The sequence below is a fragment of the Pelagihabitans pacificus genome (genome assembly GCF_009371985.2).
Taxonomy (GTDB): domain Bacteria; phylum Bacteroidota; class Bacteroidia; order Flavobacteriales; family Flavobacteriaceae; genus Pelagihabitans; species Pelagihabitans pacificus.
The window spans coordinates 1267622-1325292 of record NZ_VIKU02000001.1 but is presented as its reverse complement, the minus strand read 5'-3'; the positions used below and the strand labels follow the sequence as shown (position 1 = coordinate 1325292).

Sequence of the window (57671 nt, the reverse complement as noted above, 5' to 3'; positions counted from 1 at the left end):
CACCCCGTTTTGAATGGCGATGGCATTTTCTACTTCACCGGAATATTTCAATAGATATAATACAGGGGCAAAAGTCTCATGTTGTACAATTTCAAAATGATTCTCCGCTTCGGCAATCGCAGGTTTAACATAACATCCGCTTTCATAGCCTTCCCCGCCGAGCACACCGCCTGCGACAATCAACTTTCCGCCCTCTGCGACCACTTTCTCCAATGCGGCCTTGTACATGGCTACGGCATCGGTATCGATCAACGGGCCCACATGGTTGTTTTCATCCAATGGATTTCCAATACGCAATTGTTCGTAGGCGGCAACGATGGCATCCTTAACTTGATCATAGATCGATTCGTGTATGATCAATCTTCTGGTTGAGGTACAACGTTGTCCGGCCGTGCCTACCGCTCCGAATACGGCTCCGATGACGGTCATTTTGATATCGGCATTAGGTGTGACGATGATGGCATTGTTTCCGCCCAGTTCCAAAAGCGATTTCCCCAATCGCGCAGCCACTGCTTGTGCGACGATTTTCCCCATTCGTATCGAACCGGTGGCCGAAACAAGGGGGATACGACCATCTTGGGTCATAAACTCCCCTACTTTGTAATCGCCATTGATCAGGCAGGAAATACCTTCAGGCAAGCCATTCGCCTTAAACACCTCTGCGGCAATATTTTGACAGGCGACCCCGCATAACGGGGTTTTTTCAGAAGGTTTCCAGACACAAACGTCACCGCAGATCCACGCCAAGGCCGTGTTCCAAGACCACACCGCTACTGGAAAGTTAAATGCCGAAATAATACCTACCACCCCCAATGAATGATATTGTTCGTACATACGGTGTCCGGGCCTTTCGGAATGCATCGTGAGTCCGTGCAACTGTCTTGAAAGCCCGACCGCGAAATCACAGATATCGATCATCTCTTGCACCTCGCCCAGTCCCTCCTGATAACTTTTCCCCATTTCATAGGAGACCAATTTCCCCAAGGGAGCTTTCAACTCTCGAAGACGGTTCCCGAACTGACGAACGATTTCACCCCGTTGGGGAGCTGGTTTGGCACGCCAGATTTTAAAGGCCTCGGTCGCGGTGACCATTACCTTTTCATAATCCCCTTTTGAGGTAGTCTTGACCTTGCCGATCAGGGCTCCATCAACTGGGGAATAGGATTCAATGATTTCCCCTGAGGAGAAGTTTTCGGTACCTGTTGAGGTGCCATTATTGATATTTTGAATACCCAAGGCTTCAAGGGCTTGATCGATTCCAAACTCGATTGCAATTTTTGACATTTTATAACTTTTTGAACGTGGAGTGTTATATTTTTTGCAAAGCTACGAATAAAGAGTAGTTTATCCTTCTTTTCGTATCACGGTTACCTTGGTAATTTTTTCGTTTTCCACTTCATAAATCAGCACCAGTTCCAAAACGCCATCGTTTCCATTTCTACCAGTGATGCTTTCATGGTCAATGACTTTGTTACCAAGGATAGTTCGGGACAAAATAGTGGAATGCAGTTTCGGAGACGCCTCGAAAAGTGCCGTATAGAACGATTTGCAGGCGGCGGCTCCTTCCATTGTCTTTGTCCTATCGGAAAAGTTATAAAATACCACGTTGGAATCGATGACCGACATAAACCCATCAATATCCCGATTGTTATATGTTTCCAGCTGTTTCTGTACTACTTGTTCAGGAGTCATTTTTTGCGAACTTAGGATTTGGGTCATAAACAGGACGATGAATAAGGCTATCGACGAAGAGCGGTACCTTTTTCCGTTAGTTGTGTTGGAACCGTTTTTGAATAGCATGAATTTAGACTAGTTGATTAGGATGAGCCCCATAGCGATCAATGCAGGAAGGGCCTGAACAAAGAATATTTTCTTTTCTACCGAAAGGGAGCCATAGATGCCTGCGACGGCTACACATCCCAAAAAGAAAAGGGCGACGTTGGTTTTCCAAATCGTATCTTCTATGAAGAAGGTCCATATCAGTCCTGCAGCCAAAAAGCCATTGTAAAGACCTTGGTTGGCAGCCATGGGTTTGGTAGGCTCGAACAGTTCTTTCGGGAATGATCTGAAAACTTTTCGCCCCTTCGTGGTCCATGCAAACATTTCGAACCATAGAAAATACAAGTGTAAGAATGCGACGAGGCCTACCAGAATGTTGATTGCGATATCCATACGTTATTCCTCGGAGGTGAATCGTGGGTCTACCGGCATCACCGCGCCACAGTTGTCGCAAGTGCGAAGTGCTTTTGACCCATAGAAATGCTTAAAATGTGCTAGAAAGTCCTTCTCGATGTCGTTGAGGGTGAAGTAGGCCTCGTAGAGTTTGTGATTGCAACTGTCACAGAACCATAAGAGTCCGTCATCGACATTCATATCGGCCCGTTTTCGTTCGATCACCAAACCGATGCTGCCCTCGTGACGCACCGGGGAATGCGGAATTTTTGCAGGATGTAGGTACATATCACCAGGGCCTAATTTCATCGTTGTCTTTTGTCCGTCTTCCTGAATATGTACTTCGATATGTCCTTCCAACTGATAGAACAATTCCTCGGTCTCGTTATAATGATAATCTTTCCGTGCATTGGGCCCGGCTACGACCATAACGATATAATCACCGGATTCTTTATATAGATTCCTATTACCCACAGGTGGCTTTAGGGTGTCTCGGTTATCCTCTATCCATTTGTTGAGATTAAAAGGGGGTGCTACCGGCATGTTTCGGGATTTGTGATTATTAGTTTGGAGTTTTTTAAAGATAAATGCTCAACGCCAAACTAGCAACGGTTTATCCAAATTTAAGAAAACAAAACGGCTTTGCGGGGGATTATCGAAAGAAGAGTTGTGTAAAATAGTAATTGCCCGAAGCATCTTTTTTGACACTCACCGCCGTATGGGTAAACTCTCCTTCCATTGTCTTTTTATGGTTGGAGCTCTGAAGCCAGCCTTCGAACGCTTCCGTGGCGTTGGTATAGTCCTTTGCCACGTTTTCGGCGACGAATTCCGCATTCAACTCGGAGGAAAGGCTAGAAGCTCTAGAGCTGAAATTATCATGGCTCAAACTGCCTTTCGAAATCATGTAGTCATTATGTTGGTCGGCATATTTCTGGGCTTCAGAACTATAATCCAAAGCGTTATAACCCAACGCCAGACGATGATCGTTTATGACACTCAATAGTTCTTGTTCAACGATACGATCGTTCTCGGCTTCCGGGACAATCCCGGTTTCCCCCACATATGTTTCTTTGGTGCAAGATGTCGCCAACACTACGAAACATACCATAATGGTATATCGCAATCTCATTTTCATACAACGTTCTAAATTGTAAGTAGGCGTTCTATAAGTAGGTAGCGAAGATTGGGGGTTCTCGTGTTCTTTTATTGAAGCGGGGAGCTTTCAATGATGTAATGATAGAAAAAATTAGGCAACCGATTAAATAAAAGGTAATTTATTCGATGAACTGCACAGTTGTCGAAAGTCTTTGTAGGTCAAAAGAGACGTATTTGATAGTACGATGGTTTTCAACCACCAGACAATACGAAAGCTACAGGTTGCGTTGTAATATAGAACGGGGTATACGGGGCAACATTTTCACGGTATAAGGGGATGGGTTTTGTTTGAAACTCCATTACTTTTGAACAAAACGGTTATTTATGAAGATCAAACCCTTTTTTCGTTTTTCATTACTCCTGCTTTTTACGTTCGGATGTACCCCAAAAAAAGAAACAATCGGGGAACAGCTCGACAACATCAATAAATATCAAGAATACATAAGTCAAGTATCACATGGCATTATTTCCGCCCAAAGTGATGTTCGGGTTGTGCTTACCAATCCTATCGATTCTTGGAGCAAGGGGGATGAGCTCGAAAGGCACCTTCTTACAGCGACCCCCAGTGTTAAAGGAAAAGTCGCGGCACTGGATAACAGGACCATTGCTTTCGTACCCGAGAAAGGCTTTAAACAAGATAGCGAGTACGAATTCACGCTCGCCCTCGACGAGTTGGTAGCCGAAACACCTCGTGAACTTCGTACCTTTCACTTTAAGGTGAAAACACTGAAGCAGGAGTTCAATGTCTATACCGATGCCTTGCAGTCGTACTCCAAGAACCATCAATACATAAACGGGCAGATTAAGACGGCCGATATAATGTCTTTGGAGACTATTAAAAAACTCATCGCCGTCAAACGCGAAGGTAAAACCATCGACCCCAAGTTCGAAAATGCCGTAGAAATGGGCAACCAGTTCGCTTTTAGGATCGATAGTATCCAACGGTTCGAAGAGGATTCCGAACTGCAAGTTTCTTGGGACGGCGCCCAGTTCGATATTGAAAGCAAGGGATCAAACACCATCAGGATTCCCGGTAAGAATAACTTTACCGTTTTGAGTACGACCGTAGAGACAGGTGGGAATGCGGTGGTACTCGTCAATTTTTCCGACCCTGTGAAAAAGGGGCAAAATTTCAAGGGGTTGGTGGTTCTGGAAAGTGATGATAACCCTAAATACGCCATTGAGGGGAATACGCTTAAAGTCTATCCTTCCAAAGAAATTTTAGGTACCGTACAACTGGAGGTTTTTGAGGGTATCGAAAGTACCGACGGTTATAAACTGAGGTCCAAGTACACCGAAGGTGTTGCCTTCGAGCAATTAAAACCACAGGTACGTTTGCTTTCGAACGGGACCATTCTCCCCTCTTCGAGCAACTTGAAAATCAACTTTGAAACGGTCAACCTAAAAACGGTCGAAGTGTCGGTCTATAAGATTTATGGGAACAACATACTACAGTTTTTACAGACCAACAATATCAATGGCAGCAGCGATTTAAGAGCGGTCGCTAGACCTATTGTCAAAAAAAGAATACCACTGCAAAACATTCTTTCAAATACCGTTAGCAAGTGGTCGGCCAACGCCCTAGACCTAAGAACCTTGATTTCGCCCGAAGTAGGGGCCATTTACCGCGTGGAATTTACTTTTGGTCCGCACGACAGTGCCTATACGTGTGATACTGCCAATTTTGACCCGCAAGAGGAAGCTGAGGAAGATTTTGACGAGGAAGATGAAAACAGTTCGTGGGATGGGGTCGAGGAGTATTACTACGAAGACTACTATTACGATTATAATTGGAATGAACGTGAGAACCCTTGTGACAAGTCTTATTATTATGATAAGAAGGTAGGTATGAACGTACTGGCCTCCGATATTGGGGTTACGGTGAAGAGAGGAATCAATAAAAGCTATTTTGTCGCGGTTACCGATATTCTGAATACCAACCCGATCGCGGGTGCGAAGGTGACCTTTTACAACTACCAGCAGCAGGATATGGCCACGGCGATTACCGATGTCGATGGCACCATCATCTATGACGCCGATAAGCCCGTCTATTTTGCGGTCGTAGAAAACAATGGACAAAAAACCTACTTGAAACTGAATGATGGCAATGCCCTTTCGGTGAGCAAGTTCAGGGTGGCCGGAGTGGAATTGAAAAAGGGACTCAAAGGGTTCATTTTTGGTGAACGGGGCGTTTGGCGACCGGGAGATTCAATTTTCCTTTCTTTTATGTTGAATGACACCGCCAACGAGTTGCCCGAAAACCATCCTGTAAAACTCGAATTGCTCGACCCCTATAACAAAGTGGTGTATCGGGAGGTAAAGACGAACGGGGTCGACAACTTCTATCAATTTAATCTGAAGACCGACGAAAATGCACCCACCGGAAATTGGACGGCAAAGGTTTCGGTCGGGGGAGCTTCCTTCACCAAGACCGTTAAGATCGAGACGATCAAACCCAATAGATTGAAGATCAAGACCGATTTTGAGGATGCAATTTTGAACGGGAAAAAACCCATCACCGGATCAATGGAGGTAAAATGGCTGCATGGAGCTGTTGCCAAAAACTTGAAAGCCGATATCACGGCCAAGTTCAATCCGATCACGACCACATTTGAATCCTTCCCGGGTTACACTTTTGATGATCCTACCCGCCGGTTCTCGGTGGAAGACCAAGTGGTGTTCGACGGAAAGGTGGATCAACAGGGCAAGACCCGCTTCAGCCTCGATCCACAATTGAACAGTCAGGCTCCGGGCATGTTGCAAGCCGCTTTTATTGCGAAGGTCTATGAAAATGGGGGAGATTTCAGTACCGATGTCTTTACGAAACCCTATTCGCCCTACGATACTTATATCGGTTTGAACGTCCCAAAAGGCGATCAAACAAGGGGCATGCTCTTGACCGATACCCCGCATACGTTTGAAGTGGTCACGGTTGATGAAAAAGGGACAGCAAAAGCAGTCAAGAATTTAAAGGTATCGGTGCACAAGGTAGAATGGCGCTGGTGGTGGGATACTTCGAACAACAACCTGTCGAACTACAGCAGCAGTCGCTACCACCGAGAGGTATTCAATCGAACCATCAGTACAGGTGCCAACGGAAAAGCAAGTTTCCAATTTGAATTAAAATACCCCGAATGGGGAAGGTATTTGGTCCGCGTAGAAGACCCCTCCGGAGGGCATGCCACCGGGAAGGCCGTTTATATCGACTGGCCGGGCTGGGCCGGAAAATCTAGGAAGGCCGACCCTGAAGCGGCCACCATGTTGGTTTTTTCAACGGATAAGGAAACCTACAATGTAGGGGAAACCGCTACGGTCACTTTTCCAAGTTCGCAGGGGTCCCGGGCCTTGGTGACCGTGGAGAACGGAACCGAAGTACTGAAATCACGGTGGGTAGAGACGAAAAAGGATGAGACCAAGTTTCAATTGCCAATCGATGCCCTTTACACACCCAACATCTTTATCCATATTTCGTTATTACAACCGCACGCAACTTCCTTGAACGATAATCCCATCAGGTTATACGGTGTGATGCCGGTATCGGTGGAAAATCCAGCGACCAGGATACGACCGGTCATCAACATGCCCGAAGTATTGCGGCCCGAGGAGACCATCACCGTAAAGGTTCGCGAAGAGCAGAAAAAGCCAATGACCTATACCATTGCGATTGTAGACGAGGGCCTGTTAGACCTTACCCGATTTAAGACACCGAACCCTTGGGATACATTCTACGCACACGAGGCACTGGGAGTAAAGACATGGGATGTATACGATGACGTCATCGGTGCCTTTGGTGGCCGTATCGATCAGGTTTTTGCCATCGGTGGTGACGGTGCCCTAGCAGGGGCAAAGAACAAAAAAGCAAACCGTTTTGAACCGATGGTAGTGCATCTGGGCCCTTTCAGATTAAACGAAGGAGAAACAAAATCACATGAAATAAAGATTCCGAAATACGTGGGTTCCGTTCGCACCATGGTTGTCGCCGGAGATGTGGGGAAGGAGGCCTATGGAATGGCGGAAAAAACAACACCGGTCCGAAAACCTTTGATGGTCTTGGCATCCTTACCTAGAAAAATCACTCCTGGGGAAAAGGTGACCCTGCCCGTTACTGTTTTTGCGATGGAAAAGAAGGTAAAGAACGTAACCCTAAAATTGAAGCAAGATCCATCGTTCAAGATCGTAGGCGGTGACACCCGATCGCTCACCTTTGCCCAACCCGATGAACAAATGGCCTATTTTGAGTTGGAGGTGGCCGATTTTAAAGGAATTGGAAACGTAGTCGTCGAAGCTTCCGGTAATGGGGAAAAAGCCTCATTCGAAATACCCATCGATGTGGTGAACCCCAATCCGATGACGACCGAAATGCAGCAGGTGATACTCGAACCAAATGCCACAAGGTCCATTGATTTGGAAACCTTTGGAATTGTCGGGAGCAATTCGGCCCAGGTCGAGTTCTCAACGCTTCCGCCCATGAATTTCAACGGGCGCATGCAATACCTTATCCGGTATCCCCATGGATGTGTGGAGCAGACTACTTCGGGCGCTTTTCCCCAGCTATATTTAGCCGACATCTTTGATCTGGACGGAAATCGGAAACAGAAAATTCAGCAAAATATAGACCGGGCCATCAAACGTTTGGGAGGCTTTCAAAATCCTACCGGCGGGTTCGCCTACTGGCCGGGCCAGAATACTTCCAATGATTGGGGTACCAGTTATGCCGGACATTTTCTGTTGGAAGCCGAAAGGAAAGGCTATGTATTGCCCATAGGTTTTAAATCCAGTTGGGTCAAGTACCAACAGAATACGGCCAAGCAATGGCGGGTGGGCAACAATTATTCCGATCTGGCACAGGCCTATCGATTATACACCCTGGCCCTATCGGGTAATGCCGATGTCGCCAGCATGAACCGTATGCGCGAAACCAGCGGACTTACCAATGAAGCGAAATTCCGTTTGGCAGCAACCTATGGACTTATTGGACAGTTGAATGTAGCGAAGGAAATTCTAAGCACTGCCCGTATCAATTTCGATAACAATCGCAATGACTACTACACCTACGGTTCGCCAGACCGGAATAGCGCGATGGCCTTGGAAACCTATATCTTGCTCAAGGATACTTCGAAAGCCCAGGAGTTGGCCAAGACCATTGCCAAGCGCCTCTCCGAGCGTTCCTATATGAGCACCCAAAGTACGGCCTATAGTCTGTTGGCCATGGCGAAGTTTGCCGAAATGGTCGGAGGGAAAGGCATTAAGGCATCCGCAACCATCAATGGAAAATCGGAGCATGTGACAACGTCCAAAACCTTAGCGAGTCGGGCACTTGCTATCCAAAAAGGCACTAATAGCGTACAACTCAAAAATTTGGAAGGCAACTCACTTTTTGTCAATATCATCAACAATGGCATTTTGCCGGTAGGCGAGGAGAAGACCATGCAAAACAACCTTTCGGCCCAAATCGTATTTAAAGGCCGCAACGGTTCGGCATTGGATGTTTCACAGGTATCACAGGGGACTGATTTCGTTGCCGAAGTTACCTTGACCAATACCACGGACAAAATGATTCGGGATATGGCACTGACGGAGATTTTCCCAAGCGGATGGGAAATTGTAAACACGCGTTTCACGGATTTTGGGGATTTTGCGGACAATCAAGTGACCTATACCGATATTCGGGACGACCGTTCTAATTTCTATTTCGATATGAAAAAGAACGAGACCAAGACATTTAGGGTAATGTTGAACGCTTCCTATTTAGGGCGTTACTATCTACCCGGTATTCAAGCCGAAGCCATGTACGATAATGAGTATGTGCTAAGGACCAAGGGACGATGGGTAGAGGTTGTGAAATAGTAAAGTTCAAGCAGAAGAAGGTGTCAAGTTTAATAGGATTAGAGTATAAGGTGCAAGCTTGAGGAAACTTTTGTAGGATGGCTTATTGAATTTCTTGTTCTTCCTCCCCCTTCAACACCTTGGAAAACACGAGGGCCCCGATTTCTTTCACAGGCTCGTACAAAACCGATTGTGCTTTGGTTTCTTCACTGATAAAGCCGATGCTACTGTTCATCCGGTCAAAAAATACCAATAAGGCGCCTAGAATTACGGCGACTTTTAACATGCCGAAGATTCCACCTGCGATTTTGTTCAGGAGTCCCAGCATAGCGAAATCCGCTATTTTGGTCAGTAGTTTTCCGGCTAGGTGAACGACCACGACAATGATAATAAAGGTGATGATAAAAGCGACCAGGTTGATATAATTCTCCTCCCATTGCATATTGTTGGCGAGGTAATTCCCCGCGATATAGGAGAAATGAATAGCTCCAAAAATACCCGCGATCAAGGCGATTATCGAGGCGATTTCTACAAAGAGTCCGTTTTTAAGGCCTCTCCAAAGACCCCAAATCAACAGGATTCCTAAAACGATATCTAAAAATGCCATAACGTATAAGTTTTCATCCCGACCGAAGCGTCGGGATTGTTCAATGGGTTGTTTTGACCATACAACAACAGACAGTTTGTCAAAACTGGTTTCACCAACAAATGTAGTATTTTGATTTGTACCTTTGAATTTCGATCAGTCACTTAAAAGTAAATGTCACGAGATAATCAATTAAAGGAACGATGGGACCTACTGGTCGAGAAACTGTCGAACCAATTTTCCGATGGGGATCCCTTGGAACTGGATAGCATCATTTATTTGGTCGGGGTTCAGGAATTGGGCCAATACCACAGAAAATATAAGAAAGATCAAAAACTCGATCTGATGCATATTGCCATCTGTCGCCTGTTGGAACCTTATGGCTACTACGAATTCGATTTTTTCGATGAGGAGGGCTGGCCGCACTATACCATCAAGGAAGAGTTGCCTCCATTAAAGGCAGGGGAACAGTCGGTGTTGATGAAAGAGGCGATTGTGGGGTATTTTTTGGAGAAAGAGTATATCATCTAGCCAATACGCCGTTATTTCGAGTACAAGGAATACCACGCTGCATATTCGATAGGTTCCTCCCATTGGTCGGAATGACCGAATAGGATAAAACATGAAAAAAAACAAACCGTACTACGCCGTCATCTTCACCTCTACCCGAACGAATGTAGACAATGGCTACGCCGAAATGGCCGAGGCAATGGAAACCTTGGCAAAGCAACAACCTGGATTCTTGGGTGTTGAAAGTGCTCGATCAGCCGTGGGTATTACCGTCAGCTATTGGGAAAGCTTGGAAGCCATTTCCCGTTGGAAGGCCCATACCGACCACGTATTCGCACAACAACAAGGCATAAAAGATTGGTATAGTTGGTACAAGGTGCGAATTTGTTTGGTCGAGCGGGAGTATGATTTTAAAAAAGTCCCCTCTTAATGAGAAAAAGGCTCATTTCACCTTGAACCCTATCGAACAGTTATCCAACATGCGAAAACCCTCCACCTCCTCGGGAGGGGCTAGGGGACGACCTCCCAAGTGGGATGCGTTTCGTTTCTTAAAATCGCATCCCAAAAAGTTCATCGCTTTCACACTACTACTTATTGCCTACTACTTCTGCCTTCCTAACAACCTTTTCAAAACCCCGACCGCGACGGTGGTTGAAAGCCGGAAGGGGACCTTGCTGGGCGCACGGATCGCGGATGACGGGCAATGGCGGTTCCCAGGGGTAGACAGCGTTCCGAAAAAATTCAAGACGTGTCTGTTGGAATTTGAGGATGCTTATTTTTATCGACATCCCGGTTTTAACCCGGTATCGATGGCCAAGGCCCTAAGCGCCAATATCTCGGCAGGAAAAACGGTGCGCGGGGGAAGCACCATCACCCAACAGGTCATCCGTCTATCGCGAAAAGGCAAGACCCGTTCCTATTTTGAAAAGGCCATTGAACTCGTGTTGGCCACGCGATTGGAGCTTCGTTATTCCAAAGAAGATATTCTGGGACTCTACGCCAGTCATGCCCCCTTTGGCGGTAATGTCGTGGGCCTCGACGTGGCGGCTTGGCGTTATTTCGGACTCCGTCCGCATCAATTATCCTGGGCCGAATCGGCTACCTTGGCAGTACTTCCCAATGCTCCCAGCCTTATTTATCCCGGTAAAAATCAGCAAAGGCTTCTGGCGAAGCGGAATCGGTTGCTAAGGAAATTGTTCGATAAGGAAATCATTGATAAAACTACCTACGACCTAGCCCTTTTGGAGCGCCTTCCCCAAAAGCCCTATCCGCTACCCAAAATAGCTCCCCATTTGGTACAGTACATGACCAAGACCTATAAAGGAAGAAGGGTTGCGACCACCTTGGATGAAAATCTACAACGAAGCGTCAATGCAATCGTGCACAAACACCATCGTCGTCTTCGACAAAACCAGGTACATAATGCAGCCGTTTTGGTGATGGATGTCGCCACACGACAAGTACTTTCGTACGTGGGCAATACCCCGACCACCAAAGAACATCAAAAAGATGTGGATATGGTGCAGGCGAACCGTAGTACAGGCAGTGTAATGAAACCCCTGCTCTATGCCGCCATGATGGATGCAGGGGAACTGCTTCCTGATATGCTGGTTCCCGATGTGCCGACACAAATTGCCGGTTACACGCCCGAAAATTTCAATCAGGACTATAGCGGAGCGGTCGAAGCCAAAAAGGCCCTGGCCCGTTCGTTGAATATTCCTGCGGTACGATTGTTACAGGGTTACGGACTCGAAAAGTTCCGAGATCAGCTCGATTTTTTTGAGCTGGGTGGAATTGACAAACCGGCCGACCACTATGGGCTGACACTCATCCTGGGCGGTGCGGAAAGCAATTTGTGGGACCTGTGCAAAACCTATGCGAATATGGCATCGACCGTAAACCATTTCAATGCATCTTCCAGTGAATATTTCGAAAAGGAATATTCCAATCCGGTCTTGATGAAAGACCAAGTAGTCGCTTTTGGTGGATTGTCTACCGAAAAGACCATTTTCGATGCCGGAAGTACATACCTTACTTTCGAGGCAATGAAAGAGGTGAATCGCCCAGAGGGTGATGAATCCTGGCAGTTTTATGATAGTAGCAAGGAAATTGCATGGAAAACCGGCACCAGCTTTGGTAATAAAGATGCTTGGGCTATTGGCATTACTAAAGACTATGTGGTCGGTGTTTGGGTGGGGAATGCCGATGGGGAAGGGCGCCCGAATATGACCGGTGTATCGAGCGCCGCACCCATTTTGTTCGACGTGTATGATGTGCTTCCGACCAGTTCTTGGTTCGAAAAACCGTTGGATGGGTTTGTCGAAATCGACGTATGCGCGAGAAGTGGTTATTTGGCCAGCGAATCGTGTCCCATTAAGACGATTTCCATTCCTAACAAAAAGAACTACGTCGGGGTCTGTAGGTATCATCAGATGGTACACTTGGACCCCAAACGACAATTTCGGGTGAATTCGTCTTGCGCCGATCTTTCCCAAACCGTTTCCGAATCGTGGTTCTCCTTGCCGCCGTTGATGGGGTTTTACTACAAGAGAACGCATCCCGAATACAGAACACTGCCTCCTTTTCGCGAAGATTGCCGGCGAACCGATGTTCCTACGATGGAATTCATCTATCCCAAAAATGGAAGTCGCATCAGCCTCACCAAAAATTTTGAGGGGAACACCAACGAACTCGTCTTAAAGCTTGCCCATATCAAGCCTGAAACTCCCGTATTTTGGTATTTGGATGACACCTTTATTTCTGAGACCAGGAATTATCACGAAATCGGATTGGTTCCTTCGATTGGAACGCATCGCATTACGGTGATAGATACTCTTGGAAATGAAGTTTTTGTTACGATAACGATAGAGTAGCATCCCTTTTTTGTGAACGCTGTTTAATGTCCTATATTTACGTGATTCACTGCATCTTACTTGTCCCAAACAGTCGAATCTAACTAAAATCGAGTGTATGAATTATGTTATTTCCCTTGATCAGGGCACCACGAGTTCCCGTGCCTTGCTGGTCGACGAAGAAGGCCAAATACAAGGCATGGTACAAAAGGAATTCAAACAGATTTTCCCCAAGTCGGGCTGGGTAGAGCACGATGCCAAAGAGATTCTGGCATCACAGCTGGCAGTGCTTAACGAGTTGATTGAAAAAGAAGGAGTAGCTGTTTCCGATATCAAGGCTATCGGCATCACCAACCAGCGGGAAACCACGGTGGTTTGGGATAGGAATACGGGAGAGCCCATATATAATGCCATCGTATGGCAAGACAAACGAACCGCCGATATCTGTGAGCATTTGACCAATAGTGGCCTTACCGAACACGTGCGAAAAACGACCGGGCTGGTCATCGACTCTTATTTTTCTGGAACCAAGGTAAAATGGATGCTGGACAACGTAGCGGGTGCCAGGGCAAAGGCGGAAAATAGAGAGCTGCTTATGGGAACCATCGATAGTTGGCTCGTTTGGAACATGACCGGAGGTAAGAACCATGTGACCGATTATACCAATGCCTCCCGTACGATGATTTACGATATCGTAAATCTTCGGTGGGATGATAAGATGTTGGAGGCCCTTGGAATCCCAAAAAGCATGCTGCCCGAGGTAAAGCCCTCGGCCTCTCATTTTGGGGATTATGAGTTGGAGGGTACTTCGATACCCATTGCCGGAATTGCCGGAGATCAGCAGGCCGCACTATTCGGACAGGCCTGTTTTCAAGAGGGAACCGCAAAAAACACCTATGGCACCGGATGCTTTATGTTGATGAATACGGGGGAAACGCCCCGATTCTCTAAAAACGGCTTGTTGACTACCATTGCCTATGGCTTGGACGGGAAGGTGAACTACGCCTTTGAGGGAAGTATATTCATCGCTGGAGCCGCGATTCAATGGCTAAGAGACGGATTGGAACTCATCAAAGACGCCAAGGAGACCGAGGCGTTGGCCGATTCCGTTGAAGGGGAAAACCCGGTCTATGTGGTGCCGGCCTTTGCCGGTTTGGGTGCTCCCTATTGGGATATGTATGCGCGCGGAGCCATCTTCGGGCTTACCCGCGATACAGGAAAGGCCCATTTGGCGAAAGCCACCCTGGAATCGTTGGCCTACCAGACCAAGGATATCTTAAAAGCGATGGAGGAAGATTCCGGGATACAGTTGGAAAACCTTCGTGTGGACGGGGGTGCATGTGCCAACAATCATTTGATGCAATTCCAAGCCGATATCTTGGACACCGAGGTGCATCGACCCGAAGTCATCGAATCTACGGCGATGGGAGCCGCTTTTTTGGCTGGAATCCAGGTAGGCTTATGGACGCAACAAGACATCGACCAGAACCGCCCGATGAACCGAATTTTTAAACCTACGTTTGACCGGGTAAAACGCAAACGCCTGTACGACAAATGGCAAAAAGCCGTGGAGCGTACCAAGGGGTGGGAAGAACAATAAGAAACAAAAAATTGCATGAAAGGAAACATCAAATTCTCAAACTTGGATAGAACGGAAACAGTCGAAAAACTCTCGAAAGAAGAATTCGATTTAGTCGTCATCGGCGGTGGAATCACAGGCGGTGGAATCGCTTTGGATGCGGCCTCCCGTGGACTTAAAGTGGCCTTGGTCGAAAAAGGCGATTTCGCCTCGGGCACTAGTAGTAAATCCACCAAATTGATTCATGGTGGCTTGCGGTATTTAAAGCAATTCGATTTTTGGTTGGTAAAGGAAGTAGGCTCCGAGCGGGCAATCGTGCATAAATTGGCTCCCCATTTGGTATTGCCCGAAAAGATGTTATTGCCCCTGATCGAAAACGGATCTTATGGCAAATGGTTGACCTCGATCGGTCTCAAAGTCTATGACATTTTAGCACAGGTGACAGGGGACGATAAGCGTAAAATGCTCGAGAAAAAGGAAGCGTTAAAACTGGAGCCCCTGTTGCCCAAAAAAATTCTGAAAGGTGCTGGATATTATGCGGAATACCGTACCGATGATGCACGCTTGACAATCGAAAACATCAAGACCAGTCTGCAGTACGGGGCTTTAGCGCTCAACTATGCCGAGGTAACCGATTTTCTGTATAACAACGATACCATTGCCGGAGTAACAATCAAGGATGCCATCACGGGAGATTCGTTCCAAATCAAGTCAAAATATGTCATCAGTGCTGCGGGACCATGGGTTGACGAGCTGCGTAGCGTAAATAATTCCAAAAAGGGAAAACGCTTGCATTTGACCAAAGGCGTTCATTTGGTATTTCCCAAAGAAAGATTACCCGTGAAACAGTCGGTCTATTTCGACGTTCCCGATGGGCGCATGATGTTCGCCATACCCAGGGGAAAAGTTACCTATATAGGAACTACCGACACGAATTACCGAGATGACAAAGACCGCGTCCGTACAGACATGGCCGATGCCATCTATTTGATTTCGGCAGTAAACAACATGTTCCCCAGCATTGAATTGGAGATGGAAGATATCGTTTCTTCGTGGGCCGGACTCCGACCCTTGATTCATGAAGAAGGTAAATCGGCTTCCGAATTGTCGCGTAAGGATGAGATCTTTACTTCCGATAGTGGTTTGATCAGTATTGCTGGCGGAAAGTTGACCGGGTACCGTAAAATGGCCGAGCGGGTAGTGGACCGTATTGCCAAAAAAATGGAAGAAGACTACGGCCAAAAAATCAAGGAATGTACCACCGATGCGATTCCATTGGCCGGGAACGTGGACTTTAAGAAATTTAAGCATGTCACCAAATACATCGATGAGGTCTATGAGCGAATCAAATTGGACGGTTTCGAAAAATATACAGCTTGGTTCCTCGTAACTAATTACGGGAAGCAGACGGAAGCGATTTTGGATACCTATGCGAGTCTGAATGATACGGACAATGCCATCCGCTTGGCAAAGGCCGAGCTACGGTTTGGCATCAATCATGAAATGGTACAGAATCCGATGGATTTCTTTATCCGCAGAACCGGACGGTTGTATTTTGATATTGACAGTGTTCGTTCGCTTATGGAACCGCTTTTGGAAGAATTTAAGGTAATTTATAAAGTAGACGACGCACAATTGCTTCAATGGAAGGAAACACTACAGCACGAGTTGGAAGAACATTCCAATTTTTCACTGGAGCGGGTTTAAGTCTTTAGCTGCGTCATACAAATTGTTTGACTTTATAAGAAATCCTGTGAACGAATATGCTATAAAAGTCTTCGACAGGCTTAGTAGGACAGTAAGTGTTCCTAGTTTCCGCATAAGGCCAAATAATGACTAAAATGTCAGTCCGAGCTTGTCATGGACCATGTATTGGAGTAGCTTTAACTTTCTTCAGTACGAGCGTTTTGCTGTTTCCCACTTGCTGGGTGCAGGCAGGTTCGACGCGGTATCTTGCCTTCAATAGGCTACCGGCCCATTCGATTGAAAGCAAATGTCAATCCAACTTCTCCGTCAACGCCTTAAAAACCTTTTTTGCATCCTTCCCCTCATAGAGTACTGCATGGACGGCGTCGATAATCGGTGTCTTGACCTTTTTTTTGAAGGTCGCTTTTAGTTTATAGGCACTTTCGGCGGCGTAATAGCCTTCGGCTACCATCCGCATTTCCATTTGGGCACTCTTTACGGTATAGCCCTTACCGATCATATTTCCGAACATACGATTACGGCTAAAGGTTGAATAGCCCGTTACCAAAAGGTCGCCCAAATAGGCGGAGTCATTAATGTTCCGGTCAATTTTGTGAATACGCTTTGTAAAACGTTTCATTTCCCGAATGGCGTTACTCATCAACACACTTTGGAAATTGTCACCATACCCGAGTCCGTGCGCGATACCAGCGGCAATGGCATAAATATTCTTGAGCATGGCGGCATATTCGGTACCGATAATATCCTTGGTAATTTTGGTTTTTATATAGCTACTGGCAAGATTATCGGCCACGTATTGGGCCTTCTCTTGGTCGGCACAAGCAATTGTAAGGTAGGATAACCGCTCTAGGGCCACCTCCTCGGCATGGCAGGGACCAGTAATGACCCCTATGTTCTTAAAGGGAATGTCATATTTTTCGTGAAAATGTTCCCCAACTATCAATCCGCTCTCGGGAACTATTCCCTTGATGGCGGAGAATACGATTTTATCTTTCAACGAAACGGTCAGTTTTTGTAACTCTGTTTCCAAAAAAGCGGAGGGAATCGCAAAAATCAAGATATCGGCTTTTTCGATGGCCGTATTGATATCATCTGTCAATTCCAACTTATCCGTATCGAAGGTGACGGAAGTCAAGTAGTTCGGATTGTGTTTTTGGATTTTGAGAAATCCGATGGCATCCGAATTGCGCATATACCAACCTACTTTTTCCTGATTGACCAAGAGCATTTTTACAATGGCGGTGGCCCAGCTACCGCCGCCCAGCACGGCAAATTTCATAGTCTGTATTATAGTTAATTTTCATTTCCATGAAGATGGAAATCTTAAGGTCGGATGAACGCATCCGACCGTTTGTTCTGTTTACTCGATAATCGAGATTTAAAATGCTCCGACGCTTGCCCGCCTGAACGTTGGTCGGGCAGGCGTCGAAATCAAAATTAAATTTCATTTCAATGCCTACAGGGCTTGCCCCGAGGTGGTTTACTAAAAATTTCAGCACCAAAAGTAATCAAATAAAAAATTCAAATTTTAAACACTGATTATCAGTCGGTTAAAAAATATGGCATGGAGCTTGTTTTAAATAAAAGGAATCATAAAACGAAAGCGTATGAAAGCGATAAGACTACTTCTAGGATTTGTAATGGTCGGAACCTTACTGACCTCTTGTTATACCGAAGTCATCATCGAGGATGAATTTATCGAGGAATCGGCTTTTAATACCGATCAGGTGTTGCGTTCGTATGATTTGTGGTATGTTGATATCAATGCGACCCGAGGTAACGGCGAGGTTCCTTTCCTGCAGAGGGCATTTACCATTTCCTTCGTGAACGGAACGGTGTATGCCAATAACAATATTGTCGGTATCGGGAAAACCGGAAACGGATTAGGGATTGATGTTGGGTATTACAGTACGCTTCGGGGAACGGTTGAAATCGATCATGATGTCGACGGACTTTGGCTGTTGGATGTATTTGCGGTAAATGGGAATACCATCGAATTGCGAGATCCACGTTCCAATACCTCCTATTTTCTAAATGGTTATCAAGCCAATAATTTTGACTATGACTTTGTCTTCTACGACAACATCAATTACTTACTACAGGAGTATGATGCCTGGGAGAAAGTATACACGAGCGAGGAAGGAGCGATTAACGACTTTGATGACGAGAACTATTTGCAGTTTTTACCATCCTTTTTCAAATCATCGGTAGATGCCCCTGGTACACCGGTTTCCAACCTGCAGTGGGATTTTGAGGGCAATTATCAGGTGTATGACGTAGAAAACGATGAAATGCTCAAAACTTTAACACTTGCTTACGACTTCATGGGCAATGATTACTTTGAACTCTACGTTATTAATGACAGTACTATCGAGTTGTATCATCCAGATAGCGGAACGGTCTATGAGTTTCGAGGAAGGGGGTACAATGAGTATCTGAAATCGGATAAAAATTCGATTGATAAAAAGAGACAAAAAACTTCGAATCCTATAATGAAGGTAAAGCGAAGTAGAAAAAAATAATAATTTTTTTGGTTGGTTATTTAGTTAGGAATCGCCCTGGACATTATGTTCGGGGCGGTTCTTTTTAATGAGGCCCTGTATTATGAAGGGCATCGCCCGCACATAAGACAGTAGACCGAATTAACCCCGACCGATAGCGTCGGGGTCTCCGGGGTTTCCCAAGTTTCGTCCCCGACAGGGCATCGCCCGCACATAAGACAGTAGACCGAACCCTGACGCTCACGGTCATGGCAGGTTAATCCCGACCGATAGCGTCGGGGTCTCTTGGTTCTCCCAAGTTCCATCCCCGACAGGGCATCGCCCGCACATAAGACAGTAGACCGCACCCTGACGCTCATGGTCATGGCAGGTTAACCCCGACCGATAGCGTCGGGGTCTGTCCATTGCCGGGATCTCTAGGTGAGAAGGTTGATGGCAACTGTACATTGAAGTAGGCCGATCACGTCTAAATCAATGCATTCTCTACATTTGAATCCAAGGTAAACAAACAGGCGGTACGAAGCTTATTGGGAATTTCTTGTAGTCGGCGAAGGTCAAGTCCCTCTTTATTGGGTAGTTCAAGAATGTTCAAATCGGCAAGGGGCGCTTGCCCCCACATATCGGGTGTACGCATCACGATTCGTATTTGGGTGTCCTGGGGCATCCTGGCAAGAACTTTTATTTGCTCCAATTGAGCGAAAATTTCTTTTTCCGATAGGGGACTTTCTTCCCTTCTGGTTTTGATGATGTTTATTTTTGCGTCCCAGTTTTTCCGAATAATCAATGCGGTCAAAATGGCAAGGTCGTTGTTTCCGATATTTAGCGTGCTTTCCCAATTCTCAGGTACAATATCCAACCACACATTGATGGTTTTTTCTATGCCAAAACCGACCCCTTCAAAAGTGGCCAAAAGTACCAGCCCCCAGTTTCTCTTTTTGGTTTCCAGAATGATCGGCATGTATTTTTCCTGCAGCCCGTGCTTGTTTTCATCAAGCTTTAAAAAGATGGTGTTGGGTTTAAAAAAGGCAGTTTCCAGGGCTTGCATGCTGATACTTACCGTCTTGCCGAAATCCTCGCCATCCACAAGGGTATAGGAGGAGGAAATATTGGCCTTTCTAAATGAATCCATCAATTTCGGTAGATACAGTCGAAGCCGCTCTTCCTCTCCTCCCAGCATCATCCCAAGAACTTTGACCGAGCCTTTGGGGTAGGTAAGGGCATAGATCAAACGGTACGCTCCTTTTACTTCCTTGGCCGATTCTATGGGAACCAATAGTTCCGGTTGCCAGGCACGAGCCTCTTTCGTAGGGGAGAGCTCGCTGGAAATTTTCGTGGCCCAGTTTGCGATAGCGGTAAATAGCCCACTTCTCACATCGCCCTTCGTTTGAATCAGCACTTTGTTGATGAGCACTGCGTAAAAAGCGACGACGATGGCGAGCGAAATAAGTGAAATGGTCGAATTAATAATGAACATGACCAACAAACAGCCTGCTGTTCCAATTAGGGGGATGATGATCGGTACTTTTAACATGGGTCTAAAACTGGGAAGGCCCAAACTCTGTTCGATCAGCACCACTACATTGATCATGGCATAGGTAATCAGAAAAAACATCGTAATTAAAGGGGCAATCGCATTTAAATTTCTGAACAGTAATGATATGATAACGATGACCATTGAAAAGTAGATGGCGTTCCGTGGTTCCCCCGTAGCGCTTACCTTTGAAAAAAAGGTGCTTTTAGGCAAGATATTTTTCTGCCCCAAAGCCAATAGAATTCTTGGAGCCCCGACCATGGAGCTCAATGCAGAGGAAAAGGTTGCACCAAGAAGGCCAGCGACCACAATAGGTTTCCAAAAGGCCTTATCGATAAATATGTAATAATCGCTAACAAGTTCGTAAGGAGAAGCTATTACCGAGGCAACAAGTATTAGTAGCAGATAAATAATACCGGTGAGTACTACGGCAATCAAAGTGCCCTGGGGGATACTTTTTCTTGGATTGCTTAACTCCCCGGACATATTTACGCCGGCCATGATGCCGGTAACGGCAGGAAAGAAGACAGCAAATACGGTCCAAAAAGTGGCGGGTTTAAACCCCATGATAGCGCCCGAAGAGGCGTCGATGATAGGTTCCCCTTCATAGCTGCCAAACCAATTCAATTGTTCCAAATCCAAAGGAGATTGAAATGCTCCCGCGACAATGGAAACAATGGATCCGGCAATAATGGCCATGATAACATACTGTATTTTGAATGCTACATCGGTGCTAATACCGGCTATTAGCGCTATTACACCAAAAGTGAGGATGTCTATAATCAGTGGGTTGTGGTCTGGAAAAATCCATAGCCAGCCCTCACGGAATCCAAAGATGTACATCGCCACAACGCAGGCTTGGGCCAAATAGAGCGGGATGCCGATACTCCCTCCGATTTCCAAGCCCAATGACTGTGAAATAATGGAAAAGGCACCCCCGGATTCGATCCGGATATTGGTAGTCATTGAAGCCATCGATAAACTTGTAAACAAGGTAATCGCCACCGAGATCGCCACGATGACCATGGCCCCGACCACTCCGGCATTGCCGACCACCCAAGGATGTCGTATGTACATGATGACCCCTAGAATGGTCAGGACGGTGGGCGTGAAAACACCTTGAAAGGTTCCAAAATATTTGACTTTGTCCTTTTTGGAGGATTTTTTGGAAAGAATTGGCATACCCCGGTATTTGATACTTAAGGTAGCGGAATTTTAGGGAACATCAAAATACCTGAGAACCTAAGAACAGGAGCTTTTTGACCTATTCGTACCATGATCAAAATCACTTTGGGAAGTTGTTACTCATTTTCCATGGCTTTTTTTGATAATAGTCTTGTAACACAAAAAACGCTTGTTTTTTTTCCCCTTTATCCGAAATCAACCCTTTTCGATTGTAGTCGTCCTGGATTCCGTTCAAAAGTCTTCTGGGTGATCGGAAGTCCTTTAAGATCCAGGGCGTAACCCCCTGCAGTTTTTCAATTTTGTCGATCATCTTTAAGGTTTCTTTGTACAGGTCGGCCTGGTACTCCTCAGACCACCTTGTGAGGGCATCACCGTGAAATCCGTATTTGGCACCTGCACCAAATTCCGAGATGATGACTGGCTTGTCCTGAGTAATTTTCCATGTAATCCGTTGGGCAAGCTCGGGGGTGCCCACGTACCAGCCGATGTATTGGTTAAAACTCAACACATCGACCACATCGGCATAGGAATCGCTGATGGTGAGGGTAGTGGGATTCCCCTCATACCGACTTATTTCCAAGGCTGCACTGATGAGTCGGGTTGGGTCCATTTGCCGAGCGTGTTCGGCAAGACTTCCCAAAAATTCGTTTCGCGCACCACTGGTCGGGGTTTCGTTGGCCATTGACCAAATGATGACGGATGCACGGTTCTTATCGCGATGAATGACTTCGGAAAGTTGGTTCTCGGCATTCCGGTAGGTCGCCTCGTTTTCCCAGTCGATGGTCCAATAAACGGGGTCCTCCTCCCAAACCATGATTCCCATTTTATCCGCTTCGCGAATTATATACTCGTTATGGGGGTAGTGGGCCAGGCGTACAAAATTGCAGCCCAGTTCCTTGGCCCAACCTAATAGTTTTCGGGCTTCCTCCTGCGAATTGGCCCGTCCTCCCCCTTCGTTGGGACTTTCTTCATGAAGGCAGATACCCCTTAAGAAAGTCGGTTCCCCATTAAGCAAAATATATTTTCCTTCGGTGTTGATGGTCCGAAATCCGATATGGTCTTGTAGTGTTTCCCCATCCGTGCGCAGTAGTACCTCATAAAGTTTTGGATTTTCCGGACTCCAATATTGGATTTTTTTTGTTTTGATTTCCAAGAGGGCTTTCCCTTCGACATTGGTAAGTAGCTCTTTTTTGAGTTTCAATTCCGGTATTTCAAGGGTGATTTTTTTGTTGGATACATCATCGCCGTTGAGTTCAAGATAACCAGTAATCAATCGATTGTCATCTTTCTTAAGCTGTATGAAATAATCATTTATATAGGTGCCTGGGGTCTCTATCAGTTTTACGTCCCTGGTCAATCCTCCGTAATTCCACCAATCGGTATTCAAGGTCGGTACGGCTTCCCGCTTCCGTTTGTTATCGACCTTTACGATAAGGAAGTTGTCTTTTTCCCTGAGCAAGGGGGACACCTCAAATTGAAAGGGCGTAAAGCCTCCTACGTGCTTTCCTAATTTTTCCCCGTTTAAATAGATATCAACTTCATAGTTCGCCGCGCCAAAATAAACGAACACCCTATTGGAATCATGGGCCTTGGTATAATCAAAGGACTTTTTGTACCAGACGGTTCCTTCGTAGTAGTAAAGTTTTTCTTTTTGCGTGTTCCAGTCCCCAGGGACTTTTATCAATGGGGCCTTATCGAAATCATACTCGATGAGGTCGGTTTTATCGGTTGGTTTACTATTGGTGAAAAAAGCATTTTTAGACACAGATTCCGCATTCTCAAAAGGCTCGTAACGATAGTCATAAAAACCGTTTTCATAGGGGTCTACAATGTAGTTCCATTCCCCGTTCAGAGAAGTAGCTATTCGGTTATAGGCATTCTGCAAGAACAATTCCTGGCCCGTAAGCGTCAAGGAAATCAAGAGCACACCAAAGGAAGCGATATTTTTCATCATTGTCTACGGTTGAGATGTTTCTTTTTGAATTCGGTGGGGTTCTCCCCGGTAATTTTTTTAAAGGTCCGGTTAAAGTACGAAAGACTTTCGAAACCACATTCGTAACAGGCCTCACCGCTGTTTTTACCAATTAATAACAGACGTTTCGCCTGACTGATTCGATATTGGTTCAAAAACTGAATAAAAGTAGTTCCGGTCGCCTTTTTGAAATAGCGGCAAAAAGCCTCCTTGCCCAAATTGGTGAAAGCTGCAATTTCTTCCAGACCAATTTTCTGTTGATAGTACTCATCGACATAGGCGTAGATGCGCCGCAATCGCTCTTGTTCTTTTTTATTGTAGGTATTTACGAAGGGTTGGTCATGGAGCAACGAATACTCCGTGCTATTGGCAAGAAGTTCTAGTAGCTGTAAGACTTCCATAAAAAGTTGAAAGTGGGTCAGTCGATGTAGGTCTTGCATCCGTTTACCTACCTCTTCCCTTGTTTTTCCAAAAAAGGCGATTCCATGTCGGGAGCGTTCAAACAGTTGGTAAACAGCGTCTAATTCCGGAATTTCAGATATTAATTGTTGTTTCAAAAAGGGTTTTATGTGCAAGACATCCTTTTTATAAGCCGTTTGGACACCGTGGTCAAAATTCAAATGAGGGATGTTCGACCCAATGAGTACGAGGTCGCTATCGTTATAGTTCGAAATGTGATCGCCCACATGGCGTATGGCGCTGGCCCCCTCGATATATACTAGCTCATATTCCGGATGAAAATGCCAATAAAAAAGATGGTTCAATCTAGGGTTGTGAAGAATTCGAAACGGACTCTTACTATCTTTTCCGATGGTTTCCAGTTCAATTCGCATCCCTTAATTTAACAAAATTGGCCCAATTTATATGGTTTATAAGTTAAAAAATCAATATTGTTCAAAGAATGGTCAATATTAAGGTGGATTTTACCGAGAGCGCTACTTAGTTTTATACCATCGAATGAAAGTTAAAAAAGCATGAAAACGGATACTACAAAAATCGAGATGGCCAATAAGGCCCATGAGGAAATCCCAGGGAACCCTTCTACTGCCACCAGTAGCAAAATAAAACTGAACGACCGTTCCAATGGGGAGCCATTACGCGTGTTGAGTGAGGAAGATTGGGCGTTCTGGAGACACAACGGATATATCGTAATAAAGAATGCGGTCCCGAAACAACAGGCCAAGGCCACGGCTGATTTTATCTGGGAATTTGACGAAAAAAATCCTAGCGACCCCAGTACTTGGTATGCCCCTCCAAGGGCCGAGATGAAAATGAAAGAGCTAACAGGTACCGGAATGGTAGAGGTGTACAACCACCAACATCTTTGGAACAACCGTCAGATGCCACGAGTGTACGATGCCTTTGTCGATGTCTGGGGAACCGAGAAGCTATGGGTGACCATCGACCGGGCCAATTTGAATTTTCCGTTACCGCCTGGAACGGATAAAAAAGGATTCATCCATTGGGACTACGATCCGGAAACGCGTCCGCAAAACGTGCAGGGTGTCTTGGCGTTGGCAGATCAGACCGATGAGCGTATGGGCGGCTTTCAGTGTATCCCTTGGCTATATCGTAATTACGATACCTGGAAACTGACCCAACCGGAAGATCGAGATCGCTTTCAACCCGATATTTCGGGTTTGGAGGACAAAATCGTCAAAGTAAAGATGGAAGCGGGCGACCTGTTGATCTTTAACAGCACCGAACCCCACGGCATCCGCCCCAACAAGTCAAAGGACAAAGTACGGGTCGCCCAGTATATTTCCATGATGCCCGCCGAAGAAGACAATGCCGAATTGCGTAATTGGCGTATCAATTCATGGAAACATCGCATTGCCCCGGAAGGATACGCTTTTCCCGGAGATCCCCGAAACTGGGAACAGACCAAATATGAAACTGCTAAATTATCGCTCCTTGGCGAAAAGTTATTGGGATTAAGGAATTGGTAAATTGTCATATTCCTAATAATTGAAGGATGTAAGGCCATCAAGGGAATAAACCGTATTTTTGCCCGCTTAAAATCAAGGGCATGAAGAAATACCTGAATTTATTCGACTTTAAGCAGAAGGTAGACTATAAGACCGAAATACTTTCCGGCTTGACCGTAGCGCTGGCCTTGGTGCCCGAGGCCATTGCATTTGCGCTGATTCCAGGGTTTTCACCCTTGACCGGTTTGTACGCGGCATTTATCCTCTGTTTGGTAACCTCCATTTTAGGAGGTCGTCCTGGAATGATTTCGGGAGCCACCGGTGCTGTGGCCGTGATTTTTGTGGGATTGATATTGGAGCTAAAACGCAATTTTCCCGGGATTGAGCCTGAGACCATTTTAAATTATGTCTTCGCTACCGTGGTTATTGCCGGAATCCTTCAGATTTTGGCGGGGTTGCTACGACTCGGAAAGTTCATCCGGCTAGTGCCCCATCCCGTGATGTTCGGTTTTGTAAACGGACTCGCCATTATCATCTTTATGGCACAGTTCCCGAATTTTTATCAAAAAGGAACCTCCGATTTGCTCGCTGGGCCTCCAATGTATATCATGCTCGGGCTAACACTTTTGACCATGATAATCATTTGGGGACTTCCCAAGTTGACCAAGGCGGTTCCCTCGTCCTTGGTTGCGATCATTGTTGTATCGGCCATTGTATTGGGCTTTGGAGTGGAGACGCTTACCGTCGCCGATACCATGGCTGAGGGAGAGACGATCAAAGGTGGATTTCCACCGCTGTCTATTCCCCAAATCCCCTTTAGCTTGGAGACCTTCAAGATTATCTTTCCGTATGCGGCTATTGTGGCTGGCGTAGGTTTGATCGAAAGTTTGTTGACCTTGAACATTATCGATGAAATTACCGATACCCGCGGAAGTGGCAACAAGGAATGTGTGGCCCAGGGAACCGCGAACATCCTTTCTGGATTTCTCTCGGGTATGGGCGGTTGTGCCATGATCGGGCAGAGTTTGATCAATACCTCTTCCGGAGCCAGAGCGCGCTTATCCGGGATTACCGCGGCAGTGATGCTGTTGGTCTTTATCATGTTCGGGTCGAGTTTAATCGAGCGTTTGCCAATGGCCGCTTTGGTAGGTTTAATGTTTATGGTTGCCATCGGCACCTTTGAGTGGGCCAGTTTCAGGACTTTTGGGAAAATGCCCAAATCGGATGTGGTGGTCATGGTGTTGGTGACTTTGATTACCGCCATCACCCATAATTTGGCCATAGCGGTTTTATTGGGGGTTATCATCTCCGCTCTGGCCTATTCATGGGAGAACGCAAAGCGCATCCGGGCCCGAAAGTATGTCGATGAACATGGGGTTAAGCATTATGAAATTTATGGCCCTTTGTTTTTCGGGTCTACGACGCTGTTCGCCGAAAAGTTCGATGTGCAGAATGACCCCGAAGAGGTAATCATTGATTTTCAGGAAAGCCGAGTAGCGGACATGTCGGGCATCGAAGCCTTGAACAAAATCACGGAACGCTACCAAAAAGTAGGCAAGAGGGTACATCTGCGTCATCTGAGTAAAGACTGTATCCGGCTGTTAAAAAATGCGCAGGACATTATCGAGGTGAATGTCATGGAAGACCCAACCTACAAAGTAGTAGTCGACAAGCCGGTAAAGAAAGATGAGGAAGAAAAAAATCTATTCAATCTTTGGGGGTTGTAATATTGGTATGCTTTTCCTGTTTTAAGCTACTATAACCCCCGGCCCATCCCAGCCATTTTTTTAATAGGAGTTGTTGTCGTCTTTTTTGGGAAGCTCCCTTACAGGTAGGCTGGTCTTTTAAAAGTATAACTGCGTCTTTCATTGCGTACAGATTTACATGGTGTATCTGCGAATAAGACGTTTGAATTCGTTTGAAAAGGACAACTTTTCCAATAAAATCCATATACTGTGATACGATTTACTGGAAGATATCGAACGATTTTCAAGATAGAAGACTATCCTTCAATCAACCTGGTTTAAGGAATCCATAAGGTGAATATTGGTTTCCCTATAATGATTTATGGAACGTGCTTTAGAAGACCATCTATTCCAGGATTTGACCAATTCAACCTATAGGATGATATTCTTCTCTTCATATTCAGAATAGGTAATAACAAGGCATACACTCCGGACGGGATACATTTTCCGAAACAATGACCTGGAATCTATCAGGACCGAACTTTGTTTTTCATATTCGCTGGTTGTCCTTACGACCTTGATGAGCTTCAGCCCATGGGCACCTAAATAAGAGGAAGATTCTTGGGGTTCATAGCGCGAGGTAAGTACGACACCTAGATAACCGGAAATCCAATTAACGATAATCAGAGCGACCAAAATAAAGAATATTGTTGTGACCAAACTATTTTCCATTCGATAGAGGTTTGTCTTTTGGGAAACAAAAAACTGCTGTCACCAATTCAAATGACAGCAGCTTTCGCAACTTGTTCTATCTGTTATTTTACAACGTCCGTAAATACTCCGCTACTGCACGGGTTTCGTCCTCCGTGAGGTTTTGATTGAGCATAATGGCATTATTGTATTCCTTTAAAAGGGCTTTGGCAATGGGGTCTTCCTTTAACATTTTGTCCGGAGCAATAATCATGTTCATGACCCAGGCCGGACTTCTTCTTTCATACACACCTTTTAGGGCAGGTCCGATCATGCGTTTTTCGGCAGCGTGGCAGGCGATACAAATCGCACTGTATTTTGCTTCCCCGGCCGCGGCCAATTCAGCGTCGATCTCATCGGGGAAGGTAACATCCTTATAAGGCCCGACCCCATCATTGTCCATGTCAACAGGTACCCCTTCCGAGACGGCCTCGGTGGTTTTCGCTTCGGTCTTAGTGCGGTTCATTTCAAAACCTTCTTTTTTTTCTTCCTTTTTTTCGCCACAGCTTGTTAACAAAGCTCCGATGGCCAATACGCTCAATAATTTTTTCATGTATATCGTGTTTATGCCGGGACGCCCCCGGGCATCTATTCGTTTATTGCTACTAATATAAGGAATACGGGAAATTAAGCTACTTCGTTTAGAAACTTTATCGCCCTTTTTTCGTTGTAATAGGCATTGCCTTGGTCAAAAAACCCCACGTGACCACCATAGTCGGTCACTTCCAGAAACAGTTGGGGGTTTTGTTCCGCTTCTTGATGCGGATAGCACTCGGGTCCTAAAAAGGAGTCGTTCCGGGCATTTATGATCAAGGAGGGGATTGGAATATTAGGTAGAAATTGCCGACTACTACATTGGGTGTAATAGTCCAATGCATCTTTGAAGCCATGGGCGCGACTGGTATAGATGTCATCAAAATCCTTTAATGTTTCCACTGCTTTGATGTCGGCATCCGTAATCTTTTCAGGAAATAGTTGTTGCTTTGCTTTAAGCTTCCCCACCAAATGCTTTTTGAAGCGGATAGCATACAAAATATTTTTAGGCATCAACAGTTGCTTCAAGGAACTATGCAGATCGCAGGGTACGGAAATTGCCACAGCTGCCTTGATTTCCGCCGGTATATCCCGTCCCTCTCCAAGGTATTTTAGCGTCATGTTACCTCCAAGGCTAAACCCTTTTAAATAGATATCCTTATAATTTCTCGTTTCCAAAATATGGTTGATAACCGCTTCCAGATCTTCGGTGGCACCGGAATGATACGATCGGTACAGCCGATTAATCTCTCCGCTACACGATCGTAGGTTCACGGCGCAGGCGTCATATCCATGTCCTTTGAAAATCTTGGCGCTTCCCTTGATGTAGGCGCGCTGCGCGTTTCCTTCCAGACCGTGCAACAGAATAATTACTTTTTGGGTGGGGATGGTAGAAAAACTCCAATCCAAATCCATAAAATCGCCATCCGGCAAATCCAGGCGCTCCCGTTCTTGGGTTACTCCCTCGACACTGCGGACAAGGCCGGAATAAATAGTGGAAAAATGCCCGTTTTTAAAAAGCAAGGGCGGTCGATACGAGGAAGAAACCAACGGCATTAGTACAAAATATTGTCCTTGGGAGCTACCGGTTCCGGAAGTTCCTTTTCGTCGAGCATATCCCTTAGGTCGATTTCGATAGTGCGACATAGGGCGGTCATTGGAACGTCGTTAAGTCGACCTTCAAAAGGGTCTTCACTATTATCACCAACAATTTCCATAGTTGTAAATATCCATGAGATCAACACCGAAAACGGAATCATCAGGAAAACATACCACTGTAGCATCCCTTCGGGATTACTCATGGCATCGTCCTCGAAAACATCCAACAATCCAAATGGGAGCAGTAACACAAAAATCCAAGTGAAGACCTTGGAAAAATAGCCGTATTGCCTGGGAAACGGAGTGTTCTTGATGCGTTCACACTTGCCCTGTAAATTATAAAGTTCTTCCAAGACCGATTGCATCTGATCCTCTTGGAAACCATCCAAAATTTCCTTGTCTTTCAGCATACTGATGTCCATAGCCTGATTCTTTACAAGGTGTGTGGCCGGGTTCACCCGTTTTTTCAAATCGCTGAACTCCCGCATACTCACATAATTGTAGGCTTCATTGCATGAAATATTGCGCTCATCGTGCTTGTCGAATACCTTTTCGACCATCCGATTCTCCTTCAATGCCCAGGATTTGGGCTGCCGCAACTGCACACGTAGTGCGTTGATCCAGGCGATGTGCCGATGAATCATCTGGGTATGCATTTTTTTGTCATATTCCCGATCCCCCGATCTTACGAAGCTTAAGACCTGCATAGCCCACGTACGGCTATAATTAACGATACCGCCCCAAATTTTACGACCCTCCCAGAAACGGTCATAACTTTGGCTGTTCTTAAAACCAATGTAAAAGGCGACCGCAATACCGATGACACTCAAGGGTTGAAAGGGAATGTCTATAAAATTCCATCCTAAAAAATGGTATACAAGGAATACCGCTCCCGAGTAAAGTGTGAAAAAGATGAGGTTTTTCCAGGCATAGCGCAAAATGAGGCCCCAGCCGATATTTCTTTTAATATACATTGTTTACAAACTTATTTTATTTGGGATAGGTCTCCAATACCTTTATCTGTTCCTCTATCGCCGATTTGAATTCCGATTTCAACTGGGCTACCAGTTCGGCAACGGGAACGGAGTTGTCTATCAAAGCCGAACCTTGCCCAGCCGACCAGATGGTTTTCCATGCCTTGGCCTCGGTATCCAGTTCCTTTCCAAAATCTATCTTGGTATCCTTTTTTAAATCCTCTTCGGTCAATCCGGCCGCTTTTAAACTGTCCGACAAAAAATTAGCATGCACACCCGAAATCGCTGCCGTATAAGTGATATCGCTGGCCCCTGCTTCCCTAATCATATCGCGGTATTCTTCCGGGGCCTTGCTTTCCGTAGTATTGATAAATCGGGTACCCATGTAGGCCAGGTCAGCTCCCATTTGAAGAGCAGAGGCGATGTCCCTCCCGGTGCTGATACAGCCCGAAAGAATAATGGTTTTATGAAAGAATTTCTTGATTTCGGCTACCAAGGTCATCGGATTGATCGTACCTGCATGGCCCCCTGCTCCCGCGGCGACGAGTATGAGTCCGTCTACCCCTGCCTCCGACGCCTTTTCAGCATGGCGTTTCTTGATAATATCGTGAAAGACCAATCCGCCATAGCTATGTATCGCATCGACCACCATCGATACCGCCCCCAACGAGGTGATGATGATGGGCACCTTATGCTTTATACAGAGTCTGATATCGGCCTCCAATCTCGGATTAGTAGGGTGTACAATAAGGTTTACTCCATAGGGCGCCGCTTTTTTCCCTGTTTCCTTTTCAAACTTTTCCAGTTCCGATGTAATCTCGATGAGCCATTCCTCGAAACCTTCACTAGTGCGTTGGTTGAGGGCCGGAAAGGTACCCACAATTCCATTTTTGCAACATTCGACGACCAGTTTTGGTCCAGAGATCAAAAACATGGGGGCGGCTATAGCTGGAAGGGATAGGTCTTTGATAAAAGCGGGTTTTTGGCTCATGGTCTATTTTTCTAAAAGTTAATTGTAACAAATATATCCAAAACTATAAAGGAACTCTTAAAGTTCGTCGAATGCTTTAAAATTATACTTAATTTGAACGTGAGAACCATTATAGCAAAAAAGAATCGACATGCTCGACAGAAGAACGTTCATGGAAAAAATCGGATGGGGTACTGCGGGTAGCCTCATCTTGCCGCACTATGCTTTTAGTTGCACTTCCCAAAACAAAAAACTAGGTGTTTGTTTGGTGGGCCTGGGAAGCTATAGTAGCAATCAATTGGCCCCGGCCCTGCAACTGACCCAACATTGCGAACTTCGGGGAATAGTCACGGGCAGTCCCCATAAGATTCCCATTTGGCAAAAACGTTATGATATTCTAGACAAAAACGTGTACAACTACGATACCATGGGGGAGATTGCCAATAATCCCGATATCGATGTCATCTACATCGTATTGCCTACCGGATTGCATGCCGAATATGCCATTAAGGCAGCGAATACCGGAAAAAATGTATGGTGCGAAAAACCCATGGCGAAAACGGTAGCCGAATGCCAGTCGATCATCGATGCCTGTGACAAAAACAACGTAAAACTCTCCATCGGCTATCGCATGCAGCACGAACCGAATACCCAAACCGTAATAAAATGGGCCAAAACACAACCCTATGGGAAGATTCAAAAAGTGCGGGCCGAAGTCGGTTTTAATATCAGGAACCCCGGTGACACATGGCGAATGGACAAGGAATTAGGGGGCGGCCTCCTCTACGACGTCGGCGTATATTCCATCAACGCCATGCGTTATACGACGGGAACGGAACCCTTGTCGGTAATAGGGAAGTTTGAGAATACCCGACCGGAAGTCTACCGGGAAGTACCGGAAACGACCCTATTCGATTTGGAGTTTCCCGATGGGATAGCTGCCCATGGCCGAACCACGGGCAGGGAAAGCATCAACATTTTACGGGCCGATTGCGAGAACGGATGGTACCAACTATCGCCCTTCCAATCGTACAACGGCGTGGGTGGAAAGGCCAGTGATGGCAAACTGTTGAACACCTTTATCGAAAACCAACAAGCCCGCCAAATGGACGATGATGCCCTGGCCATTTTGGAAGACCGTCCTGTGATGGTCCCCGGTACCGATGGAATGAAAGACATAGCCATTGTAGAGGCCATCAACCAATCGGCCGAGACTGGAGAGAAGATCATGCTCTCCTAGTTACGTCTTTCGCAGCCTGTGACTCCCTTTTTTTCCGATGCGCAAAAGACAAAATTCGCTTTTCCGATTCGATGGGTTCTGGGTATCTTGGGCAACCGAGTTTTAATTATCTTTAGTTGGATGCAAGCTGAGCCAATCAACAAACCACCGCTATTTCCTGTCCGTTTCAAAATGGTCTTCGGTACCTTCCTGTTGGCCATGATCGTCTTGTTCGATCGTATATTGCTCTCCGTGGCCAAAGACCCCGTAGCCGAATCGCTGCAACTCTCCGACAAACAAATGGGTTGGGCCATGAGCATTTTCGCCCTGGGCTATGCCTTGTTCCAGACCCCGGCCGGACTCTTGGCGGACAAATACGGTCCTCGAAAGGTTTTGACAGCGGTGGTGGCCCTTTGGTCGCTTTTCACCGCCCTTACCGGAGCCGTTTGGAATTATGCCGTATTGATGGTGGTGCGGTTTTTGTTCGGGGCTGGTGAAGCAGGGGCGTTCCCGGGAATGGCAAGAGCCATTTATAGCTGGATTCCCTTACAGGAGCGCGGTATCGTAAACGGCATCAATTTTTCAGGCGGACGCATCGGGGCCGCTTTTGCGCTTCCCATGGTCGCTTGGCTGATCGATGCGGTAGGATGGCGGCTGACCTTCGTAATTCTGGGAGGTGTCGGATTGCTCTGGGGTTTGGTCTGGTATATTTGGTTCCGGGATAATCCGGAGGACCATAGAGGGATGTCGGGGGTCGAGGTCGCCTATATCCAATCGAATACCAATCGGACGGTAGGGGAGGAAAAAAATGCCCAGATCGATTTTAGCAAGCTTTTCAAATCAAAGACCATGTGGTTGCTGATGGGCCAATATTTTGCTAGTAATTTTACCTTTTTTTTCTGTTTGACCTGGTTGTTTCCCCACTTGAAGGTTACATACAATTTGGATGCATTGGAAGCGGGGTTTTATGCTTCGGCACCCTTGATTTTTGGTGCCCTGGGCAATTGGTTTTCAGGATTTCTGGTCGATTTGATCTACAAAAGGAACAAATGGGCCCTCTCGCGCAAGATACCGGCCATTATCGGATTCCTTCTTGCGTCAACAGGTATTGTAGCCAGTGTGTATATGGAGGAAGTGACACCTGCAATTGTTTTTATCTCTATGGCCGTTTTTGGGGCCGATATGACCTTGAGTCCGTCGTGGTCTGCCTGTGTCGATGTAGGGAAGCAGTTCTCGGGCGCCGTGAGCGGCACCATGAACATGGCCGGAAATATTGGGTCGTTCTTGACAGCTTTGGCTTTTCCCTATTTACTGGATGTGACAGGCTCGGAAGTGCCTTTTTTCTATCTGGCAGCGGGTTTGAATGTATTGGCGATATTTGTATGGATGGCGGTAAAGCCTCAAAACCCTTTGGAAATAACCATTGAGCGCTGAAAAAGGCTTGGGGTATAAGGAGAAAGGAATAAGGAGAAGAAATCAGTGAAAATCTCAAGCGTAGACGAAGGCGAATTAAATTATGCCGCTGCTGGAGGGGGTAAGGGGAGCATGTTTTAACAGGATATGACCGTAGCTGTAGTATTAAAAAGGATACGTAGAATTTAAGGCCTTAAGTATAGATGATCACAAAAAAAGATTTCAAGGAAGTGTGCCAACGGTCTATCGAGATGATCGAGGCCGCCGGTATTTACTTGACCGAGACCGATAAGAAAAATATCACTGCCGCAGACTTTGGCCTAAGCGATATCAAAAAGGAAGGAGTACAGATTTTAACGCTCTTCGATACAGACCGTATGGCGGCGAAGATTTTGGTGTTGCTGCCCTATCAGACCGAACCGGAGCATTGGCATCCGCCGGTGGGCGATGACCCTGGGAAAGAGGAAGTCATTCGGGGTATTTGGGGCGACCTTACCTTTTATATTCCCGGTGAGGACACATTGGAAAAGGGATTTATCGTTGAAGGGAAAGACCTTTGTTATACCATGCGTAACGAAGTGGTTATCAATCCCGGAGACCAATTGATATTACCCCCAGGTACCAAACATTGGTTTCAGGCCGGGGAACGGGGCGCCGTCATGTATTCGTTCTCGACCAAGGTGACGGATCTGATGGACCGGTTCACTGACCCCCAAGTGGTAAGGGATACCGTTATCGAGGGATAGTTGCCGTAGCGTCCCAACTTAAAGGAAGCTTTCGATAAATAGTACAGATATTGTCAACAGAAGCTGGAATTAATAGATGTTAAGGAAGTAAAATAGTTGATAAAAAAGATGTCCAAAAAGTATGGTCAAATGTTATATTGAGTCTGTTGCAATACTCTAGGCTGTTACCAATCAAGAATCGGTTTCGAAAAAGCCTAGCCTGACATATCCGACAAAAGGACTTGTTGGACATCCTCAAAATTTAAAAACACAAAATGAAACAGAGCATCATCACAGCATTCTTGGGACGGACCCAAGATCGTTTTTCAGAATACCAACAACCAACCTCCCTAGAAGAGCGATTGGATTTGGTCGTAAAGATTCCCGGTGTCGACGGGGTGGAAATCGTGTATCCTTACGAAACAGAGGAGGCTGATGCCACCAAAAAAATGTTCGATGATAGGGGTTTGAACTTCGCCGCGGTCAATGCCAATATCAAAAAAGAGACCCAATGGGTGCCAGGGGCCTTGTCGCGACCCGATTCCGATTTGAGAAAAGGGGCCATCGAGATTATTAAAAAGGCAAAGGAATATGCCAAAGCCGTAGGGGCTCCTTTGGTAACCTGTTGTCCATTGTCAGATGGGTATGATAATCTTTTTCAGGTAGATTACCCCAAGGCATGGAGGAATATGGTGGAGTCGGTAGCGGAGGCCGCCGATTATCTACAAGAAATCCCTTTGTTTATCGAATACAAAATCAATGAGACACGGGTGCATGCGCAGCTGGACAATTGTGCCAAAACCATTTTGTTTTTGAAGGAGGTCGGCAATTCGGCTACAGGGGTCACGATCGATTTCGGGCATGCCCTGTTGGCAAAGGAAAATCCGGCCCAGGTCATTGCCCTGTGTGAGGAGACGGGTACCGATTATTACCTGCACACCAATGACAACGATTTTAATTTTGATTGGGACTTGATCTCTGGCTCCCGTAACTTTTTGCATACTGTGGAGTTTCTGTTCTATGCAAAGGAGTACGGCTACGACAAGTATTTCACCGCGGATGCCTCACCCCGCATTTTCGATATGGTCGGGTTTTTTACCGAACATGCTGAAATGAACCTAGCCCTTTGGAATTTGGTGGACAAACTTGACAGAAAAAATTACCGCCGTTTGATGCGGGAGGAAAAACACATGGATTTAATGGGATTGGTTCGAAAAGAGATCTATAGACTATAGAAATCACCTAGTGTCGTTATCCTTTTTAGAGGAGGGAAGATGGGTACGATACAAACCATCTATGATACCCTTGATTGAGACCTTCTACTCGCCAAATACACCCCCAACAAGACCAAACAGGCCGCCAAGATTTTGACAGAGGTTAACCTATCCTGTCCGGTGGCGATAGCAAAGAGTATACCGAACAGTGGCTGTACATATACAAAGGCACTTAGGGTAGAGGCCTTCAACTGGGTAAGTGCGAATATGTTGAAGAGATAGGTGCAAAAGGTGGTTCCAATAATTACGAAGATGATGCTCCAAAGAGCGCCAAGGGGGAGTTGACCCCATCGAATTTCTATTAACTCCTGGTAACCAAGTGGAAGACAGATGAAAATACCCAAGGTAAACAACCATTTCATAAAGGTAAACGGGTGGTATTTGGCAATCAAGGTCTTGGCCACGATCAGGTAGGATCCGTAAAAAACGGAATTCATCAAGATCAAAAAATTACCCAAGGGAATATTGGGGGCATCTTGCCGTATTTCGGCCCCGAACAGAATGAGACCCAAGGCGCCTATGAGTCCGATGGCGATACCCACTATTTTTTGGGGAAGTATTTTTTCTTTAATGAGTATGGCCGATAGGATCAGCACAATGATTGGGGTGGTAGTAACCAATACCGAGCTGTTAATCGGGGTCGAAAGTGCCAACCCCTTGAAAAAGACCAGCATATTAAAGCCCATACCCAACAACGCACAGACAACCATTCGCAAATAGTCTTTTTTGTCGATTTTTTCCTTGGGGCCAAAAATGGATACGGCCCAGAAAAGCACTGCCGCGCCTATGACCCTAAGCATGATAAACCCAAAGGGCTGCACATGATCGGGCATGACCCCTTTGGCGATCGTATGATTGATTCCATAGATGGTGGTGGCCCCTATGGCCGCAAATATGGCGAGCGTTCGCTTGCTCAAGAATGAAGGGCTTGCTTGGCGGCCTCAACGACCTTTTTGCTGTTCCCAATAAATATTTGGTCATCGACCAATAGTACCGGACGCTTTAAAAAGGTGTAGTGGTCCAGAATCAAGTTTTTATACTCCGTTTCGGAAAGCTGCTTTTCGTGCAACCCTTTTTCGCGGTACAACCTGGCTCGTTTACTAAACAAGGGCTCATAATTGCCTGCAAGGGTTTTCATTTCGTCTACTTGGGACTCGGTCATGGCTTCGTTCTTAATGTCTTGTAACGTAACACCGTCTAACGGCTCCCACTCCTTGAGGATTCGTTGACAGGTATCACAGGTGCTGAGGTAATATATTTTCTTCATGCTGGGGAGTGTTTCTTTAACCAAGTTTATTTAACAACAAAGAAACCCAATTCCCATTAAAAGCCCTATTTTTATCCTCCCAAAAAAAATCACCTTGATGCAAAAACTATTCGACATTACCCTTAAGAATCGAAGGTTACTTCATAAAATATTAGCAGGCACCTCCAAGGAAGACTTACTTAAAATTCCCAAGGGCTTTCGAAATAACATTTGGTGGAATATCGCCCATGTGGTAGTTACCCAGCAACTGCTGGTTTATAAAATGAGCGGATTACAAGTTCGTATTCCCGAGAGCTATATCGAACGATTTAAAAAGGGAACCGTGCCCGATGGGACCATAACGGAGGAGGAAATCAAGGAAATTAGCAATTTTCTGATGTCTACCGCAGAGTGGGTGAAAGAGGATTATGACTCAGCCTTGTTCAAGAAATTTGATTCATATACCACTAGCTTGAACGTGACTTTAGAAAATGTGGAGGATGCGATTGCTTTCAATACCTTTCACGAAGGCCTGCATTTGGGGGCGGTATTCGCATTGCAGAAAGCGGTAAAATCATAAGCTTACGACTTTATCCGATTGGCCAGATAAGGTTTTACCTCTTCAAAGGGCAACACGAGGCTAATGGCCCCGTCGGAATAGGAAGCCACTTCGTACGGGTTGTAAAGTAGTTTGATTCCCTGTTCGGTGAAGCCAATGTTGTCGGGCAAATAAAAGCTATCCCTTTCAAACATGAGTCCGGTATGGTTGATTGATGCGTTCTCGGGGATTGCCTCCTGTTCCCGGAATTTCGTTTCCGCGAATTCTTCAAAATCCTGTTGGTTTTTGAACAACTCCCAATTTTCTAGCTCCCTACCTTTTTGTTTATCAAAGTTTAAAAACTGGTTGATACTGTACCCATGGGCACCACCAGTAAAGATGTACGAATTCATTTCGATAGTTAAGTGCTCGGTATCTTCATAGGTAATGGTACCTTCTATTTTTGCTTCCCAAGGAGTGGTTTCATCTTCAAAAAGGTCTCTCATTTTCTGATAACCCTGGCTAAACGATTGAATCGCTTCGTCCATGGAGGTGACTTCCACTTCATCGTCAAAAGACAAGAGGGCGATGATTTCTTCCTCGAGGGTGGCGTTGATAGTATTTGCCAGCCTGGTTCTGTCAAGAGGCTTGGGAACGACGATAGAGACCTTGGTGCACTCAGCACATTCATTCTCATTGACCATCAAAGGTTCGAAAGTAAGTTTTTCCGTTTTCTTACAACCAATGAGCAATAAAAAAAGAAGTACATAAGTCATGGAAGACTTCATAGGCATGGCTTTCGGTTTTATTGGGGCATGATGCACTCGAGGGGCGAGTATTGTATGCGTCCAAAGATAACGATACATTTGCAGCAATAATTATACAAGATGAGCGAAAAAAAGTTAAAATTCAATAGCAAGGCTATTCACGGAGGGCAGGAACCCGATAAGGCCTATGGGGCAGTCATGCCACCTATCTATCAAACATCGACCTATGCACAGAGTACTCCGGGCGGCCATCAAGGCTACGAATATTCTCGAAGTGCCAACCCCACCAGAACCGCATTGGAGAAGTCATTGGCCAGTATTGAAAATGGAAATTATGGCTTGGCCTTTGCCAGTGGCTTGGCAGCTATCGATGCGGTCATCAAGTTGCTGAATCCAGGTGATGAGGTAGTCTCAACAAATGATTTATATGGTGGAAGCTATCGATTATTCAAACAAGTGTTCGAAAAATTTGGTATCCGTTTTCATTTTATTGGGATGCAGAACGTCCACACCATTGAGGAATACATTAATGGGAATACCAAGCTCATCTGGACAGAAACCCCGACGAATCCGATGATGAATGTCATCGATATCCGTGCAATCTCGAAATTGGCGAAAAAGTACCGGTTGCTTTTGGCTGTCGATAACACTTTTGCCACTCCCTATTTACAGACCCCTTTAGATCTTGGCGCCGATATCGTAATGCACTCGGCGACGAAATATCTGGGAGGCCACAGCGATGTGGTGGTAGGAGCCTTGGTAGTAAGGGACAAGGATTTGGCCGACAAGCTTTATTTTCTTCAAAACGCAAGCGGTGCCGTATGTGGTCCAATGGATAGCTTTTTGGTTCTTAGAGGAATAAAGACCTTACACGTGCGTATGCAGCGCCACTGCGAAAACGGGAAGGCGGTAGCCGAATACCTCGCGGGCAACCCCAAAATAGAAAAGGTATACTGGCCAGGATTCGAAAATCATCCCAATCACGATATCGCCAAGAGTCAGATGAGTGATTTTGGGGGGATGATTTCGTTCGTGCCGAAAGGCAGTAATTATGATGAAGCCATAAAAATAGTGGAAAAATTGAAGCTGTTCACCCTTGCAGAATCGTTGGGTGGGGTGGAGAGTTTGGCCGGTCATCCCGCCAGTATGACCCATGCGAGCATCCCCAAGGAAGAGCGTGAGAAAAGCGGGGTGGTTGATTCTTTGATACGTTTGAGCGTTGGTATTGAGGATATTCGGGATTTGATTGCCGACTTAGAACAGGCTATCGGATAACGTTTTGTCATATTTTTAAAAAAAGCGGTTTTAAATTATAGGAATAGTATATTTTTGCCGTTATATTTTTAATTCAATAAAAAAACTTATTCCTAATACTCTATGGACGCAAAAATGCAAGCAAAAATCGATGGATTTATGGAGGAGGTCAAGACCCGAAATGGTCATGAGCCCGAATTCATACAGGCCGTTCAGGAAGTAGCCGAAACGGTGATTCCCTACATCGCGCAGAATGAAATATACAACGGTAAGAACATTTTATTGCGAATGGTGGAGCCAGAGCGATTGATCTCTTTTCGCGTGGCGTGGGTAGACGATGATGGTGAAATACATGTAAACCGGGGATACCGTATACAAATGAACTCCGCCATCGGACCGTACAAAGGAGGGTTGCGTTTTCATCCGTCTGTGAATGCCAGTATTTTAAAGTTTCTCGCCTTTGAACAGGTGTTCAAGAACAGTCTTACCACCCTTCCTATGGGTGGGGGCAAAGGTGGTTCCGATTTTGATCCCAAAGGCAAATCGGATGATGAGGTAATGCGTTTTTGTCATGCATTTATGACCGAGCTCTGTCGTCATATCGGTCCGAACACTGATGTGCCCGCCGGTGATATAGGGGTGGGGGCCCGGGAAATCGGTTTTCTTTTCGGTATGTATAAGAGAATACGCAATGAGTTTACCGGGGTACTAACCGGTAAGGGGCTTTCTTGGGGTGGCTCTAAGATACGCCCTGAAGCAACTGGTTACGGAACCGTATACTTTGCGCAAAGTATGCTTAAAACCAGGGATGAAGATGTTGATGGGAAAACGGTTGTTATTTCCGGATCTGGGAATGTTGCGCAATACGCCGCAGAAAAAGTATTGCAACTTGGGGGCAAAGTGGTTACCCTCTCCGATTCCGGTGGCTATATCTATGACGAGGAAGGGATCGACGAGGAAAAATTAGCCTATGTAATGGATTTGAAGAACAACAAAAGAGGTCGAATTTCCGAATACGCTGAAAAATATTCGTCGGCAAAATTCCACAAGGGAAAAACGCCATGGGATGTAAAATGCGATATCGCCTTGCCCTGTGCTACCCAAAACGAGTTGCATGAAAAAGACGCAAAGAACTTGTTGGACAACGGTTGCTTCTGCGTTGCGGAAGGAGCCAATATGCCCTGTACGGCCGACGCCGTGCACGCGTTTCACGACGCCAAGATTTTGTTTGCCCCCGGGAAGGCTTCCAACGCGGGAGGTGTGGCGACCTCCGGTCTGGAGATGTCACAGAACTCCTTAAGGATTAGCTGGACACGTGAGGAGGTTGATGAGCGTTTGAAAGGAATTATGGAAGATATCCATGAGTCATGTATCGAATACGGTGAGGAAGAAGACGGCTATTGCAACTATGTAAAGGGTGCAAACATAGCTGGTTTCGTCAAAGTAGCCGACGCCATGCTTGCGCAAGGAGTTATTTAAGGTAAGACATTGACAACAAGAGGTAGGGAAAACCTGACCGGTCTATTAGACCGATCAGGTTTTTTAGTTTTCAAGAGCATAACCATGGCTATTGTTAACGGATTAACCAACTTTTAGGGCCGACCGGTCTTGGATTCAAATATTCGAACATGTCGTTGTAAACGGTTTTTTTCCTTCGTACCCCGTACTTCGTTTTTCGTTTTTTTTCACGCTATCTTTGTCCCAAACCATCATAAAGTCATGCAGGTGACCACCCGTGCAATTGTGTTTTCCGCTATTAAATACGGTGATACCAGTCTTATTGTCAAGGCATTCACGGCTTCGGATGGTTTGAAAAGCTATATGCTCAAAGGTATCTTGGCATCTAAGCGGGGAAAACTGAAAACAGCACTCTTTCAACCCCTTACCCAATTGGAGCTGGCAGCCACCCATCGTAACAGAGGCACTCTGGAAAGCATTCGGGATGCTAGGGTTGTCCACCCATATCGGACACTGCATGCCGACATGGCCAAGAATGCAATGACCCTTTTCTTGGCAGAGATGTTGGGAAATAGTATTCATGAAGAGGAGCGCAATCAAGGGTTGTTCGATTTCTTGGAAGCTTCGTTACAATGGATGGATACCCACGACAATATTGCCAACTTTCATATCTACTTCTTGTTGGAACTCACCAAATATTTGGGTTTCTATCCCGACACGAATCGGATTGAGGCTTCTAGTTTCGATTTGCACGAAGGGGAATTTACGGATACTCCCTCATTGAACCCTATTCTTATAGGTGAAAACTTAACCTATTTCAAAACCTTCTTGGGCATAAATTTTGATGGGATACATACCGTTAGGATGACAAAGGCCAGCCGACAAGATCTTTTGAAATCCCTTGTCCTCTATTTTGAATTACATTTGCAGGGGTTTCGAAAACCTAAATCCCTGGCCATTTTGAATGAAGTTTTTAGCTAGTATATGCAGCGGATACTTTACGCATTAGTTTTTCTTTTTTTTCAGTCTGTCTACGGCCAACAAATTACTGTTTTGGACGCGGATACAGAAGAGCCCATTTCTAACGTCGCGATTTATAACTTTGACAAGTCGAAGACTGCTTTGTCCGATTTGGACGGTAAGTGCGACCTTTCTGTCTTTGCACGAAGTGAACGTATAACCTTTAAGCATATCGGTTATCAGATAAGAAAGACAACTCCCGGCCAGATAAACAGGCAAGGAGGGCGCGTATACATGGTCATGAAAGCACAACAGTTGGACGAGGTGGTAATGTCCGTCTCGAAATGGGAACAACAAAAGAAAGACGTTCCCCAGAAAATAGCCTCTATCGACTCCAGGGAAATAGCCTTTAATAACCCGCAAACCTCCGCTGACTTGCTGCAAAGTAGTGGAAAGGTCTTTGTGCAAAAAAGTCAGTTGGGAGGGGGCAGTCCGATGATTCGGGGTTTTTCAACCAACCGACTATTGCTTTCTGTAGATGGGGTCAGAATGAACAATGCCATCTTTCGCGGCGGTAATCTTCAAAACGTGATTTCAATAGATCCCTATACGGTACGTAATACCGAGGTAATTTTTGGTCCGGGCTCCGTCATCTATGGGAGCGATGCCATGGGTGGGGTCATGAACTTCTATACCAAAAAACCACAGTTTTCGACCATTGATAGCCTAGAGGTTTCCGGAAATGCGAATTATCGGTTTTCTTCTGCAAATGACGAGAATACAGGGCATTTGGATTTAAATATAGGCAATAAGAAGTGGGCGTCGCTGACCAGTGTAACCTACAATGGTTTTGGCGATTTGATGATGGGCGAACATGGCCCTGACAGCTATTTGAGAAATAACTACGTCGTGAGGTTGAATGGCGAAGATCGGCTGGTGTCCAATTCAGACCCCAGAAAGCAGCTCCCCACAGGATACGACCAAATCAATCTCATGCAAAAAATCACCTTTAAGCCGAACAGCGATTGGCTTTTTAAATTCAACACCCATTATTCGGAGACCTCCGATTACTCTCGATATGACCGGTTGATTCGTCCGGATGCGGAGGGAGACGGTCTTCGGTCTGCAGAATGGTTTTACGGTCCCCAAAAATGGCTTCTTTCAAATCTACAGATTGAAAAAAAGGGAAAGGGAAAGTTCTATGACGGTCTTCGGGTCACGACTGCCTATCAATTCTTTGAGGAAAGCAGGAATAACCGAAGTTTTAATGATCTCGATCTATTTACCACCAAAGAAAGCGTGAATGCGCTATCGATGAATATCGACTTTGAAAATAAAAAAATAGGGGATTTGAAGTTGTACTATGGTACCGAATACGTATTGAACAAAATAGGCTCCGAAGGAAGTAAAAGGAATATTGAGACCAATCTTGTTTCTTCGGCGGCATCCCGTTATCCTGATGGATCTACCTGGCAAACACTGGCAGGATATGTTACTGGAGAGTACAAGGCAAAGCCGAATTTAACCTTGTTATCGGGAGTACGGTATAGCCATGTGTGGATAGACGCCGTTTTTGACAAGACTTTTTATCCCTTTCCTTTTGATAATGCGAATTTGAACAATGGTGCCTTGACCGGAAGTTTGGGTATGAGCTGGTTTCCTTGGGTCAATTGGCAAATTACCTGGAATGGCTCTACCGGTTTTCGTGCCCCGAACATCGACGATGTCGGCAAAATATTTGATTCCGAGCCCGGATCAGTGGTCGTTCCTAATCCAGATTTGGAACCTGAATACGCCTATACTACGGAACTAGGCTTACAAAAGAATTTCAAGGACCGGGTAGTCGTCAAAGGAGCCACTTTCTACACCTATTTGGTCGATGCCCTAGTACGGCGCGATTTTCTGTTCAATGGCCAGTCGCAGATCGAATATAATGGTGAATTAAGCAATGTACAGGCGATACAAAATGCGGCAAAGGCCTACGTGTATGGCTTTGAGTTTGGATTGGATGCGTTTTTAACCGATAACCTATCCCTTGCGGCCAACCTGACCCTTACCGAAGGCGTCGAGGAAGAAGATAATGGCACCGATTCGCCCGGCAGGCACGTGGCGCCGACTTTTGGCGATTTTCATATCATGTGGAAAAACCAGCGGCTTAAGGCAGACCTATTTGTTAACTATAACGGGGAAATCCCTTTTGAGGATTTGGCCCTATCGGAAAGAAACAAGGAATTTATCTATGCGGTCGATACGAATGGAAATCCGTATTCGCCCTCTTGGTACACCCTTAATTTTCGTTCCCAATACAATGTTTCCAATACGTTAAGGGCAACCCTGAGTCTTGAAAACATTACGAATCAACGCTATCGTACCTACTCATCGGGAATTACGGCGCCGGGTAGTAATCTGATAGTCGGCTTGGGCTATAGTTTCTAGTTGCGCTCCTAAAAGAGGAATTGGAAAAAATAAAGGGATAAAAAATCCCCGGTAGCTAAATGCTGCCGGGGATTTTAAAGATTTGACGTTTCGTTAATTCTTTACGGCTTCCTTTGCCTTGTCCGCAGCATCCTTGGCGGCATCTTTTACCTGATTCCCAGCTTCTTTGGCCTTATCTGCAGCTTCACCGGCGGCATCCTTAACTCCTTCTACGGCATTATCGGTAGCTTCTTTGGCATCATCCATAGCCTCTCCGGCTTTTTCCATGGCGCCCTCGGCAGCTTCCTCTGTAGCTTCCGCGGCACTCTCCATGGCATCACCTGCTTTTTCCATTGCCCCCTCGGTGGCATCGGCAGCTTCATCGGCAGCATCGGCGGCGGCTTCGGTGGCCTCTTTTGCTTTATCGGCAGCATCTCTACACGATGTGAAGGAGAAAGCAAGGGCGATCATTAAAATGGAACTTAGAATTACTTTTTTCATGTTTTCAGTTTTTTGTGTTTATAGTTTTACGATAGGATATACGGGCTAATTTTGTTTTTGGATGCTACTTTTTTAACATTTAATCACATTTGTGGTTGTTCACCTGATATTTACAGTGTTAGAAATCCAATGAAATCCATCAAAAATCCCTAATTTTGCAGCCTTAATTTGCAGTGCTAGAAGCAGTTCGTATGAAGTTCACTGAATATAAAGGATTGGACCTCCCAAAAGTTGCAGAAGAGATTCTGGAGTATTGGAAGCAAAACGACATTTTTGAAAAAAGCGTTTCTACCAGGGAAGGTAAGCCGAACTATGTTTTTTACGAAGGGCCACCTTCTGCTAATGGGATGCCTGGCATTCACCATGTTATAGCACGTACGATCAAGGATATCTTCCCGCGATTTAAGACGATGAAAGGTTTTCAGGTGAAGCGAAAAGCCGGTTGGGATACCCACGGACTGCCAATAGAATTAGGAGTAGAAAAAGAACTGGGGATTACCAAGGAAGATATCGGGAAGAAAATATCAGTGGAAGAATACAATGCGGCCTGTAAAAAAGCGGTGATGCGCTATACCGATGTCTGGAACGAGATGACGGAGCAGTTAGGATATTGGGTAGATATGGATGACCCCTACATCACCTATAAGCCTAAGTACATGGAGTCGGTCTGGTGGTTATTGAAGCAAATCTACGACAAAGGCCTTATCTACAAAGGATATACCATTCAACCTTATTCCCCCAAGGCAGGTACGGGCTTGAGTTCACATGAGTTGAACCAACCGGGCACCTATCAAGATGTGACCGATACTTCGGTAGTGGCACAGTTCAAAGCGATTGAAAAAACCCTTCCCGAGTTTCTGCAAAATGAGGGGACCGTTTATTTCTTGGCCTGGACAACGACCCCGTGGACACTGCCTTCCAATACGGCTTTGACCGTAGGAACCAAAATAGACTATGTATTGGTGGAGACCTATAATCAATACACCTTTAAGCCTATGAATGTGGTCTTGGCAAAAAATTTGGTATCAAAACAATTTGCCGGGAAATTTCATCAGGTAGCGTCGAAGCCGGAACTATTGGAGTATACATCCGGCGACAAAAAAATACCATATTACGTCGTAAAGGAATTCAAGGGGAAAGATTTGTTGGGCATCCGGTACGAGCAACTTCTTGAGTATGCACTTCCCTATCAAAATCCCGAAAATGCCTTCAGGATCATTTCTGGGGATTTCGTGACCACTGAAGATGGTACGGGAATCGTTCATACTGCCCCTACCTTTGGTGCCGATGATGCCACGGTGGCCAAACAGGCCATTCCGGAAGTACCTCCTTTATTGGTACTCGATGAGCATAACAACCCAGTTCCGTTGGTCGACCTTCAGGGAAAATTTAGACCGGAGATGGGAGCTTTGGCGGGGAAGTATGTTAAAAATGAATACTACGACGAGGGCGAAGCCCCCGAACGATCCGTGGATGTCGAATTGGCAATCAAACTAAAGGAAGGGAACAAGGCCTTTAAGGTCGAGAAATACGTACACAGCTATCCAAATTGTTGGCGTACCGATAAACCCATTCTTTACTATCCCTTGGATTCGTGGTTCATCAAGATTACCGAAGTAAGGGATCGCATGTTCGAATTGAACGAAACGATTAACTGGAAACCAAAGTCGACCGGGGAAGGGCGTTTCGGTAACTGGTTGGCCAATGCGAACGACTGGAACCTATCGCGCTCCCGTTATTGGGGTATACCACTGCCCATTTGGAGAACAACCGATGGTCGGGAAGAAATCATCATAGGGTCAGTGGCCGAGCTGAAGTCCGAAATGGGAAAAGCGATTGCGGCGGGCGTCTTGGAGAAAGATATTTTTGAAGATTTTTTGGTGGGCGACTTTTCGGAGGAGAACTACAACAAGGTCGACTTGCATAAAAACATTGTAGACCAAATTACCTTGGTTTCAGCTTCCGGAAAACCGATGAGGCGAGAAAACGATTTGATCGATGTTTGGTTCGATAGTGGCTCTATGCCCTATGCCCAATGGCATTATCCGTTTGAGAACAAGGACTTTATCGACAAGGGGGAAGCGTTCCCAGCGGACTTTATTGCCGAAGGGGTCGACCAGACAAGGGGGTGGTTCTATACCTTACATGCCATAGCGACGATGGTTTTTGACGCTGTCGCCTATAAAAATGTGGTTTCCAACGGATTGATATTGGATAAGGAGGGCAAAAAAATGTCGAAACGTCTTGGAAATGCCGTTGATCCTTTTGAAACGATGAAAGATCACGGGGCAGATGCTACCCGTTGGTATTTGATAAGCAATGCGAATCCCTGGGACAATCTAAAATTCGACATCGATGGCATCGTAGAGGTAAAGCGAAAGTTCTTTGGCACGCTTTACAATACGTATTCGTTCTTTTCGCTCTATGCAAATATCGATGAATTCACTTATGTCGAGGAAGACATTGCATTGAACGAAAGACCTGAAATCGACCGGTGGATTCTGTCAGAGTTGCATACGCTGATCAAAACGGTCGATGCGGCCTACAGCGATTACGAACCGACCAAGGCAGCGCGGGCAGTATCGTACTACGTGCAGGAGAATTTAAGCAATTGGTATGTGCGCTTATGCAGAAGGCGATTTTGGAAGGGGGATTATCAGAAAGATAAGATTTCGGCTTATCAAACCCTTTACACCTGTCTGGTGACAGTGGCCAAACTATCGGCTCCCATCGCCCCGTTCTTCATGGATCGTCTTTACAAAGATTTAACAGGTGCCACGAAAAAGGAAACTTTTGAAAGTGTACATTTGGCGGAATTCCCATCCTACAGGGCGGATATGGTAGATAAGGAATTGGAAGGTAAGATGGAGAAGGCGCAGACCATTTCTTCCTTGGTGCTGTCTATTCGCCAAAAGGAGAAAATCAAGGTACGCCAACCGCTGAAGCGGATAATGATCCCTGTTCTGGACGAAAATCAACGGCATGAAATAGAAGCAGTTGCCGATCTGATTAAATCGGAAGTGAATGTGAAGGAAATCGACCTATTGGATGATGCCTCAGGTATTTTGATAAAACGGATAAAGCCCAATTTCAAGACCTTAGGGCCTAAATACGGCAAGGATATGAAGAAAATTGCTCAAGTGGTAGCGCAATTTGGACAGGAACATATCCAAGAAATTGAGCAAAAGGGCGAAATAAGTATTGAAATTGAAAATAAAACCATTAAATTACAGTTATTGGATGTAGAAATCACATCACAAGATATCGAGGGTTGGTTGGTAGCAAGTGCTGGCCCGCTCACAGTAGCCTTGGATGTGACCATTGATGATGATCTCAGGAAGGAAGGAATCGCCCGGGAATTGGTAAATCGAATACAGAATCTTCGAAAAGACTCCGGCTTCGAGGTCACTGACAAAATCGACATTAAGATTCAGAAAGACGGTCTAGTCGAAAATGCAGTGGCAAGTAATATGAATTATATCAAAACCGAGACCTTGACCGCTGAACTTGATTTTGAGGAAAAGTTGGAAAAAGGTACAGCAATCGCTTTTGATGAAGTGAACACAAAATTATATATTGAAAAACATTGAATACCATGGCACAGGATTTAAAAGTTAGATACTCAGACAAAGATTTGGCCGAATTTAAGGCACTTATCGAGGATAAGATAGAAAAGGCCAAAAGTCATTTAGAGCTCTTGAAGAGCTCTTACATGAACGATGGTAATAACGGAACCGATGATACCTCACCGACCTTCAAGGCTTTTGAGGAAGGTTCCGAGACCATGAGCAAGGAAGCCAATACGCAATTGGCCATACGTCAGGAAAAGTTTATACGGGATTTAAAAAACGCCTTGTTGCGAATTGAGAACAAAACCTACGGCATCTGCCGTGTTACGGGAAAATTGATCAATAAAGAGCGATTAAAACTGGTTCCCCATGCCACTCTGAGCATAGAAGCCAAGAATATGCAGAAGTAGAACGATACTGTATTTCCAATTTCGGTCCCTTTGTTTTCATTTGTAATCAGGATGCTCCGGCTTATTAGTGAAATAACGCTATAAGCCCCTTCATTTATCATATGCCAAAGCGGTTCTTCTTTTTACTAATATTAGCCTTTCACTTCGGGCAGGCCCAGAAAGTAGTTAAAAAGTCGATTGTACACCCTGGTATCTCGTTGATAAGTATCGACGCCCACAATTGCTTTGATATCTTGGTAGAGACTGTTGACAAAAGTGAAATGATGGTCGAGGCGAAAATTGATGGCGAATATAACGATGATCTAATGTTGAATCTAAAGGAGGAAGGAAGCACCTTAACGGTGGCTGCGGCATTTCTTCCAAGCTTTGTTAACCCGAACGACAAGTTGAGTGCACATAAGGTAGTTTCCATTGCACTTCACATTCAAATACCCCAATATAAGAATGTTACTCTCTATGGCACCAGTTGTAATGTGGTGGTGTCGGGAAACTATCGGAACCTGGACGTAAGCCTAAGTGACGGACAGTGTACTCTTGATCAGGTTGCCGAATCGGCAGAGGTAATCACCCAGAGCGGGGACATATTTGTTTTAGGTTCCGGTGCCCGTATCATCGCGAACAGTAAATACGGCTTTGTGGAGAATAATCAAATTCCCAAAGGGGACAACAGCTATATCTTGAACACGGTTACCGGAGATATCCATTTAAGTACAACGGAATAATATGGCTAATTTTGCCGAGCAGAAATCGAACTATGAGTTTTAGAAAATCCCTTTTGCTTATCGGTTTTATCCTTGTGGTCGACCAATGGAGCAAAATTTATATCAAGACGAATTTTACATATGGGGAGATAGTGGAAGTGTTCTCTTGGTTTGAAATTAACTTTATCGAAAATCCGGGAGCGGCGTGGGGTGCCAAGCTCAATGATTTTTTGCCCATTTCGGAAGGCACCGCGAAACTGGTGTTGACCGTTTTTCGTCTATTTGCCATTTTTGGTATCGGTTATTGGCTTTTTGATATCATTAGAAAGAAAGCTTCGTCAATTTATATACTATCCGTTTCGTTGATTTTTGCGGGTGCCTTGGGAAATATCATAGATTCCGTATTCTACGGTTTGATTTTTGACGAAAGTACAAGGACCCAAGTGGCTACCCTGTTTGCAGATAATCCGTATGGTAGCATGTTTCATGGAAAAGTGGTGGATATGTTACACTTCCCCATAATCAAGGATGCCGTTTGGCCAGAATGGATTCCGTATTTTGGAGGAAGTACCTTTAGCTTTTTTGAACCGGTGTTCAACATTGCCGACACGGCAATTAGTACAGGGGTAGGGATACTCATAGTCTTCAATAAAAAGGCCTTTGGAAAAGATGAAGGAGAAAAAGAGGACACGGATTCATTTTCGGAGGAACATCAGTCTTCTTTGAATGAGTAAATGTTCTTGGGGGTTACACAGTAATCCAAGCGGATATCTTGCTCATCCACATCGGTAATTACGTCTTCGGCCTCGAAAATCGATAATCCCACCTTCAGTACCCCAGGCCCGCATTCCGATAAGAACCGATCATAGAACCCTTTTCCATATCCTACACGATTTCCCCTCCGGTCGAAGGCGAGAAGGGGAACAAAAACGACATCCAGTTTGCTAGGGGCAATCGTTATACCATCTGTTGGCTCTGGAACGCCCCAAGTACTTTTCACAAGTTGGGTGCTATCGGTTAGTAGATAATGGGTTAGGGAGTTCTCCCCTGAAACCTTGGGCAATACCACTTGCTTATCCTTTCCGTACAAAATGGATAGTACAAAGGAAGTGTCTACCTCTTTTTTTTCGAAGATGGGAAGAAAAATATGATAATAACTTCCCTCCCAAATAGGTGTTTTTAGGAGTTGGTTGGCAATGCTCAAACTTGCATTTAATATAAATTCTCTAGAGGTATTTTCCCGAAGGGCACTATAGTTCAATCTCAAGTCTTTCTTGAGCATGATTTTGGATTAGACGCTTAAGGAGGTGGGGACTCTTAAGAATAAGTAGGGGAACTTAAATTTCTACCGTTCTTTCAAAATTACATAGTAGTAAATCTTGAAAAAAAGCATTAGCATTAAGTACAACCCGAGGGTGATTAAATACTTGTCCATGTTGTGCTTGATTTTGAATTTTAAATATAGCTAAAAAAACCGTTAAAAAATCTTTAAAAAGTAACTTTTTCTCGATGAAATGCACAATAATGTTTTTTTGCCAAGGGATTTAATCGTCCGTTTTTCAAATAGAACGAGTATTTAGAATTGTAAATAATTGATATACAGCGTTGTAAATATTTTGTAAGATTTTTCTTGCAATTATTTTTGCGATTGTAGAGTTTTCCTACCGATTATTTTTTTTAAGCTTCAGAATACTTTTATTTCCATTCGGTTAAAAATATAGTCATATTTTGTAAAAATTGTATAGGTGTGACAGGTCCTTTTCAAAGCCTTCTGATGCCAAAAGTTGTATTTTCACCCTGTCCGTTATTATAATATTTTAGTTTTTGACTTGTAAAATTGTACCCCTCTGAAAGCAGGGTTAAAAAAAGGAAATTGCTGGGTGCTTTTGTAAAAAGGCAGTAATTTAACTCCATAAACCAACGGTTAATTCTTTGAACAATAATGCCCCAAGTACCGATAGAAATTCAGTTGAGCACCTTACCCGATAGTCCAGGGGTATATCAGTTCTATGATGCGGATGACAGAATATTGTATGTTGGAAAAGCAAAAAACCTAAAAAAAAGGGTCACTTCCTATTTTAACAAAAACCATGAATACGGTAAGACCCGGGTCATGGTAAAAAAAATCGATAGAATCAAGCATATTGTTGTTCCTACCGAGTCGGATGCGTTGCTACTTGAGAACAATTTGATCAAAAAATATCGGCCAAGATATAATGTGCTATTAAAGGATGATAAATCATATCCTTGGATTTGCATTAAAAATGAACGCTTTCCCCGAATATTTCCGACCAGAAAACTGATCAAGGATGGGTCGGAATACTACGGCCCGTACACCAGTATGAAGACCGTACGTACCTTATTGGATTTGGTAAGAAGTGTTTATCCCCTTCGAACATGTAATTATGACCTTTCCGTGGAAAAAGTTGCTGCGGGTAAATTTAAATCATGCCTTGAGTATCACCTAGGGAATTGCAAGGCTCCCTGCGAAGGACGGCAAGAAGCGGAAGAATACCATCAACAAATCGATGATATTCGCGAAATCATCAAAGGCAATTTTAAATCCTCCCTGCAGTATTTTAAGCGCCAAATGAAAGGGTTGGCCAAGGAAATGAAATTTGAGGAAGCCCAACGGATAAAGGATAAGATCGATATTTTGGAAAACTATCAGGTAAAATCGACTATCGTGAATCCGAAAATCAACAACGTTGATGTATTTTCGATCATTTCCGATGAGGCTTTTGCGTATGTCAATTTTCTACAGCTTTCCCATGGTTCGATTATTCGTTCGCATACCATGGAAATCAAAAAGAAATTGGCTGAACTCGACAAAGACCTGTTGCAATTGGCCATTGTGGAGATACGCCAGCGTTTTCACTCCCAGTCAAAAGAGTTGTACCTGCCTTTTCCCGTGACCGTTGAACCCCATTTAAAGGTTACGATTCCCCGATTGGGCGATAAAAAAAAGATTGTTGAGCTCAGTGAACGAAATGCCCGGTTTTTTAGGCAAGAACGCTTTAAGCAAATCAAGATCATCGACCCCGATCGGCATACTAAGCGGATCATGGCACAAATGAAGATCGACTTGAGACTTTCCGAAGAACCTCGTCATATCGAATGCTTTGACAACAGTAATATTCAGGGTAGCAATCCGGTCGCGGCTTGTGTGGTTTTTAGGGATGGAAAACCGTCCAAGAAAGAGTATCGTCATTTCAATATCAAAACAGTGGAGGGGCCCGATGATTTTGCTTCGATGGAAGAGGTAGTCTTTAGGCGCTACAGGCGTTTGTTGGAGGAAGGGGAATCGCTCCCCCAACTTATAGTAATCGATGGGGGCAAAGGGCAGTTGTCGTCTGCTTTAAAAAGTCTCGACATACTGGGAATCAGGGGAAAAATAGCGATTATCGGTATCGCGAAGCGGCTAGAGGAAATTTACTTTCCCGAAGATCCCATTCCCCTATACTTGGATAAAAAATCGGAGAGTCTAAAAATTATTCAACAATTGAGGAATGAGGCCCACCGTTTCGGCATTACGTTCCATAGGAACAAACGCAGCAAAGCTGCTATTAATTCGGAATTGGAGCAAATCGAAGGCATCGGAAAAAAAACGGCACAGGATCTATTGAAATCCTTTAAATCGGTAAAACGTATCAAGGAGGCTTCTATAGAGAACCTGGCCGAAACCGTCGGATTGGCCAAGGCAAAAAAAATTTATGAAACATTTCACTAAAACCGACGACCAATAGCCAAGATGCTGAGATTTCTCGTTTTAATATATTTTTTGCTTTACACGGTTCTCGTAATCGGTCAAGGAACCGATGAAGCAGATCGACTTAAGGTGGGAGTAGTCCTGAGCGGAGGTGGCGCAAAGGGCATGGCCCACATCGGAACACTGAAGGTCATCGAGGAGGCAGGGATACAAATAGATTATATCGGAGGCACCAGCATGGGGTCGGTAGTATCGGCCTTATATGCCGCAGGCTATTCGGCCGTTGAACTCGATTCTATTTTTAGGGTTGTCGATTTCAGTGGATTGATCCAGGACAACCTCCCAAGAAGTGCCAAAACCTTTTATGAGAAGGAAGATTCGGAGCGGTATGCATTGACACTTCCTTTCGACAAATTCAAAGTATCGGTACCCCAGGCATTTTCAGGAGGTCAAAATGTATACAACGAATTGGTACGATTGTTATACCATGTCAAAGACGTCAGGGACTTCAGTCAATTGCCCATCCCATTTGTTTGTATTGCCACCAATGTGGAAACGGGTAAGGAGGTTTTGCTCGACTCAGGCTATCTTCCCCAAGTGGTCATGGCCAGCGCAGCGTTACCTTCGCTTTTTGAGCCGGCCAATATTGACGATCAAATCCTAATCGACGGGGGCGTTGTCAATAATTATCCTATAGATGAGGTAAAGGCAATGGGCGCCGATGTGATCATAGGATCTGACGTGCAACATGGGCTTTCCAACAAGGAAGACCTATCCTCCGCTACTGAAATTCTACAACAGGTCAATAATTATCGTACAGTTGCTGCAATGAAAGACAAATCCGTACGGACCGATATTTACATCAAACCCGATATCGGCGATTTTTCCCTAATCGATTTTCAGGCATACCAACAAATCGTGGAAAAGGGCGAGGAAGCGGCAAGGGGACATTTTGGCGAGTTAAAGAAACTTTCACGGTTCCAGAATAGTAAAAGAAATGCCGTTCAGCCTGTCGCGATCCAGGATACGCTCATTGTCAACCGGCTGATCATCACTGGTGATGTGGAAAACTATACCCGCGGATACGTTAAGGGAAAACTACGTTTCGATTTAGGTAAAAAAATTACTTTTAAGAAATTACAGCAGGGAATTAGCAACCTGGCGGCTACGGATAATTTTAAGACCATTCGATACAAGCTCCTACATAACGGTATAGGGGAAGATCTGGTATTACCTTTAAACGAGACAAGTGAAAAGACTTTTCTGAGGCTTGGGGCCCACTATGACGACCTGTACAAAAGTGCTGCCCTGATAAACCTTACCAGAAAGAACTTTTTAATGCGCGACGATGTATCCTCTTTCGACTTCATTTTAGGCGATAACATACGCTATAATTTCCAGTATTATGTGGATAAGGGATCATATTGGAGCTTTGGATTCAACTCGCGGCTAAACGATTTTGAGTATGAAATCGATTTCGGGCTCATTCGCAGTAATTTTGAAGTGCCACAGGGGCTCAATGTGAACAGTATCAATTTATCCGTTACCGATATTACCAACCAGATATACGGACAAACCGTTTTGCGGGAAGAATTTGCCTTTACCCTCGGGATGGAACATAAATTTCTAAAGTATAGTACCCGTACTTTGGGGGCCTTGGCCGATGAAGGGGTAGTAAGTACCTTGAGGATGGAAGATGGGAGAACCCTGTTCGAAAAAAGTAACTTCTATAGTGCATACGGCAAGTTGCAGCTAGACACTTACGATGATCGCTATTTTCCTACCAAAGGGTTGTATTTCAACGGAGATTTTCACTTCTACCTACTCTCCTCCGATTTTAATGGGAATTTTAAGGAATTCTCTATTGCCAAGGCCAGAATGGGGGCGGCGATTCCCCTGGTCCGGAATTTGTCGCTGAATGTAGAAACGGAAGGCGGATTCAAATTAGGCACTTCGAATGTGACCTCCTTCGATTTTGCCCTCGGTGGGTTCGGGAACGACCTCATCAACAATTTTGTGCCCTTTTTAGGCTATGATTTTTTAAGCCTTCCAGGAAACAGTTATGTAAAGGCCTATGGAAGACTCGACTTCGAATTTGCCCGCCACAATCATTTATTGTTTGCGGCAAATTATTCCAATGTCGATGACGATATTTTTCGTACGGGTGAATGGTTCACAAATCCGGATTTTTCGGGTTATGGAGTGGGATATGGATGGGAATCCTTTATTGGCCCCGTTCAGGTAATCTATTCGTGGACACCTGAAGGAAAGACCAGCAATTTATTTTTTAGTATTGGTTATTGGTTTTGAGCTTCTTAACATCAAAAGCCATTCTTTTTTCAGATATTTGTACCACGATGCTACAGCTACGAATTGATATCACCGCCCACTTAAGGGCCATGTGGTAAATGAAAGGGGCTCCCAACATTTCCATAAAAAGAGAAATCCCTCGAACCTGTTTATATTCCTTTGTAAGGATGTAAAACAATTATATCAATTCATAAAATTATTATAACATGTCAACAGTAGATAAAACTTCATTACAACTTCCTGTCGAGAATCCTGAAGCCGAGGATTTCCTACCCTTGTTAGGTACCGACTATGTAGAACTATACGTAGGGAATGCAAAGCAGGCCGCGCACTACTATATGGCCGCTTGGGGTTTTCAACCTTTGGCCTATGCAGGTTTGGAGACGGGTTTAAAGGATAAGGTGTCCTATGTGTTGCAGCAAGGAAAAATACGCCTAGTGCTTACTTCCCCTTTAAAATCCGGAGGCGATATCAACCGTCATATCGATGCACATGGTGACGGGGTGAAGGTAATCGCACTTTGGGTCGACGATGCCATTAAAAGTCATCGGGAAACTACTAAACGGGGTGCCGAAAGTTATTTTGAGCCTAAACGTATTTTGGATGATGAGGGTGAGGTCGTGTTATCCGGAATACACACTTATGGCGAAACTGTTCATATATTCGTGGAACGCTCAAACTACAAAGGCGTTTTCATGCCCGGGTATCAACCATGGGATCCCTTTTACCAACCGGAGGATGTAGGCCTGAAATATATAGACCATATGGTAGGAAATGTAGGTTGGAATGAAATGAACAAGTGGTGTGAATTCTATGCCAAGGTTATGGGATTTGCCCAGTTGGTCTCTTTTGATGACAAAGACATTTCCACGGAATATACGGCCTTGATGAGCAAGGTAATGAGCAATGGCAATGGAAGGATCAAGTTTCCGATAAACGAACCTGCAGAGGGTCGAAAGAAGTCCCAGATCGAGGAGTATATCGAATTTTACAATGGTGCCGGGGTGCAGCATATGGCATTGGCGACCGACAACATCATCGAAACCGTCACGGCGTTAAAAAACAGGGGAGTGGAATTTTTGACCGTTCCGGCCACTTATTACGAGGATGTGCTGGATAGGGTAGGTGAAATCGATGAGGATTTGAAGCCCCTGAGCGAATTAGGGATTTTAATCGATCGCGACGATGAGGGCTATCTGTTGCAGATATTTACCAAACCTATCCTGGATCGCCCCACCATGTTTATTGAGATTATTCAGCGAAAAGGCGCCAAATCTTTTGGAAAAGGAAATTTCAAGGCCTTATTCGAATCGATCGAGCGGGAACAAGCCTCCAGGGGCACGCTCTGATATGAGGTAAAGCCGGCTCGTAGTTTGAAGAAGACGTCTTACCCTAAAAATCTTAAAATTTTGACTAAAATTCCCTTACAGTGATAAATATCTGTTAAGAGGATAGTTAAAGTACGTTAAAAGGGTTTACAAGCTAGGGATCATATAGTAAATTTGTCAGCATAAGGGGTGGTTCCCTTATAACTTTAAGTATTGGTTTTTCATAATTTAAAGTTTGGTTGGTTATTTAGGAAAAGCCCTGATGTTTCATCAGGGCTTTTTTTGTGACCTTCACTTTCTCGCACAATACTTTGGAATAAAATTTGTTTTATTAACTGTAAGTTAAAACAGTTTTTCTG

The 57671-nt window shown here is 45.1% G+C and carries 46 protein-coding genes (1 of these 46 cut by a window edge); 25 read left to right on the top strand and 21 right to left on the bottom strand.

From position 1 onward, the window contains the following. The 5 genes from amaB to FK220_RS05815 form a co-directional block, all read right to left on the bottom strand. Nucleotides 1-1284: the 5' portion of an L-piperidine-6-carboxylate dehydrogenase gene (amaB, locus tag FK220_RS05835; RefSeq protein WP_152573316.1), read on the bottom strand. Its footprint begins 270 nt before the window's first position; the window shows 1284 of its 1554 coding nt (coding positions 1-1284); the start codon lies at nucleotides 1282-1284; its stop codon lies off the left edge, out of view. 60 nt (nucleotides 1285-1344) lie between these two features. After that, the gene (locus FK220_RS05830; protein WP_166204785.1) at nucleotides 1345-1692 is read right to left on the bottom strand and encodes a nuclear transport factor 2 family protein; all 348 of its coding nucleotides are present in this window, start codon (nucleotides 1690-1692) and stop codon (nucleotides 1345-1347) included. Between the two features lie 117 nt (nucleotides 1693-1809). Next, complete coding sequence (locus FK220_RS05825; RefSeq protein ID WP_152573314.1) at nucleotides 1810-2172, bottom strand: DUF1304 domain-containing protein; 363 nt, start codon at nucleotides 2170-2172, stop codon at nucleotides 1810-1812. Nucleotides 2173-2175: 3 nt separating this feature from the next. Next, nucleotides 2176-2715 carry a 3-hydroxyanthranilate 3,4-dioxygenase gene (locus tag FK220_RS05820; protein ID WP_152573313.1) on the bottom strand — a complete coding sequence of 180 codons (540 nt, stop codon included), beginning with the start codon at nucleotides 2713-2715 and terminating at the stop codon, nucleotides 2176-2178. A 109-nt stretch (nucleotides 2716-2824) separates the two neighbouring features. Next, the gene (locus FK220_RS05815) at nucleotides 2825-3307 is read right to left on the bottom strand and encodes a CAP domain-containing protein (protein WP_152573312.1); all 483 of its coding nucleotides are present in this window, start codon (nucleotides 3305-3307) and stop codon (nucleotides 2825-2827) included. 344 nt (nucleotides 3308-3651) lie between these two features. Between FK220_RS05815 and FK220_RS05810 the strand changes: the two genes are divergently transcribed. Next, entirely contained in the window at nucleotides 3652-9174 is a 5523-nt protein-coding gene (locus FK220_RS05810) for an alpha-2-macroglobulin family protein (RefSeq protein WP_152573311.1), read from the top strand. 82 nt (nucleotides 9175-9256) lie between these two features. Here FK220_RS05810 and FK220_RS05805 read toward each other — a convergent pair whose 3' ends face one another. Continuing rightward, complete coding sequence (locus tag FK220_RS05805) at nucleotides 9257-9760, bottom strand: CvpA family protein (RefSeq protein WP_152573310.1); 504 nt, start codon at nucleotides 9758-9760, stop codon at nucleotides 9257-9259. Between the two features lie 153 nt (nucleotides 9761-9913). Here FK220_RS05805 and FK220_RS05800 point away from each other — a divergent pair, with 153 nt between their 5' ends. The 5 genes from FK220_RS05800 to FK220_RS05780 all read left to right on the top strand — a co-directional run bounded on the left by FK220_RS05800 (nucleotide 9914) and on the right by FK220_RS05780 (nucleotide 16387). Further along, nucleotides 9914-10270, top strand: a complete 357-nt coding sequence (locus FK220_RS05800; RefSeq protein WP_152573309.1) for a hypothetical protein — start codon at nucleotides 9914-9916, stop codon at nucleotides 10268-10270. Between the two features lie 91 nt (nucleotides 10271-10361). Then, nucleotides 10362-10679, top strand: a complete 318-nt coding sequence (locus FK220_RS05795; protein WP_152573308.1) for an antibiotic biosynthesis monooxygenase family protein — start codon at nucleotides 10362-10364, stop codon at nucleotides 10677-10679. Then, nucleotides 10654-13122, top strand: coding sequence for a penicillin-binding protein 1C (gene pbpC, locus FK220_RS05790; protein WP_238718909.1), 2469 nt, complete (start codon nucleotides 10654-10656; stop codon nucleotides 13120-13122). The genes FK220_RS05795 and pbpC overlap by 26 nt, the downstream gene beginning before the upstream one ends. A gap of 97 nt (nucleotides 13123-13219) precedes the next feature. Continuing rightward, a complete protein-coding gene (glpK, locus tag FK220_RS05785; RefSeq protein ID WP_152573307.1) occupies nucleotides 13220-14701 on the top strand; it encodes a glycerol kinase GlpK in 1482 nt (493 codons plus the stop codon). 15 nt (nucleotides 14702-14716) lie between these two features. Further along, entirely contained in the window at nucleotides 14717-16387 is a 1671-nt protein-coding gene (locus FK220_RS05780) for a glycerol-3-phosphate dehydrogenase/oxidase (protein ID WP_152573306.1), read from the top strand. Between the two features lie 289 nt (nucleotides 16388-16676). On the opposite strand, the gene FK220_RS05775 is transcribed toward FK220_RS05780, so the two are convergent. Beyond that, nucleotides 16677-17666, bottom strand: coding sequence for an NAD(P)H-dependent glycerol-3-phosphate dehydrogenase (locus tag FK220_RS05775; RefSeq protein ID WP_238718908.1), 990 nt, complete (start codon nucleotides 17664-17666; stop codon nucleotides 16677-16679). Between the two features lie 328 nt (nucleotides 17667-17994). Here FK220_RS05775 and FK220_RS05770 point away from each other — a divergent pair, with 328 nt between their 5' ends. Then, nucleotides 17995-18909 (top strand): nicotinic acid mononucleotide adenyltransferase, encoded by a 915-nt coding sequence (locus tag FK220_RS05770; RefSeq protein ID WP_152573304.1) that lies wholly within the window; start codon nucleotides 17995-17997, stop codon nucleotides 18907-18909. A 445-nt stretch (nucleotides 18910-19354) separates the two neighbouring features. On the opposite strand, the gene FK220_RS05765 is transcribed toward FK220_RS05770, so the two are convergent. From FK220_RS05765 to FK220_RS05755, 3 genes are all read right to left on the bottom strand, one after another. Continuing rightward, nucleotides 19355-21601, bottom strand: coding sequence for an amino acid permease (locus FK220_RS05765; protein ID WP_152573303.1), 2247 nt, complete (start codon nucleotides 21599-21601; stop codon nucleotides 19355-19357). Nucleotides 21602-21704: 103 nt separating this feature from the next. After that, nucleotides 21705-23558, bottom strand: coding sequence for a glycoside hydrolase family 2 protein (locus FK220_RS05760; protein ID WP_238718907.1), 1854 nt, complete (start codon nucleotides 23556-23558; stop codon nucleotides 21705-21707). Then, nucleotides 23555-24409: a helix-turn-helix domain-containing protein gene (locus FK220_RS05755; RefSeq protein WP_152573302.1), complete on the bottom strand. Its 855-nt coding sequence runs from the start codon at nucleotides 24407-24409 to the stop codon at nucleotides 23555-23557. Before FK220_RS05755 ends, FK220_RS05760 begins: the two co-directional genes overlap by 4 nt. A gap of 141 nt (nucleotides 24410-24550) precedes the next feature. Between FK220_RS05755 and FK220_RS05750 the strand changes: the two genes are divergently transcribed. Both FK220_RS05750 and FK220_RS05745 read left to right on the top strand, forming a co-directional pair. Next, nucleotides 24551-25525, top strand: coding sequence for a phytanoyl-CoA dioxygenase family protein (locus FK220_RS05750; protein WP_152573301.1), 975 nt, complete (start codon nucleotides 24551-24553; stop codon nucleotides 25523-25525). Between the two features lie 80 nt (nucleotides 25526-25605). Beyond that, nucleotides 25606-27231, top strand: coding sequence for a SulP family inorganic anion transporter (locus FK220_RS05745; RefSeq protein ID WP_152573300.1), 1626 nt, complete (start codon nucleotides 25606-25608; stop codon nucleotides 27229-27231). On the opposite strand, the gene FK220_RS05740 is transcribed toward FK220_RS05745, so the two are convergent. The 6 genes from FK220_RS05740 to FK220_RS05715 all read right to left on the bottom strand — a co-directional run bounded on the left by FK220_RS05740 (nucleotide 27212) and on the right by FK220_RS05715 (nucleotide 31536). Then, nucleotides 27212-27373: a hypothetical protein gene (locus FK220_RS05740; protein ID WP_166204783.1), complete on the bottom strand. Its 162-nt coding sequence runs from the start codon at nucleotides 27371-27373 to the stop codon at nucleotides 27212-27214. The genes FK220_RS05745 and FK220_RS05740 overlap by 20 nt on opposite strands. 248 nt (nucleotides 27374-27621) lie before the next feature. After that, nucleotides 27622-27921, bottom strand: coding sequence for a hypothetical protein (locus FK220_RS05735; RefSeq protein ID WP_152573299.1), 300 nt, complete (start codon nucleotides 27919-27921; stop codon nucleotides 27622-27624). Between the two features lie 88 nt (nucleotides 27922-28009). Beyond that, nucleotides 28010-28492 (bottom strand): c-type cytochrome, encoded by a 483-nt coding sequence (locus FK220_RS05730; RefSeq protein ID WP_152573298.1) that lies wholly within the window; start codon nucleotides 28490-28492, stop codon nucleotides 28010-28012. A 74-nt stretch (nucleotides 28493-28566) separates the two neighbouring features. Then, nucleotides 28567-29529 carry a YheT family hydrolase gene (locus FK220_RS05725; RefSeq protein ID WP_152573661.1) on the bottom strand — a complete coding sequence of 321 codons (963 nt, stop codon included), beginning with the start codon at nucleotides 29527-29529 and terminating at the stop codon, nucleotides 28567-28569. Continuing rightward, complete coding sequence (locus tag FK220_RS05720) at nucleotides 29529-30545, bottom strand: bestrophin family protein (RefSeq protein ID WP_152573297.1); 1017 nt, start codon at nucleotides 30543-30545, stop codon at nucleotides 29529-29531. Before FK220_RS05720 ends, FK220_RS05725 begins: the two co-directional genes overlap by 1 nt. A gap of 16 nt (nucleotides 30546-30561) precedes the next feature. Continuing rightward, nucleotides 30562-31536 (bottom strand): NAD(P)H-dependent flavin oxidoreductase, encoded by a 975-nt coding sequence (locus FK220_RS05715; protein ID WP_152573296.1) that lies wholly within the window; start codon nucleotides 31534-31536, stop codon nucleotides 30562-30564. 130 nt (nucleotides 31537-31666) lie between these two features. On the opposite strand from FK220_RS05715, the gene FK220_RS05710 reads away from it, so the two are divergent. The 4 genes from FK220_RS05710 to FK220_RS05695 all read left to right on the top strand — a co-directional run bounded on the left by FK220_RS05710 (nucleotide 31667) and on the right by FK220_RS05695 (nucleotide 36107). Beyond that, nucleotides 31667-32755 (top strand): Gfo/Idh/MocA family protein, encoded by a 1089-nt coding sequence (locus FK220_RS05710; RefSeq protein ID WP_152573295.1) that lies wholly within the window; start codon nucleotides 31667-31669, stop codon nucleotides 32753-32755. A 120-nt stretch (nucleotides 32756-32875) separates the two neighbouring features. After that, nucleotides 32876-34168, top strand: a complete 1293-nt coding sequence (locus FK220_RS05705; protein WP_152573294.1) for an MFS transporter — start codon at nucleotides 32876-32878, stop codon at nucleotides 34166-34168. 182 nt (nucleotides 34169-34350) lie between these two features. Further along, complete coding sequence (locus FK220_RS05700; RefSeq protein WP_238718906.1) at nucleotides 34351-34893, top strand: cupin domain-containing protein; 543 nt, start codon at nucleotides 34351-34353, stop codon at nucleotides 34891-34893. A 254-nt stretch (nucleotides 34894-35147) separates the two neighbouring features. Next, nucleotides 35148-36107, top strand: coding sequence for a sugar phosphate isomerase/epimerase family protein (locus FK220_RS05695; protein WP_152573293.1), 960 nt, complete (start codon nucleotides 35148-35150; stop codon nucleotides 36105-36107). Between the two features lie 59 nt (nucleotides 36108-36166). Here FK220_RS05695 and FK220_RS05690 read toward each other — a convergent pair whose 3' ends face one another. Further along, entirely contained in the window at nucleotides 36167-37063 is an 897-nt protein-coding gene (locus FK220_RS05690) for a DMT family transporter (RefSeq protein ID WP_152573292.1), read from the bottom strand. After that, entirely contained in the window at nucleotides 37060-37413 is a 354-nt protein-coding gene (locus FK220_RS05685) for an arsenate reductase family protein (protein WP_152573291.1), read from the bottom strand. The genes FK220_RS05690 and FK220_RS05685 overlap by 4 nt, the downstream gene beginning before the upstream one ends. A gap of 97 nt (nucleotides 37414-37510) precedes the next feature. On the opposite strand from FK220_RS05685, the gene FK220_RS05680 reads away from it, so the two are divergent. Further along, nucleotides 37511-37972 carry a DinB family protein gene (locus FK220_RS05680; protein ID WP_152573290.1) on the top strand — a complete coding sequence of 154 codons (462 nt, stop codon included), beginning with the start codon at nucleotides 37511-37513 and terminating at the stop codon, nucleotides 37970-37972. 2 nt (nucleotides 37973-37974) lie between these two features. Here FK220_RS05680 and FK220_RS05675 read toward each other — a convergent pair whose 3' ends face one another. Beyond that, nucleotides 37975-38718 carry a DUF3298 and DUF4163 domain-containing protein gene (locus FK220_RS05675; RefSeq protein WP_152573289.1) on the bottom strand — a complete coding sequence of 248 codons (744 nt, stop codon included), beginning with the start codon at nucleotides 38716-38718 and terminating at the stop codon, nucleotides 37975-37977. Nucleotides 38719-38817: 99 nt separating this feature from the next. Here FK220_RS05675 and FK220_RS05670 point away from each other — a divergent pair, with 99 nt between their 5' ends. The 4 genes from FK220_RS05670 (at nucleotide 38818) to FK220_RS05655 (ending at nucleotide 44805) form a co-directional block, all read left to right on the top strand. Further along, nucleotides 38818-39972 carry a cystathionine gamma-synthase gene (locus tag FK220_RS05670; protein ID WP_152573288.1) on the top strand — a complete coding sequence of 385 codons (1155 nt, stop codon included), beginning with the start codon at nucleotides 38818-38820 and terminating at the stop codon, nucleotides 39970-39972. Between the two features lie 114 nt (nucleotides 39973-40086). Further along, nucleotides 40087-41430: an NADP-specific glutamate dehydrogenase gene (gdhA, locus tag FK220_RS05665; RefSeq protein ID WP_152573287.1), complete on the top strand. Its 1344-nt coding sequence runs from the start codon at nucleotides 40087-40089 to the stop codon at nucleotides 41428-41430. A gap of 240 nt (nucleotides 41431-41670) precedes the next feature. After that, nucleotides 41671-42390 (top strand): DNA repair protein RecO, encoded by a 720-nt coding sequence (gene recO, locus FK220_RS05660; protein ID WP_152573286.1) that lies wholly within the window; start codon nucleotides 41671-41673, stop codon nucleotides 42388-42390. A 72-nt stretch (nucleotides 42391-42462) separates the two neighbouring features. Further along, entirely contained in the window at nucleotides 42463-44805 is a 2343-nt protein-coding gene (locus tag FK220_RS05655; protein ID WP_394352410.1) for a TonB-dependent receptor, read from the top strand. Nucleotides 44806-44898: 93 nt separating this feature from the next. On the opposite strand, the gene FK220_RS05650 is transcribed toward FK220_RS05655, so the two are convergent. Then, complete coding sequence (locus FK220_RS05650; RefSeq protein WP_238718905.1) at nucleotides 44899-45285, bottom strand: hypothetical protein; 387 nt, start codon at nucleotides 45283-45285, stop codon at nucleotides 44899-44901. 191 nt (nucleotides 45286-45476) lie between these two features. On the opposite strand from FK220_RS05650, the gene ileS reads away from it, so the two are divergent. From ileS to FK220_RS05630, 4 genes are all read left to right on the top strand, one after another. Continuing rightward, nucleotides 45477-48875 (top strand): isoleucine--tRNA ligase, encoded by a 3399-nt coding sequence (gene ileS / locus FK220_RS05645; protein ID WP_152573284.1) that lies wholly within the window; start codon nucleotides 45477-45479, stop codon nucleotides 48873-48875. Between the two features lie 5 nt (nucleotides 48876-48880). After that, on the top strand, nucleotides 48881-49264 hold the full coding sequence (locus FK220_RS05640) for a TraR/DksA family transcriptional regulator (protein WP_152573283.1): 384 nt from the start codon (nucleotides 48881-48883) through the stop codon (nucleotides 49262-49264). A 101-nt stretch (nucleotides 49265-49365) separates the two neighbouring features. Beyond that, a complete protein-coding gene (locus FK220_RS05635; RefSeq protein WP_152573282.1) occupies nucleotides 49366-49986 on the top strand; it encodes a hypothetical protein in 621 nt (206 codons plus the stop codon). A 32-nt stretch (nucleotides 49987-50018) separates the two neighbouring features. Then, nucleotides 50019-50699: a lipoprotein signal peptidase gene (locus FK220_RS05630; RefSeq protein WP_152573281.1), complete on the top strand. Its 681-nt coding sequence runs from the start codon at nucleotides 50019-50021 to the stop codon at nucleotides 50697-50699. Here the strand turns inward: FK220_RS05630 and FK220_RS05625 are convergent. Further along, nucleotides 50678-51247: a 5-formyltetrahydrofolate cyclo-ligase gene (locus FK220_RS05625; protein WP_152573280.1), complete on the bottom strand. Its 570-nt coding sequence runs from the start codon at nucleotides 51245-51247 to the stop codon at nucleotides 50678-50680. The two genes, FK220_RS05630 and FK220_RS05625, sit on opposite strands and share 22 nt — an antisense overlap. 660 nt (nucleotides 51248-51907) lie before the next feature. Between FK220_RS05625 and uvrC the strand changes: the two genes are divergently transcribed. The 3 genes from uvrC to hppD all read left to right on the top strand — a co-directional run bounded on the left by uvrC (nucleotide 51908) and on the right by hppD (nucleotide 57333). Continuing rightward, a complete protein-coding gene (uvrC, locus tag FK220_RS05620; protein WP_152573279.1) occupies nucleotides 51908-53695 on the top strand; it encodes an excinuclease ABC subunit UvrC in 1788 nt (595 codons plus the stop codon). A gap of 21 nt (nucleotides 53696-53716) precedes the next feature. Next, nucleotides 53717-55984 (top strand): patatin-like phospholipase family protein, encoded by a 2268-nt coding sequence (locus FK220_RS05615; RefSeq protein ID WP_152573278.1) that lies wholly within the window; start codon nucleotides 53717-53719, stop codon nucleotides 55982-55984. 206 nt (nucleotides 55985-56190) lie between these two features. Further along, on the top strand, nucleotides 56191-57333 hold the full coding sequence (hppD, locus tag FK220_RS05610) for a 4-hydroxyphenylpyruvate dioxygenase (protein ID WP_152573277.1): 1143 nt from the start codon (nucleotides 56191-56193) through the stop codon (nucleotides 57331-57333). The last annotated feature ends 338 nt before the right edge of the window (nucleotides 57334-57671 follow it).

Excerpts from the sequence above, each read along its gene's own strand:
- FK220_RS05830 (WP_166204785.1), bottom strand. The coding sequence starts at position 1,692 with ATGACTCCTGAACAAGTAGTACAGAAACAGCTGGAAACATATAACAAT.
- FK220_RS05825 (WP_152573314.1), bottom strand. The coding sequence starts at position 2,172 with ATGGATATCGCAATCAACATTCTGGTAGGCCTCGTCGCATTCTTACAC.
- FK220_RS05820 (WP_152573313.1), bottom strand. The coding sequence starts at position 2,715 with ATGCCGGTAGCACCCCCTTTTAATCTCAACAAATGGATAGAGGATAAC.
- FK220_RS05815 (WP_152573312.1), bottom strand. The coding sequence starts at position 3,307 with ATGAAAATGAGATTGCGATATACCATTATGGTATGTTTCGTAGTGTTG.
- FK220_RS05810 (WP_152573311.1), top strand. The coding sequence starts at position 3,652 with ATGAAGATCAAACCCTTTTTTCGTTTTTCATTACTCCTGCTTTTTACG.
- FK220_RS05805 (WP_152573310.1), bottom strand. The coding sequence starts at position 9,760 with ATGGCATTTTTAGATATCGTTTTAGGAATCCTGTTGATTTGGGGTCTT.
- FK220_RS05800 (WP_152573309.1), top strand. The coding sequence starts at position 9,914 with ATGTCACGAGATAATCAATTAAAGGAACGATGGGACCTACTGGTCGAG.
- FK220_RS05795 (WP_152573308.1), top strand. The coding sequence starts at position 10,362 with ATGAAAAAAAACAAACCGTACTACGCCGTCATCTTCACCTCTACCCGA.
- pbpC (WP_238718909.1), top strand. The coding sequence starts at position 10,654 with ATGATTTTAAAAAAGTCCCCTCTTAATGAGAAAAAGGCTCATTTCACC.
- glpK (WP_152573307.1), top strand. The coding sequence starts at position 13,220 with ATGAATTATGTTATTTCCCTTGATCAGGGCACCACGAGTTCCCGTGCC.
- FK220_RS05780 (WP_152573306.1), top strand. The coding sequence starts at position 14,717 with ATGAAAGGAAACATCAAATTCTCAAACTTGGATAGAACGGAAACAGTC.
- FK220_RS05775 (WP_238718908.1), bottom strand. The coding sequence starts at position 17,666 with ATGAAATTTGCCGTGCTGGGCGGCGGTAGCTGGGCCACCGCCATTGTA.
- FK220_RS05770 (WP_152573304.1), top strand. The coding sequence starts at position 17,995 with ATGAAAGCGATAAGACTACTTCTAGGATTTGTAATGGTCGGAACCTTA.
- FK220_RS05765 (WP_152573303.1), bottom strand. The coding sequence starts at position 21,601 with ATGCCAATTCTTTCCAAAAAATCCTCCAAAAAGGACAAAGTCAAATAT.
- FK220_RS05760 (WP_238718907.1), bottom strand. The coding sequence starts at position 23,558 with ATGATGAAAAATATCGCTTCCTTTGGTGTGCTCTTGATTTCCTTGACG.
- FK220_RS05755 (WP_152573302.1), bottom strand. The coding sequence starts at position 24,409 with ATGCGAATTGAACTGGAAACCATCGGAAAAGATAGTAAGAGTCCGTTT.
- FK220_RS05750 (WP_152573301.1), top strand. The coding sequence starts at position 24,551 with ATGAAAACGGATACTACAAAAATCGAGATGGCCAATAAGGCCCATGAG.
- FK220_RS05745 (WP_152573300.1), top strand. The coding sequence starts at position 25,606 with ATGAAGAAATACCTGAATTTATTCGACTTTAAGCAGAAGGTAGACTAT.
- FK220_RS05740 (WP_166204783.1), bottom strand. The coding sequence starts at position 27,373 with ATGAAAGACGCAGTTATACTTTTAAAAGACCAGCCTACCTGTAAGGGA.
- FK220_RS05735 (WP_152573299.1), bottom strand. The coding sequence starts at position 27,921 with ATGGAAAATAGTTTGGTCACAACAATATTCTTTATTTTGGTCGCTCTG.
- FK220_RS05730 (WP_152573298.1), bottom strand. The coding sequence starts at position 28,492 with ATGAAAAAATTATTGAGCGTATTGGCCATCGGAGCTTTGTTAACAAGC.
- FK220_RS05725 (WP_152573661.1), bottom strand. The coding sequence starts at position 29,529 with ATGCCGTTGGTTTCTTCCTCGTATCGACCGCCCTTGCTTTTTAAAAAC.
- FK220_RS05720 (WP_152573297.1), bottom strand. The coding sequence starts at position 30,545 with ATGTATATTAAAAGAAATATCGGCTGGGGCCTCATTTTGCGCTATGCC.
- FK220_RS05715 (WP_152573296.1), bottom strand. The coding sequence starts at position 31,536 with ATGAGCCAAAAACCCGCTTTTATCAAAGACCTATCCCTTCCAGCTATA.
- FK220_RS05710 (WP_152573295.1), top strand. The coding sequence starts at position 31,667 with ATGCTCGACAGAAGAACGTTCATGGAAAAAATCGGATGGGGTACTGCG.
- FK220_RS05705 (WP_152573294.1), top strand. The coding sequence starts at position 32,876 with ATGCAAGCTGAGCCAATCAACAAACCACCGCTATTTCCTGTCCGTTTC.
- FK220_RS05700 (WP_238718906.1), top strand. The coding sequence starts at position 34,351 with ATGATCACAAAAAAAGATTTCAAGGAAGTGTGCCAACGGTCTATCGAG.
- FK220_RS05695 (WP_152573293.1), top strand. The coding sequence starts at position 35,148 with ATGAAACAGAGCATCATCACAGCATTCTTGGGACGGACCCAAGATCGT.
- FK220_RS05685 (WP_152573291.1), bottom strand. The coding sequence starts at position 37,413 with ATGAAGAAAATATATTACCTCAGCACCTGTGATACCTGTCAACGAATC.
- FK220_RS05680 (WP_152573290.1), top strand. The coding sequence starts at position 37,511 with ATGCAAAAACTATTCGACATTACCCTTAAGAATCGAAGGTTACTTCAT.
- FK220_RS05675 (WP_152573289.1), bottom strand. The coding sequence starts at position 38,718 with ATGAAGTCTTCCATGACTTATGTACTTCTTTTTTTATTGCTCATTGGT.
- FK220_RS05670 (WP_152573288.1), top strand. The coding sequence starts at position 38,818 with ATGAGCGAAAAAAAGTTAAAATTCAATAGCAAGGCTATTCACGGAGGG.
- gdhA (WP_152573287.1), top strand. The coding sequence starts at position 40,087 with ATGCAAGCAAAAATCGATGGATTTATGGAGGAGGTCAAGACCCGAAAT.
- recO (WP_152573286.1), top strand. The coding sequence starts at position 41,671 with ATGCAGGTGACCACCCGTGCAATTGTGTTTTCCGCTATTAAATACGGT.
- FK220_RS05650 (WP_238718905.1), bottom strand. The coding sequence starts at position 45,285 with ATGAAAAAAGTAATTCTAAGTTCCATTTTAATGATCGCCCTTGCTTTC.
- ileS (WP_152573284.1), top strand. The coding sequence starts at position 45,477 with ATGAAGTTCACTGAATATAAAGGATTGGACCTCCCAAAAGTTGCAGAA.
- FK220_RS05640 (WP_152573283.1), top strand. The coding sequence starts at position 48,881 with ATGGCACAGGATTTAAAAGTTAGATACTCAGACAAAGATTTGGCCGAA.
- FK220_RS05635 (WP_152573282.1), top strand. The coding sequence starts at position 49,366 with ATGCCAAAGCGGTTCTTCTTTTTACTAATATTAGCCTTTCACTTCGGG.
- FK220_RS05630 (WP_152573281.1), top strand. The coding sequence starts at position 50,019 with ATGAGTTTTAGAAAATCCCTTTTGCTTATCGGTTTTATCCTTGTGGTC.
- FK220_RS05625 (WP_152573280.1), bottom strand. The coding sequence starts at position 51,247 with ATGCTCAAGAAAGACTTGAGATTGAACTATAGTGCCCTTCGGGAAAAT.
- uvrC (WP_152573279.1), top strand. The coding sequence starts at position 51,908 with ATGCCCCAAGTACCGATAGAAATTCAGTTGAGCACCTTACCCGATAGT.
- FK220_RS05615 (WP_152573278.1), top strand. The coding sequence starts at position 53,717 with ATGCTGAGATTTCTCGTTTTAATATATTTTTTGCTTTACACGGTTCTC.
- hppD (WP_152573277.1), top strand. The coding sequence starts at position 56,191 with ATGTCAACAGTAGATAAAACTTCATTACAACTTCCTGTCGAGAATCCT.